The following is a 56,360-nucleotide window of genomic DNA, read 5'->3' as shown; positions in this document are numbered from 1 at the left end:
CTCCACAGGGGGGGATAGGTCACCTCCAGCCGCGACAGGCCGGGGCCGGTGACGGCTCGCAGGGGAAGCTGCTCGTTCCATTCGACCAGAAGGTCGGGCATGGCGCCGAGTTCGCCTCCCGGGTACAGATCGCGGGTTTTCAGGACACAGTTGACCAGGGGTTCTCCGCTATCCGCATTGCGCAGGGCGGCAAGCTGCTCCGCCAAGCGACCCAGGTAGGCGGGATAGTCGTCGGGCGAGACTTGGCCGCACTGCTCCCGCCCCTGGAGGTTGATGCGAACCCCGCCAATATTGTCATTGCTGCGGACCGGAAAGCAGCGACGCTGGCTGAAGTCCGCGTGCTGCAGGCGCTGGTCCAGTTGGTGGCCGGCACGCAGCAATTGCTGCCTGACGGCAACCGGCAGTCGGCGCCACAGCCAGGTCAGTCCTCGCCGCAGGGTGCCGGCACCCGGGGAGTCTGGCGGCTCCAGGTGAGCCAGCACTTGTCCCATCACCTCGGGGTGCACATGGCCAGGCCCCATGCCGGGCCCGATAAAGACCGCCAGGCTTGTGTCCCGGGGCAGCTGATCGAGAATTGCGCCCACGGCATCGTCGAGCGACCGGTAGACCCGGGCCAGCGGATCGCCGGGGTCGAAGGCGGGTATGCGGCGATCGCGCAGGTGCCACAGCTGGTGGCCGGCACAGTGGCCGGCACTCAGGCCGGCCACCAGCAGGTCCCACGGTTCTTCCGTCACGCGATTGAGAATCAGGTCGCGGCTGGCGGAGACGGCCGCTTCCAGTTGCTCGACCAGCGCAGTGCAGTCCAGTTCCTGACTGGCCTTGAAACGTTGCGTGATACAGGCACATTCCGCCGGTGAAAGCCCGGCTTCGTTCAGGCGCGCTTCCAGAGCTCGGGGTTCAATTTGCAATTCCTTCCGGTAGCCGAAGTGGCCGCGCCAATTGGCGATGTAACAGGCCTCGCGGCCGCTGGCGGGGGGTGCCTTGGGGGCGTCCAGAATCATCACTCGGCAACCCGCTTCGGCGAGCGCCTCCCAGAAGGCGGGAGCCTGGCTGCCGGTCTGGTGACTGGCCCCGAGGGTGTAGCCGCCGTCCTCGACCTGCTGGTGGTAGAAGCGTCCGTGTCGCTGTGGTGGCAGCCCGGTGTAGAGCGAGGGCCAGAGGGCGTTGGCGCCGATTCCGGGCAGCAGGCGGATATCGCCGTGCCGACCGGATGCGCAAAGCCCGGCCAGGCAGGGCAGTTGTCCGCTGGCAATACCGGCGCGCACGAGCTCAGGCTCCATGGCTTCCAGCAGTAACAGGCAGGTCCTGGGTGAACTCATTTGGCGCTTACCGCGGAACTCAGAATACGGCGGGCCAGCGTCAGCCACTCATCGCTTTGCGCGGAACTCGCCACCGCGTCCTCCATCTGTTGCTGCCGGGAGCCCTGAAAATACCTCTGGATTGCCGCGGCCATGGCCGCGGGATCTTCCGGCGGCACGATGAAGCCGGTCACGCCCTCTTCGACGGCATCCGGCAGGGCACCAGTCCGCGTTACCACCACGGGTCGACCGTGGCTGTGGGCCAGCTTCACCACCCCGGAACCCGTGGCCGACCGGTAGGGTAGCATCACCAGGTCGGCAGCGGCGAAGTAGTCACCCACCGCGCTCTCGGGGATATAGCGCTGCTCGAAGCGTACCCGGTCGCCAAGACCCAGGCGCGAGACCTCGGCCTGCCAGTGATCGGGGTTGCCCCAGATCTCGCCCGCGATCAGGAGTTGGCAGGGGGTGGAGGCGTCCAGGCGTGCCAGGGCCTCGAGCAGGGTGTCCAGGCCCTTGTAGGGCCGCACGAAGCCGAAGAAAAGCAGGGTGGGGCGCTCCGCCAGGGACAGGCGCAAACGCGCTGTCCCGCGCTCGGGTCTGTCCCTCGCGGTCACGGGATAGGCAGGGTGTGACAGGCACTGGACGGGCACCTTGCCCAGCATGTCAAACAGCGCCTCCTGCTCGCTCCGGGCGTGGACGATCCAGGCATCGCCGCGTCGCAAAACCAGGCGACTCAGGTACCATGCGAGGCGCCCGGCTTCGTGGCCCGCGGCGTTGTGCACCAGGAAGGTGATGTGTGCCTGGGGGCAGGTGCGCCGCGCGAAACCGACCAGCACCAGGACCATGGGCGCCCAGAACATGTGCCACCAGGGAATCACGATGTGCCGCGGTCGAGACTGTTTGATGGCGCGGGCGGCTCGCCACCAGGTGAGTGGCGAGAGTGGTGACAGCAGGCGCTGGGCGTCAGCTTCGTAGAGTGTCCGGTCTGCGGGTGCGCGGTCACCGTCGCCGGGGTAGAGCCAGCGGGGATACTGCTGCCGAAAGCCAATGAACAGGGTGGGAGCCAGGGCCCGCAGGGCCCGGTAAAGATAGGTCGTATGGCTGGCAATCCCGCCCTTGAAGGGCCAGCCCGGGCCTATCAGCACGACTCCTTCAGAGGTCGTCATGGTGACTGGGGGTCTCGGTGTCCTGCAGCTCCACGCGGCGAACCTTTTCCAGCGTCAGCTCCAGGATCTGCCGGTTCATGGCGATCAGGTCGGCGAGAATACCGGCCACGAAGAGCAGGAAACCCACCGTGGTGAGAACCCCGCCGAGCAGCAGGGACTGAATGTGACCCGCTCCGTCGCCGGCAAGGTAGTACAGGAGGAAGCGCAGGATCGGCAGCAGCCCCAGCAGGGCAAACAGGCCGCCGCTGAAGAAGAACAGTCGCGTAGGGCGATACATGGCATACATACGCAGCATCGTTACCAGCTGCCGACCGACAAAATGCGGCAGGTTGCGAAACAGTCGCGAGGGGCGTCGTGCGGGGTTGGTGGAGACGGGTACGCTGACCACACGCATCTGCCGGTGTGCCGCCTGAATGATCATCTCCACGGTATAGCTGAACTGGGAGAGGATGTTCAGGCGCAGGGCCGCTTCCCGCGAGATGGCACGAAAGCCCGAGACTGCATCCGGTGTGTCGATGCCCGACAGCGTGCGCACGGCATGGCTGCCGAGCCACTGAAGCCCGCGCTTGAGCAGATTGAACTCGGGGTTGCGCGCTGGCTGCCGGTCACCGATGACGATGTCCGCGCTGCCTGTCTGCAGCGGGGCAATCAGGCTGGCGATATCGGCTCCGCGGTACTGTCCGTCGCCGTCCAGGTTGACGATGATGTCGGCGCCCAGCTTGAGGGCCTGATCCAATCCAGTGCGAAAGGCCCGGCCGAGACCCTGGTTGTGGGTGTGCCGGACCACGTGCTCGACACCGTGTGCCCGTGCCACCGAGGCCGTGTCGTCACGGCTGCCGTCGTCGACCACCAGGACCCTGATGTCAGTGATGCCGGGCAGTGACCTGGGCAAGTCCGCCAGGGTCGCAGGCAGGGTGAGTGCCTCGTCGAGGCAGGGAATCTGGATCACCAGCCGGGTCATTGATGCCTCTCCTTGTTACCGCTATTCACGTCATCCCGCCTTGCCCGGTCACGGCACCGCAGCCGCCTGTCGTCGCCACTGGCACAGCGTTGCCAGTAGCAACAGACCGATCGAGCTCCAGGTGGCAGCGACGGGTGGCACGCCGGGCCAGAAGCCCAGCCCCAAGGACAGGCTGGCAGCACAGATCAGCAGGCTGCGGCCCAGGGTGCCTGGCAACAGACTGACGCCGATCCGTGACAGCGCCCACAGCATGATCCCGACACTGGTGCTGTAGGCCAGTCCGAGACTGGCAAACAGGATGTCCAGGGAAACGCGTCCCGAGAGTGTACAGATTACCAGCGCGAGGGCGAGCGCCAATGCGCCCAGGATCAGGGATAGCAGGAAAGTCCGGTACAGTCCGCGACCAATGAGTAACAGACGCAGTGTCTGGATCAGGCATAGCGGGATCAGGATCCAGGAAAAGCGTGCCAGCAACAGGCCTGCCGGCTCAAAGGGTTCCCCCAGCAGGCCCCTGACCAGCGCCGGGGCGATCACTGTACCCAACAGGTAGCCGGCGCTTCCCAGGTAGAGGGTCAGGTACCAGCTGTGGGTGGCGAACCCCCGCTGGCGATGGGTGATGTCCGAACCTGGGCGGGTGAGGAAGGGCAGAGCCGCATTGGTAATCATGCGCAGGGCCTGCCCGAGCATCAGTACGACCTGGATCACGAAGGCCGCTTCGCCAAGGGCCGGGCCTTCGCCGAGCAGGTGGCGAACCGCGACCAGCATGCCCGGGCCCATCCAGGCCAGCAGGGCCGAAGCCGATGCCAGCAGGGCACCTCCAATCAGAAATTCCCGGGCGACCTCGGGCTGAAATCGCGGGCGCAGGGCTCCCAGCTTCCCGCGGTAGGTGAGCCAGGCGATGGCGAGGCCGAGCCACCAGCAGGCAGTCTGAGCGAGGGCGATGACAGGCAGCTCCTGACCGCTCCAGGCCAGACCGAGCACCAGTGCGACCTCCAGCAGGGAAATTGGCACACTGGTGTAGAGCACCAGCTCGCTGCGCTCGTGGCTGGTGAAAAGGGCCTGGAACCAGGCTGTCAGGCTGCGCAGCAAAACCCCCTGGGCATAGATCACGATCAGCCACTGCAGACGGGCGTCTGGCTCGAGGAAGCGAGCGCACAGCAGCACCAGCAGCGTACCCGCGCCCCCGAGGAGAATGCGCAATGACAGACCGGTGTCCAGCAGGGCCTGCCGCTGCCAGCTATCAACGCGCTGCCAGCGGCTGAGCAGCCACTCGTGGGTGCCCCAGCCGGCCACGGACAGGACGATCAGGTACCAGGTCTGGGCATAGTTGTAGTGGCCGTAGGCCTCGACGCCGAGCAGGCGCGCGAACACGACGACGTAGACTACCCGCAGGAGCAGATACCAGGCCTGCGCCAGGCCCTGGAGCGAGGTGTTGTGCAGGGCCCGTCGGGCGTGTCGAGAGCGTGCTGAGGGGGTGGGCGCCACGCGTCGCGTCAGAGAATCCGGTGGCTACAGGGGCCGGATCAGGTTGGATTTGTGTGGGGAGGGTTTCTTGGCCCGCCGCAGCAACAACACAATATTGCCGATGCTCTGGATCAGCTCCGCACCGGTGCGCTCTCCCAGCTCCTGGGTGACAGCATGCCGGGTGACCCGGTCGCCGACCGACAGACGCACCTTGATCAATTCGTGGTCATCCAGGGCGCGCTCGACTTCCGCCAGGACGCTGTCCGATAGCCCCTTTCCCGCTACCGTGACCACTGGCTTGAGCTTGTGGCCGAGGCTTCTCAAATGCTTGATCTCGGACTGGCGTTGGTGGCTCATGGGCGTTCCGGGGTATAATGATGGGAGGTTGGCGGGCCGCCAGTCTACACAATGTGGGGCTGGCCGGGTAGCCTGCCTCTCTCCTCTCGTCCCCCCGCAGATTCGGTGATACATGCCCAAAAAGCGCTCCTCCAGCAAGGCCTGGCTCAAGGAACACCGCGAAGATCCCTATGTACAGCGTGCCCAGAAAGAGGGCTACCGGTCCCGGGCCTGCTACAAGCTGCTGGAAATCCAGGAAAAGGACCGCCTGTTCCGGCCCGCCATGACGGTGCTGGACCTGGGGGCCGCCCCCGGCGGCTGGTCCCAGGTGGCGGTCGACCTGGTGGGGCACAAGGGGCGGGTCGTGGCCTCGGACATTCTGCCGATGGATCAACTTGCCGGGGTGGACTTCATCCAGGGCGACTTCACCGAAGAGGCGGTTTTCGAGCAGTTGCTCGGCGCCCTGGACGGTCAGCCGGTTGACCTGGTGCTTTCGGACATGGCGCCGAACATGAGCGGAGTGAACGCTGTCGACCAGCCGCGGTCTATGTATCTGGTGGAGTTGGCGCTGGACATGGCGTTGCGTGTCCTGGCGCCGGGCGGGGCTTTTGTGACCAAGGTATTTCAGGGCGAGGGCTTTGACGACTGGTTCCGGGAGGTGCGCGACAGTTTCGAGCGCGTTGCCACCCGCAAGCCGCGGGCCTCCAGGCCCCGTTCCCGCGAGGTCTACGTGGTCGCGCGCGGCCTGCGCCCGGGGGCGCGGCGCGCGGGCTGAGATTGCCAAACCGACAGGGCGGGCGCTGCGTACCTTGAAACATGGAGTGGGGCCCCAATCTACAGTAGAGTGGCGGCATGTCTGCGCGGCCTCGCGCCACCCGGGCCCCGCAAGGGGCTATAATGCAGGAAACACAGGAGCACACGGCTGTTAAGGCCACCGCGACACGGTGAGGACGCAGCATTGAACGATATGGCAAAGAATTTACTGTTATGGCTGGTGATTGCGGCGGTCCTGCTGTCCGTTTTCAACAACTTCAACATGCAGAGTCCGACCGAGCAGGTGGGCTACTCCGAATTCATCGAGGAGATTCAGCGCGACCAGATCCGCAAGGTGGTGGTCGACGGGCTGACCATCAACGGTGAGCGGGTCGACGGCTCCCGCTTCGAGACCATCCGCCCCATGGTGGAGGACCCGAAGCTGATTGACGACCTGCTCTCCCACGATGTCGAGGTGGTGGGGCGCAAGCCGGAGCAACAGAGCGTCTGGACCCAGCTGCTGATCGCCAGTTTCCCGATCCTGATCATCATCGCGGTGTTCATGTTCTTCATGCGCCAGATGCAGGGCGGTGCCGGTGGGCGCGGTGGCCCGATGGCCTTTGGCAAGAGCAAGGCCCGACTGCTGGGTGAAGACCAGATCACCACCACCTTCGCCGATGTGGCCGGGGTGGATGAGGCCAAGGAGGACGTCCAGGAGCTGGTGGAGTTCCTGCGCGACCCGAGCCGCTTTCAGAAACTCGGCGGGCGGATTCCCCGCGGTGTGTTGATGGTGGGCCAGCCCGGCACCGGCAAGACCTTGCTGGCCAAGGCAATCGCGGGTGAGGCCAAGGTGCCCTTCTTCTCGATTTCCGGGTCCGACTTTGTCGAGATGTTCGTGGGTGTGGGCGCGTCCCGGGTGCGGGACATGTTCGACCAGGCCAAGAAGCAGGCCCCCTGCATCATTTTCATCGACGAAATTGACGCGGTCGGACGCCATCGTGGCGCCGGCCTCGGGGGCGGCCACGACGAGCGCGAACAGACCCTCAACCAGCTGCTGGTGGAAATGGACGGCTTCGAGGTCAACGATGGCGTGATCGTGATCGCGGCCACCAACCGCCCGGATGTACTCGACCCGGCGCTGCTGCGCCCGGGCCGCTTTGACCGCCAGGTGGTGGTAGGGTTGCCCGATATCCGCGGCCGCGAGCAGATCCTCAAGGTGCACATGCGCAAGGTGCCCCTGGGCGAGGACGTCAACCCGACCAATATCGCCCGCGGTACGCCGGGCTTCTCCGGTGCCGACCTGGCCAATCTGGTCAACGAGGCCGCCCTGTTCGCGGCCCGGGCCAACGTGCGCACGGTGGGCATGACCCAGTTCGAACTGGCCAAGGACAAGATCATGATGGGCGCCGAACGCCGTTCCATGGTCATGTCGGAAAAGGAAAAGCGCAACACGGCCTACCACGAGGCGGGGCACGCCATTGTCGGGCGCCTGGTTCCCGAGCACGACCCGGTGTACAAGGTCAGCATCATCCCCCGCGGGCGCGCCCTCGGCGTGACCATGTTCCTACCCGAGGAGGACCGCTACAGCCACAGCCGGCGACACATCATCAGCCAGATCTGCAGCCTGTTCGGGGGCCGCATTGCCGAAGAAATGACCCTGGGCAAGGATGGCGTGACCACTGGCGCCTCCAACGACATTCAGCGCGCCACCGATATCGCGCGCAAGATGGTGACCAAGTGGGGGCTTTCCGAGAAGCTCGGGCCCTTGATGTACGATGACGCCGAAGAGGAGGTCTTCCTCGGCCGTTCCGCCGGGCATCAGAGCAAGCCGCTCTCCGCCGAGACCGCGCGCATGATCGACGAGGAGGTGCGCAGTATCATCGACGAGTGCTATGCCACCGCCAAGCGCCTGCTGGAAGAGAACATCGACAAGCTGCACGCGATGGCCGAGGCCCTGATGCTCTACGAGACCATCGATTCCGACCAGATCGATGACATCATGTCCGGCCGCAAGCCCCGGGAGCCCGGGGACTGGGGCGGCAATGCCGGTGGCAAGCGCGCCGGTGCGGCAAGCGTCGACCAGGACGGGGTGGAAAAGGACGACGGCGGCGCCAGCCCGATTGGCGGCCCTGCCAGCGAGCATTGACCGCCCGATCATGACCCGACCTTCCCAACGCCCGGCACTGCAGTGTGCCGGGCGTCTGCTCGATTTGTCCCGGCCCCGTATCATGGGGATCATCAACACCACGCCGGATTCCTTCTCCGACGGGGGCTCGTTGTATCGTGACAGCGCCCTGGACCTGGAGCGCGCCATGGCGCGTGCGCGGGCCCAGGTGGACGCCGGGGCCGACATTCTCGATATCGGTGGTGAGTCGACCCGCCCCGGTGCCTCTCCCGTGTCCAGCCAGGAAGAGATCGACCGTGTCCTGCCATTGCTCGAGCGCATCGTCGCCGAGCTGGATGTGGTGGTCTCGGTGGATACCAGCAATCCCGAGTTGATGCGTGAAGCGGCGGCGCGCGGTGCCGGCATGATCAATGATGTGCGTGCACTGGAGCGCGACGGCGCTCTGGCGGTGGCGGCCGAATCCGGGCTCGCCGTCTGCATCATGCACCGTCAGGGCGAGCCCGCGACCATGCAGGCCGCACCCCGCTACGACGACGTGGTGGCAGACGTCTGTGATTATCTGCGGCAACGTGCCGAGGACTGTGTGGCGGGCGGCGTGGCCAGGGAGCTGCTGGTGCTGGACCCCGGCTTCGGTTTCGGCAAGACTCTGCAACACAATTTTGCCTTGCTTGCGGGGCTCGAGCGCTTGTCGAGCCTGGGTTTGCCCGTGCTGGCAGGACTGTCCCGCAAATCCATGATCGACAAGGTGCTTGGCCGACCGGTGGACCGCCGCCTGGCGGGCAGCCTGGCGCTGGCCCTGTTCGCGGCACAGGGCGGGGCGCATATACTGCGCGTTCACGATGTGGCCGAGACACACGATGCGCTGGCCATGCTTCACGCCAAGGAACACTGGGAGACCCTGTGACACGACGCTATTTCGGCACCGACGGCATTCGCGGCTCGGTGGGTACCCATCCGATCACCCCGGATTTCATGCTCAAGCTGGGTTGGGCCTGTGGCCGGGTGTTTGCCCGACAGCCCGAGGTGGGTGGGCGCCCCACGGTGATCATCGGCAAGGATACCCGGGTCTCCGGCTACATGTTCGAGTCGGCGCTGGAGGCTGGGCTGGTGGCGGCCGGTGTCAACGTCAAGCTCCTGGGACCTATGCCGACCCCCGCCGTGGCCTTGATGACGCGTACCCAGAATGCCGTGGCGGGTATCGTGATCAGTGCCTCCCACAATCCCTACCAGGACAATGGGATCAAGTTCTTCTCGGCCCAGGGCACCAAGCTTCCCGACGCCATGGAGCAGGCGATCGAGGCGGAGCTGGAGAAGCCGCTCGTGGTGGTGCCATCGGACCGTATCGGCAAGGTCACCCGCGTCGCCGACGCCGCCGGACGCTATATCGAGTTCTGCAAGGCGACCGTTCCAGAGCATTTCAGCCTGCGCGGACTGAAAATTGCCGTCGATTGCGCCCACGGGGCGACCTACCACATCGCCCCGAATGTGCTCTCCGAGCTGGGTGCCGAGGTGGTGAGTCTGGGTGTGCAGCCCGATGGCTTCAATATCAACGCCGGTGTCGGCTCCACGGATACATCGGCGTTGTCCGGGCTGGTCCGGGAGAGCGGGGCAGTGCTGGGTATTGCCTACGATGGCGACGGTGACCGGGTGCTGTTTGTCGACCGTGACGGCAGCCTGGTAGACGGCGACGAACTGCTCTATATCATCGCCAGCCACCGCCTGCACCGCGGCGAAGCGGACGCGGGCGTCGTGGGTACCCTGATGTCCAATCTCGGTCTCGAGCTGGCAATCGAGTCCCTCGGCCTCGAGTTTGTCCGCGCCCGGGTGGGCGATCGCTATGTCAAGGAAATGATGGAGCTGCAGGGTTGGACCCTGGGCGCCGAGTCCTCGGGGCATATCATCTGTGCCGATCTGACCACGACCGGCGACGGCATCGTCGCTTCCCTTCAGGTCCTGCTGGCCATCCAGGACAGTGGCCGCAGCCTGGGCGAGCTGCGCGCGGGTATGCGCAAGTGTCCGCAGACCATGATCAATGTACCCGTGGCCGGCAAGGTCGAACTGCAGGGGCATGCTGGCATTGCTTCGGCGGTGCGGGAAACCGAGGCCCAGCTGGGCGATCGCGGCCGCGTGTTGCTCCGCCCGTCGGGCACGGAGCCCCTGGTGCGGGTGATGGTCGAGGGCGAGGATGCCGGGCAGGTGTCGAGTCTGTGCGCGGCACTGGCCGAGCGGGTGGAGGCGGCACTGGCCTCCTGAGACCGGCGGTGCCCTGGCCTGGAGTGACTACCCGCGATGTCGGCGAGCTTGTCTCCGGGGGGCGGGTTGGGTAACATTGCCGGCCGCTTGAGAGACGGGGATATGCATGCGCCGACCGTTGGTCATGGGCAACTGGAAAATGCACGGCACCACGGCCAGCGTGAGCGAGTTGCTCGACGGGCTTTCGCGCCTGGATGCGCCGGGTACCGAGGTGGCGGTATGCCCCAGCTATGTGCATATCCCGCAGGCTTTGGCAGCCTGTCATGGCACGGGTATCAGTGTCGGTGCGCAGGACTGCAGTCACGCGCGGGAAGGCGCCTACACGGGTGAGATCTCGGCGAGCATGCTGGCAGACCTGGGTTGCCAGTGGGTCATACTCGGTCACTCCGAGCGCCGGCAGTACCACGACGAGTCCGATGCACTGATTGCCGCCAAGCTTGCTGCCGCCCTGGACGCGGGCCTGTCGCCGGTCCTGTGTGTTGGCGAGACTCGCGATGAGCGGGAGGCCGGTGACGCAGAATCCGTCGTCGCGGCGCAGTTGCGGGGTGCCCTGGAAGGGCAGAAATCCCTGGCCCAGGTGACGATAGCCTACGAGCCGGTTTGGGCCATTGGCACCGGCCTGACAGCGTCACCGGCGCAGGCACAAGCCATGCATGCCTTTTTGCGGCAGGCATTGGCGGGGCTGGCAGGCGAGGCGCTTGCCGCCCAGGCGCGACTGCTCTACGGTGGCAGCGTCAAACCCGACAATGCTGCCGAGCTGTTTGAACAGCCGGACATTGACGGCGCCCTGGTGGGTGGCGCTTCGCTGAAAGCGGGCGACTTCCGGCAGATTATTCAGGCGGCCGGCCCAAGGGGCTGATCGCCACCAACGCAGACGCGACCCCGGGTGGGGAAGGACTATGGAACAGATTATTCTGGTTGTACATTTGCTGATTGCCCTGGCCATTATCGGCCTGATCATGTTGCAGCAGGGCAAGGGTGCCGACATGGGCGCTTCCTTTGGTGCGGGTGCCTCGCAGACCCTGCTCGGCAGTGCCGGCACCAACAATGTTCTGACCAAGGCAACTGCCTGGCTGGTGCTGCTGTTTTTTGTCAGCAGCTTTGGGCTGGCGATGATCGCCACCGACAAGAGCGCGCCGGTGGACGACCTCGGCCTGGTGATTCCCCAGAACGAAGCGCGTGAAGTTCCGCAAGAGACTCTGGATTCTGATGTCCCGGTAGTGGATAATGCGGCTCCCGCGGCATCCGCTCCTGAAGGGGATGTTCCGGAACTGTAAAACACCCTTTTGCCGAAGTGGTGGAATTGGTAGACACGCTATCTTGAGGGGGTAGTGAGCATAGCTCGTGCGGGTTCAAGTCCCGCCTTCGGCACCATCATTCAGTAGGCTCTCTCCAGCCCCCGGAGGGAGCGATACGCCCCCGGAGGCGCAGTTCAAGTCTCGTCGCCGACCGCTTTACCTGCCTTGATCCGTTCGCGATGCTCTCGCACCAGTTGCAGGAATCGCGGCGTCAACCCGACATCCTCGAAAATCGGGTCACCCATGTCGTCCCGGGCAATCACCGTATCCCCCTCCTCGTAGGGGAGCAGTGAAATGACGTCGTCGAGTGCCGCGGCCAGCAGCTCGGTGATCAGCTGCTCACGGTTGCGCCGGGGGAAAAGCTCCACCAGTGCCTCGATCTTGGCGGCCTCCTCCAGTGGCAGACTGACCGTGTAGTGCTGTACCGGTTGCTCGCCGAGCGCATCTTTTTGCCAGGCCTCTGCCAATTCGCCGATTTTCATGCGCGACCTCCTGTTGTCCTGCTGATACGGCACGCCGGGCGGGAAATGAGGCCATCTGCCGGCCAGGATTTCCCGGTGGCTTGGATTCAGTCTAGCAGTCCTGGCGGGGCGATTGTCACGTCGCCGGATTTTTCTCCGCGGGTGCTTCCCGATACGCCGATGCCGGGCTATGGTGAGCCGATGCATGACACGGCAACCTTGAATGAACGGATCTGGCTCGCGGTGGCTGCCATTCCGCCGGGGCGGGTCAGTACCTACGGGCACGTGGCGGCGGCGGCCGGTCTGCCCCGCGGTGCGCGTCGCGTGGGGCGCGCGCTGGGGGCGCTACCGGCGGGGAGTGCGATACCCTGGCACCGTGTGATCAACGCCCGCGGTGAATTGTCCCTGAGCGGGCGGGCGGGCCAGGAGCAGCGGCGACGTCTGCTGGCGGAGGACGTGCAAGTGACGGATGACGGTCGTATAGTCCGTGCAGTGTGGCGGACCACGCTGTATACCTTTGACGACTGACACGGAATTTCGAGCCTTGGAAGAATCCATCAATGCCCTGGCGGGGATCATCCAGATTGCGGTGGCGCCGGTATTTCTGCTGGCGGGTATCGCCGGCTTTCTCAATGTGATGTCGGGCCGCCTGGGGCGCATTGTCGATCGGGCCCGGGTGGTGGAGCGTCGGGTCAGTGGTCTGACCGACGAGGCACGCCTGGCCCTGGCCAGCCGGGAATTGCGCACCCTGTGGCGTCGGGTCAAGGTCATCAATTGGTCGATTGGCCTCTGCACCGCGTCGGCGCTCATGGTCTGCGTGGTGGTGGTCAGCCTGTTCGTCGGGGATTTCTGGTCCCTGCACATCGGCACGTTTGTGGTGGTGACCTTCGTGCTGGCGATGATGCTGCTGATCGCCGCGCTCATTCTGTTCATTCGCGAGGTACAACTGGCCACCCGAGTGCTGGTGGTCGGCCTGGAATTCATGGAGTAGGACCCGCATGACCGAACTGGAAAGACTCTCCATCATCGACGCCATCCGGCAGCTCAAGGCGCGCTATTTCCGCACCCTGGACAGCAAGGACTGGGCGGCCTATGAGCAGGTGTTCACCCCGGACCTGGTGGCCGACATGCGCGACGCCAACGGCCAGCGGGACGAGAGTCAGCTGACCCGTGGCGCGGCGACCTATGTGGCCAACCTCGCTCCCCTATTACAGGATGTCATTACCGTCCATCACGGGCATTCTCCCGAGATCGAGGTCATCTCAGACAGCGAGGCGACCGGTATCTGGGCGATGGAAGACAAGTTGTGGCCGGGCGAGGCCTCGCCGCTGCCGTTCGCTCACCTGCACGGTTACGGCCACTATCACGAGCGCTATGTTCTGTGGGAAGGCGCGTGGCGAATCAGCGAGATTCGCCTGACGCGTTTGCAGGTGGAAATTAATTGATGGTCGGAGTGGAATTTATGGAGCAGGAACTGGAATGGCATTGGAGATAGAAGATCTACATCCCTTTGGCGTCGCAATACATGGCTACCATCCCGGTGGTCCCGACAGTCAACTGGAGCGGGTGGCCGAGTTGTTTGCGCTCCACAGTCTGGTGGTGCTGCAGTGCACGCCCATGGGCGGCGAGGAACACCTGCGTCTTGTGTCCCGCCTGTCGCCGGTCATTGAGGAGTTCGCGGGCACGGGTGGCGTCACCTGGGTGGAAAACAAGCCCGACGGCGAGCCGGTGGACTTCGCCCGCGGGCCGCTGCTGTACCACTTCGATCTGGCTTTCAAGGATGACTGGCCGATTCATGTGCAGTCACTGTATGGCGAAGTGATTGCCACCAGTGGCGGCGCCACCCAGTTCGTTCATGGTGCGGATGCGGCCGACCGCTTGCCTGCAGATTTGCGGGAAGCCCTGCAGACGGCGCGAGTGCTGAATGTTTTTGATCCCTATGGTCCGACGACGGATGTTTATCGCAGTAACACTGTCGGCCCCTGGGCCGAGAGGGCGATTCACGATGCCTTGCGCCCGCACCCGTTCACCGACCGGCAGGTAATCAGCATCAACTTGCAGCAGAGCGACCGGGTGATTGGCATGCCCGCTGATCAGAGTGCCGAGTTACTGGAAAGAACCTTTGCCCATCTTTACCAGGAAGCAGCGACCTATGTGCATCACTGGCAACCCGATGACCTGGTGATCTGGGACAATCGGGTCGTACAGCACTGTCGGGGTGACTTCGACCCCCGTGATCACCGGCGTCTGCGCCGTGTCATTGCTGGTGATGCCGATACGGTGGTACCCATGTTTCGCCGCTGGACCGAACAATTGCTATAGATTCCGCCTACTGCGTGGGCGCACCGGATTCCAAAGCGGTCGCAGTAGTGTCATGGCTGATGCGCGCGGCGGTTTCCGGGTCGAGCGCGCGGAATCGGTCAGAGAGAATCTCGATCCCTATGGGTCCCTGGTAGCCTGCTCCCACGAGGGCGCGAACGAAGCGGGCGACATGGAACTCACCCTCGCCACAGGGCAGACGGCCGTTCAGGGTGTCCTGAAACAGGTCGGCCCCCGGCGCGCGCTGCGCGTCGTTGACCTCCACGGCCAGTACGGATCCGGCACTGCGCGTTGCCATCGCCGGGAAATCCTCAATCCCCGAACGCACCACGTGCCAGATGTCCAGCAGCAGGCCTCCATTCCTGGCGCCCACCGCTTCGACCACTTTCAGGTTGTCTTCCAGCGTCGGCAGGGCTGACATCGGCATCATCTCCATGGCAATGCCCAGGTCGACACGGGCAGCCTCCTCACACAGTGCCCCGAAAGCATCCACCAGCGCGGCATGACCGAAGGCGTTGCCGGGCATGGGCGGAATAACCTTCAGGTGTCTTGCGCCCAGGCCTGCGGCGGCTCGCAGAAACAGCGCCCGGCGCGCATCGGACTGCTGTCTGGCGTCTCCCTCGCAGAACCAGTCGCTGAGAAATTCCAGCTCTATGATGTCCAAGCCCTGTTCGGACAGCTCCTGCTTCAGGGTGGTGAAGCCTCCGGTCTGCTTCTCCCAGGCCATCAGGTCCTCATACCAGAGTCCGATGCCCTGGTAGCCTGCCTTGGCGGCTGCGTGCAGGCGCCGCTTCATTGAGTAGGGGCTGGTGGCCGGAACGTCCGTGGGTAGGACATTGCCGGCGATGGTCCAGCAGGTGGCCAGGAGTGGCAGGGGCGGGTGTGGCATGGGCTCTCCATCGACGGGCACAATTCATGTGGTAGAGATAATAGCAGGCACTTTGTTCAGTCGTGCCGAACGTGCTGTTCACACACGACGACTTCTGGTTTGGTCCCCTATGCTCTATGTTGCGTCAGTATTGGTTAGCCAACCACACAGCAGGGCGATGGTCCATGGATATACTTCCCAGTCAGCAGGAAACCAGCGACATGGTTGGTCTGGTATATCAGGGCCTGCTCGAACCGGTGCCCTGGAGCAGTATCCTGCGCTGGCTCAATACCAACTTCAACGCCAGCTGGGCGGTGCTGGTTCTGCGTCCCGCGTCTCCGGAGCGACCGTCCCTGATCCTGCAGGCACACTACCAGGAGGTGGCGGTCTCCTCGGCGGACTATACGCTCTACGATGTCTACTCCAACGACCCCTTTGCCGGTCTGCCGCGGGACCGGATCATTACCCCCGAGGAGTTTTTGGGCAGCAAACAGTGGTACGGCAGCGATTTCTTTCTGAACTATCTGCAGGCTCACGATATCGCGCATGAAATCGGTGCGGACTTTCGCACCGACGATCATGCGGATTGTCGCTTCCGAATGTGCAAGCCGGCCGAGGCGGGCGCATTCACGGAACAGGAGAAACAGCTCTGTGAATTGCTCCTGCCGCATTTCCGGCGGGCAGTCTATTTGTATTCGCGAATGTTCAAGGCGGATGTGGAGAAGAAACTGTTTCAGTCCACCTTTGATCGCATGCGCATCGCCACGATCATTCTCGACGAGGGTGGTCGGGTGCTTACAACCAACGGTCTTGCCGACCGCATGCTTGCCGGCCGCGCGACGCTCGCGGTGGACAGACAGGGCCTGCACTGTCGTGACCGTATTTCGGAGGCGCGATTGCAGGAGGCGATCGGCCAGGCGCTTTCGGGCCCCGATGCGCCACAGATCACTGCACTGAGTATTCCCGGTGGCGCCGAGGGAGAGCTCAAGGTGCTGGTAAAGCGCATTCCCCGCGCGCCGCAGGTGGGCGGTAACCAGCGACCCGCCGCTGCCGTCTTCGTCCACGACCCCGCCCTGCGTTCCGCACCCCGGGCTGATATTCTGCGCGCGCTTTTTCATCTGACCCCCGCCGAGACGGCGCTGGCCCAACTCCTCGCCGAGGGGCTTACCCTGGACGAGGCGGGGGCGGAACTGGGCATTACCCGCAACACCGCCAAGTCGCGCTTGCGCGCCGTCTTCGAGAAAACCGGCACCCAGCGCCAGGCATCGCTGGTGCGCGTGTTGCTGGATGTGATCGTCACCCTGCACTGAAACCTGCCCGTCGGTTTGCACCCGTTCGGGTGTTGTTCACGGACTGACACCTGCCCAAGAATGGGAGTGTGATTCCTATAACCGTCGACGGAGGTAAAGCATGAAAGTCCATGTCGATCTCAACAAGTGCCAGGGCCACGCGCGCTGCGAGGAAATCTGCCCAGAAGTCTTCGCAACCGACGAGGTGGAAGGCAAGGCCGTGATCCTGCAGGAGAACGTGCCCGAGGCTCACCGGGAAAACACCATTCTGGCGGTACAGAATTGCCCGGAATACGCGCTCAGTCTTTCTGAAGAATAATGTGAGGAAGCCGTTATGACGACTGCAAGCAACTGGAATGTCCCGGCCCACGTTCCGCCGGAACTGGTGATTGATTTCGATCTGTTCGAAGTGCCCGAGGGGCTTACCGACCCGGTGGAGAAATGGCATCGACTGGCACATTCCGGGGTGCCGCGTATTTTCTGGTCCCCGCGCAACGGTGGGCACTGGACCTTCCTCGACTACGAGGATATTCGCGAGTGCTACCAGAACTACGAGCTTTTCTCCAATCGCAACACCCCGATTCCGCCGGTGGATGACTGGCCGGTGTTTCAGCCCCAGAGCGTGGATCCGCCGGAGCACGGCAAGTTTCGGCAACTTCTCGCGCCACTCTTCACCCCGGCGGCTGTCAGGAAACTTGAGGATGGCGTGCGTGAACGCACCCGGGGACTGATTGACAAGTTCGCTGATCAGGGGCGCTGCGATTTTGTCAGGGACTTTTCCGGGATTCTGCCGACCGGGCTTTTCATCGACCTCATGGGCATGAATCGCGATCGCCTGGGTGAGTTCATGGCCCTGGCCGATACCTTCATGCGAGTGGAGGACCCCGAGGGCAAGACCCAGAACATTATCGATATCTACAAGGTGCTCGACGAGTCCCTGGCCGAGCGGCGCCAGCGACCTTTGGATGATGACATCATGAGCGTGCTGCTGAACGCTCGCGAAGCGGACGGCACTCCCTTCCCCGAGGAAGAGATTCGCAACTGCATGCTATTGTTGTTCGTGGCGGGCCTGGATACGGTGACCAGTACCATGACCTATATCTGGCGCTACCTTGCCAGAACGCCGTCGGCGCGACGCTACCTGTCGGAACACCTGGATGACCGCAGCAAGTTGAACTTCGCCGTCGATGAACTGTTCCGGATCAATGCCGTTTCCAATATCTACCGCCGGGTGGCCAAGGATATCGAGTACAAGGGGATCGCAATGCATGAGGACGAAAAGGTTGTCATGCCGAATACGGTCGCCAATCGTGATCCGAAGGTTTTTGAGGATCCGGAAGTCATCGATCTCAACCGCAAGCTGAATGCCCATCTCACCTTCGGCCTCGGCCCCCACCGCTGTCTGGGGTCTCACCTGGCCAAGGCTGAGGTAATTGTCGCGCTGCAGGAGTGGCTGCCACGGATTCCCGAGTTCCGGATAGATGAAAGCCAGCCGGTGGATATTTTTGCGGGCCCGGTAATGGGCTTCCGGAAACTGCCGCTGATCTGGTAGCTAGTTTTCGTCCACAAAAAAACCGCGCCTTGAGAGGGGCGCGGTTTTTTTGCGTTCGGGGTTCAGCGCTGCTTCAGAATTGTGACTCAGGCAAGTGGATGACCAGGCCGTCCAGGACGTCGGTAACCGCAATCTGGCAGGACAGGCGGCTGTTTTCCCGCGGCTCGAGGACGCACTCCAGCATCTGCTGTTCCAGCTCGCTCGGTGGCTGCAAACGCTCCTGCCAGGCCTCCTCGACGTAGCAGTGGCAGGTGGCGCAAGTGCAGGAACCGCCACATTCGGCGATGATGCCGTCGATGCCGTTATCGATGGCCCCCTGCATGACCGAGGTGCCGCTTTCAAGGTGGGCCTCGTACTGGTTGCCGTTGTGTTGAATGTAGGTGACGGTAGGCACGGATCTCCTCCAGAGATGAATACAGTAAGAGCCTCAGCTGGCCAATAGATCTTTCAGGGGTACGCCGGGATCGGCCAGCTGCTCGGGGTCAACCTTGACCCCCGCCGTCAGTAGTCGCTTGCCCTGCAGAAAATCCTGGGGGCGATTGACGGCGTCGATGGCCAGCAGACGCTCTCCAGCGAGATAGAAGACGGTGAGTTGGCGGTCGTGTTGCGGGTCGCCCCGCAGGATCACCCGGGTATAGCCCTGGGAAAGGCCACAGATCTGCAGCTTCAGGTCATACTGGTCGGACCAGAACCAGGGAAGGCTCTGGTAACAGGCGTCTTTGCCACACAGCGTTTGGGCCGCCACGGATGCCTGGTCGAAGGCATTCTGCACCGACTCCAGGCGGATCTGGCGCTGGTACAGTTCGCTGTAATGGGCGGCGCAATCACCGGCGGCAAAGATGTCCGGGTCGCTGGTCCGGCACTGGGCGTCGACCAGGATGCCGTTGTCTACCGTCAGGCCCGCCTCACCGGCAAGCTCCGTGTTGGGGAGAATACCGACGCCGACGACCACCAGGTCCGCCGGGTATTGCTCCCCATTCTGGCAGAGCACGCCCTCCACATTGGCCGAGCCCTGGAAAGCCGCGACCTGGGTGTCGGTCATGATTCTGACGCCCGCTTCCTCGTGGATGCGCGTGTAGAAGGCGGACACCTCGGGTGCGGTGACCCGCGCAAGCACTCGGGGCAGTGCCTCTAGTACCGTGACCTCCAGACCCAGTTTATGCAGCGAGGCAGCGGTTTCCAGGCCGATATAGCCCCCGCCGATGATCACCGCTCGCTTGCCCGACGCAGCGAACTGACGGATATGATGGACGTCTTCCAGGGTGCGCAGGTAGTGAATTCCCTGCAACTCTGCGCCGGGGATATCCAGTCGCCTCGCCCGGGCGCCGGTCGCGAGAATCAACGCATCGTAGTCCAGCGTCTCACCCGCTTCCATCTCCAGTTGCTTGTCGTCGCGGTGGATGGCGCATGCGCGGCTGCCGAGGAGGAAATGCACCTCCGACTTCTGATAGAAATCGGCCTGGCGTATCAGGATGTCCTCTTCATGTTTGCGGCCGTCGAGGAAGTCCTTGGACAGCGGCGGCCGGTGGTAGGGAAGGTGCGGTTCGTCACCGATGACCGTGATGGGGCCCTCCCAGCCATGCTGACGCAGGGCGACTGCCGCCTGTGCACCCGCGTGGCTGGCGCCAACTATCAGGCATTTGCTTTCTCGTTGCATGGGGCTCAGCCGTTCTCGTTTGTTGACTGCGCGTCGGCGGGCAGAGGTGTCTTGCCGGCTATCAGGTCCGCCGCTTTCTCTGCGACCATGATCACCGGCATATTGGTATTGCCGCTGACCAGGCGCGGCATCACCGAGGCATCGACCACCCGGAGCCCTTCGATACCGCGCAATCGCAGCTCCGGGTCCACCACGGCCAACTCGTCGGTGCCCATCTTGCAGGTGCCGCAGGCGTGGTAGTCGGCGTCTGCCTGTTCGCGGATATAGCGGTCGATCTCGTCGTCGCTCTGTACGTCAGCACCCGGATCCAGTTCCTCGCCGCGCCAGGGGTCAAAGGCGGGCTGGCTGAACATCTCGCGAGCCAGCTTGATACCCTTTCGCAATACCTCGCGATCCCGCTGGCTGGCCAGGTAGTTCTGGTCGATCAGCGGGGGAGTGGCGGGATCGCTGCTGGCCAGGCGCAGGGAGCCGCGACTGTCGGGCTTGACCACGTTGATGTGCACGCCAAAACCGTGTTGGGGAATCAGCTCGCGACCGTGGTTGCGATACAGGGCGAGCAGCAGCAGGAACTTGATGTCGGGTTGCGCCAGCGCTGGATCCGATTTCAGGTAAGCGACGGCCTCAATGCCCGGGTCCGCGAGTGGGCCGGTGCGAGACAGGAGGTAGCGACCCAGGGCCAGCCCGCCACTAAGTGGGCTGAGGTACTTGATCAGGGAGATCTTTGCCGGCGAAGTGAACTTCACCGTTGCTGCCAGGTGGTCCTGCAGGTTCTGCCCTACACCCGGCAGGTCCAGCACGGGTTCGATACCGTGCTCCCGCAGGTGATCCGCGGGCCCGATGCCGGATAGCATCAGCAACTGCGGCGAGGCAATGGCGCCGGCACTGACTATAACCTCTGTTTTTGCCTTGTACTGCTGTTTTTTACCTTTCAGCAGCAGCTGTACCCCGGTTGCGCGGCCCTTGTTGACGAGAATGCGCTGGACCTGGGCGTTTGTCAGTATCTGCAGGTTGGGGCGGCGTCGTGCCGGGGCGAGATAGGCCGTGCTGGCGCTGCTGCGCCTGCCCGCACCCACGGTGATATCCGTGGGTCCGAAGCCCTCCCGGGTGGCGCCATTGGTATCGTCGTTATAGGGATAGCCGGCTTCCTGCCCCGCGGCGACAAATGCGCGTGAAAAGGGGTGACGTACGCCGGGCCGTGTCACTTGGGTAGGGCCTCTGTCTCCGTGGAAGCCATTGCTTGCAGGATGGTAGGTCTCTGCGCGGCGGAAATAAGGGAGTACCTCACGCCACGACCAGCCTGGATTTCCACTTGCCGCCCAGTCGTCGTAGTCGGCCGGCACACCTCGGTCATAGGTCATGCCGTTGATGCTGCTAGAGCCACCCAGCACTTTGCCCCGGGGTGTATACAAGCTGCGATCCTGCAGGTGCTTCTGAGGCACGGACATGTAGGGCCAGGACCAGGCGCCCGACAGCATGACGGGCAGCAGGGCACCGGGTGCCTTGAGCAGCGGATTCCAGTCTTTGCCACCTGCCTCCAGCAACAGCACACTGACCGCGGGGTCTTCGCTCAGTCGCGCCGCCAGTACACAGCCGGCGGAGCCGCCGCCCACAATGATGTAGTCGTATTCCCGAGTCGGCATGGCGGAGGCTACGCGCCCTGGTGCAGGGCGTCGAGTTCAGCCTGGCTCAGGGTGACCTGGCAAGCACCGTCGGAGTCCGCCAGCTGCTCCGGCCGGCTTGCGCCGATAATCGGCACCGTGACATGCGGCTGGGAGAGCAGGTAGGCCAGGGCGATCTGGTTGATGCTCACCTCGTGTGCCTGGGCCAGTCGCTCCAGTACCGGCAAGCGGCGGCGGTTGGCATCGTTCAGGTAAAGCGCCTTGAGATCGTCGGGCAGGCTGTCCTCGCCGGTGGTGGCCAGCTTGTGGAAGAAGCCGCGACTCTGGCTGGAGTAGGGGATCATGCTCAGGCCATCGCGGTGCAGGGCCTGGTAGCCGTCGTCGTAGTAGCCGCCGGGACAGTACATCTGCATGGCCTCGCGGTCGGGCTCTGCCAGTCCCCACATGGGTTGGCAGGCCACGAAACCCTCGTGACCAATGCTCCGGGCGTAGTCCTGGGCTTCCTGAATCCGCTCGGGGCTCCAGTTAGAGCAGCCAAAGACGCGGATACGACCGGCCTTCTGTTCGGCGATCAGGGCGTCGATCAGGGTGGCGACTGGTTGGGATGGGTCGTCACGGTGCAGCCAGTACAGGTCGATGTAGTCGGTCTGCAGCGCCTCCAGGCTCTTGGCCAGGTCTTCTTGCAGGTGTTCGGGGCTGACCCGGAGGGCGAAATCCCCGGCGCGGTAGTCGAACTCGCAGCCCTTGGTGGCGATTACCCACTGCTGGCGGTCGCGCTGTTGCAGCAGGCGGCCCAGGCACTGTTCGCTGGCACCCTGGGGGCCGTCCGGCATCCAGTCGCCGTAGGAGCGGGCGGTGTCGATAAAGTTGCCGCCACAGGCGGCAAAGGCATCGAGGATGGCGCCGGCCTGTGCGTCGCTGAGGGCGGTGCCGAACTGGTTGGTGCCCAGGCAAAGCTGGCTGACCTGCAACGCGGTTCCGGGGAGTGCCAGGGTCTGCATGCCGTATTTCTCCTGCGTAGTCTACGTATATGCCAGACAGTGTAGGCAACAGCACTGCGTCTGATAATCCTGCATAATACGAATGCCATGTTCGTTGAGGTAAAACAATGAGAGGTGCGGAGTACACGCAACTGGAGGCTTTCGTCGCGGTGGCGGAACGCTGCAATTTCCGGCGAGCCGCGGCGCACCTGGGTCTGGCGCCATCCACCCTGAGCCAGACCGTCAGCAACCTGGAGGATCGCCTGGGGGTTCAGCTGTTCAACCGCACCACGCGCAGCGTGAGTCTGACCCGCGCAGGGGAGCAGCTGCTGGCGCAATTGCAGCCCTTGCTGGCGGAGCTGGAGCGTACCGTAGAGGCGGCGGAGGACTTGGGGGCAGGTGACCGGGGGCATCTGCGTCTGGTGTGCTCGCGGGCGGCAGCCCGGCTGGTCCTGGCCCGCCTGACCGCGGACTTCCACCGCGAGTATCCACGCATTGAAGTGGACATCACCGTGGATGACGGCATCACCAATATCGTCGAGAGTCACTTTGACGCCGGTATTCGCGTCGGCCACCTGCTGGAGAAGGATATGGTGGCGCTGCCCCTGACTGGGGAATGGCCTCTGCACGTGGTGGCCGCCCCGGACTACCTGGAACGCCACGGCTGTCCGGAAAACCCCGAAGCACTCCGGGGCCACAACTGCCTGCGTATGCGGCATACGCAGAGCAGTACCGTTTTCCCCTGGCGATTCCAACGCGGTTCTCGCCGCTTTGAATTCCAGCCCGCCGGCAACCTGGTGGTGGATGACGAGGCCCTGGCTCTTGAGGCACTGCTGGCAGGAGAAGGCATCGGCTATCTGCTGGAGCCGGATGTGGCCCCTTACCTGCAGAGTGGACAGCTGGTGTCACTGCTCCCGGAGTGGAGCGTTAGCATGCCGCCCTTTTATATCTATTACTTGCGCACCCGGCACATGCCCCAGGCCCTGCGCCAATTGCTGGACTTCATCAAGGGCTGGCGGCACGGGTGAAGGCGAAGCTGTTTTCGGTATTGTCGAACACGGCCTGCTCTACTCGTCGCGCGATGCGCCAGCCCCCTGGTGTGCGTCGATAATCCACTTCGTAATAACCGGCGGTGACGCCCTGTCGGGTGTGCCCGTTGCCGTCGTGCATGACATGTCGGAACTCGAAAAAAATGGTGGCGGAAGCGGTGTCACCGGCCATCCTTAACCGCGGTGGGTGCATGAAGTGCAACCCCTGCCAGCGCTGGTTGATATTCTCGCAAAAGGCCTGCAATTCCTCGTGACCCGTGGCAGTAAAGGCCGCCATCGGGCCTGCGGGCAGCATCTCGAAACTGCCTTGCTCGGTAAACAGCCCGGCCCAGTCCCGGGCGCGCCCGAAGTCCCAGTGGGCGGCGTAGTCGGCCTCCAGATCGAGCAGGGCGAAGCGGTCTTCCATGGCCTGCAGGCGTGCATTGATATCAGTCACCGTGTGTCTCCTGTGTTTATGTTGCGATGGGAGTATTGTTCGTTCAGGTCGAACAGCGTGTTCTGTCAGGGTGGCTTGGTTGAACGGTGCCTGTGAGCGTATGCTGTGCATGCAAATTAATGCAACTTTTTTAATTCAAATAAAACACCAAAGGATGCCCTTATGACAGCAATGGTTGCTCCCCGCGGATTCCTGCCTTCAAGACTGGCCCGCATGCTTGCGGTGGCGCTGCCCGTTGCCTGGGCTGCTCCAGCCCTGGCGCAGCTTGAGGAAGTGGTCGTGACCGCGCAGAAGCGCGCGGAGAGCCAGCAGGACATTCCCATCGCCATTACCACGATGTCCAGCGACGAGATGGAAAAGCGCGGTATCTACAACTTCATCGATATCGCCAAGGCAGTGCCCAGCCTGACCGAGACGGTCTACCCCTCCTCGAATATGCTGATTCTCTATATGCGCGGCCAAGGGGTTTCGGACTCCATGCAGATTACCAGCGATGGTTCGGTGGGGTTTTACGTCGATGGACACTACATTGCACGCCCCCAGGGGGTGCTGTTCGACCTGGCTGATACCGAGCGCGTGGAAGTATTGCGCGGCCCCCAGGGCACGCTCTACGGCCGTAACACTACCGGCGGTGCAATCAACCTGATCAGCCGCAAGCCCACCGGTGAGTTCGGGCTGCGGCAGAACCTTTCCATGGGCAGTCGCGATTTCATGCGCAGCCTGACTCTGATCGACCTGCCCGAGGTGGGCAATGTCTCCAGCAAGATCTCCCTGCTGTCCCGCAAGCAGGACGGTTACGTGGAAAACCGGGGCGACTCCAACGACTATGGCGAAGTCGAGGAGCTCGCTGGGCGCGTGGCCCTGCGCTGGGTGCCGAGTGACACCTTCGAAGCGGAGTATTTTCTGGAAACCGGCAGCCAGGACCATACGCCGATCTACTATCAGTCGGGGTTCCCGCTCTATCCGGGTTACGTCGATGCGAGTCGACCGACCAGCATTACCCACCGCCCGGTGGATCTGCCGGTCAGCACGACCGATTTCGAAGGTCATGGTCTCACGCTGACCTGGCAGGCAGGGGACAATCTCACCATCAAATCCCTCACCGGTTACCGGGAGCTGGATTTCGATGGTTACCAGGACTATGCGGACTCCTTCGGGGTGCCCACGAGGTCCCGGGATCTTGTTGGTAATTATCAGTTTTCCCAGGAGCTCCAGTTCATTGGTGATGCTGGCGATTCCGTGGAGTATGTGGCAGGCCTGTATTACTTCAAGGAGAGTTCCTCCCACTATCAGAATTACATTCTGGATCTGACATCCATTGCCCAGGGGGTTGTGGACAAGGATCGGGATGTCAGTGCGCAATCATGGTCGCGAGCAGCCTACACGCAGGTAACCTGGACCCCTCCTGTGCTGGAGCAACGTCTTGATATAACACTTGGTGCTCGTTATACCGAGGACCGCCGCAAAGCCACCCGGGATTTTTTGATCAACGACTTCCCCCTGGAGCTTGGCGCCTCCAATCGCCAGGCTTTCGAGGAGTTCAACCCCTCGCTGACCCTGAACTATGCCTGGAGCGATACCCTGACGACCTACGCCAAGTGGGTGACAGCATACAAGGCGGGCGGCTCCTCCGAGAGCTCGGCGCCGGGTCAATTCGACCAGACCTTTGAGCCGGAAGACGTGATGACCTATGAGCTGGGCATCAAATCCGACTGGTGGGATCGCCGTCTGCGGTTGAACGCAGCCTTGTTCTACAGCGAATTCGACGACATGCAGCTGCAGTTTGTTGCGGATTCCTTCGATACCTCAGTGATTCAGGCCTACAACGCGGGGGAGGCCAATGTTGCCGGCCTTGAGCTGGAACTCACCGTGATGCCGACGCCCGACTTGCTGCTGAAGTTTGACTACACTCATCTGCGGCCGCGCTTCGATAGGGTGGAGGCATTATCCGGGACCATTTTTGATCCGGCTCTGAACCCGATGTCACCGCATCAGGTGGGTGACAACATCAAGGACCTGTTCGTGATGCCCTATGCCCCGCGCAACAGCCTGAACCTTTCCGCGGACTACACGTTTTACCGGTTCAGTAATGGTGATCTGTCGGTCAACCTGAATTACCGTCGTCAGACGGACACATATCTAAGCTCTCCGGCGGGTGAGGATGTTCCGGGTCGTGAGTTCTATCGCCAGGACGGCTATGGCCTGCTGGATGCGCGCCTGACCATGGCCCTGGATTTTGCCGACAGTCGCAGCCTTCAGCTGGCGCTGTGGGGGCGCAATGTGACGGACCGTGACTACCGGAATCATGTGATTGGCCTGGGCGGCGGCGGTCCGGTGGCAACGCCGATATCCTCCAAGGGCTATACCTATGCGGCGGAATCCTGGGCGGAACCGGCGACCTACGGTGTCGAAGTCATCTTCGAGTACTGAGTATGCCGATGACCACACGCGCGGCGGTCTGCCGCGCAGCGGGTGAGCCGCTGACGCTGGAAACCCTGGAGCTGCGCGACCCCTTGCCGGACGAAGTGCTGGTGGAGATTCGCGCAACCGGTCTCTGCCACTCCGACCTCCTGCAGATGGAGGGCAGCAATGCGCCTTTCCCCTTCCCGGTGGTGCCGGGCCACGAGGGGGCCGGCGTGGTGGTGGCCTGTGGCAGCGCGGTAAGCAGCGTCAGGCCGGGGGACCATGTTGTGCCCCTGTCCATCCCGGAGTGTGGCACTTGCGCTGCGTGCTGTGGTGGCAGGACCAATCTCTGCGAGCATTTCTACGCCAGCATGGGGCGGGCGGAGTCACCCTTCTCACTAAACGGGAAACCCATTGCCGCCTACGCCAGCCTGGGCACCTTTGCCCAGCATGTCCTGGTAAAGGAAATGAATGTCGCCCGGATTCCTGCCGAGGTACCCTTCGACCTCGCCTGTACCGTCGGCTGTTGCGTTGCCACCGGCGTAGGTGCCGTGCTGTATACCGCGCGGGTGGAGGCCGGCAGCAGCGTGGTGGTGATCGGCCTGGGCGGGGTGGGCCTGAACGTCGTGCAGGGGGCCCGGATGGTCGGTGCCAGCCGGATTATCGGCGTCGACACCAATCCGGAGCGGGAGGAAGCCGCGCGCCGCTTTGGCGCGACCGACTTTATCAACCCGCTGGCGCTCGACGGCGACCTGGTCGCGGCGGTGCAGGCCATGACCGGGAGTGGGGCGGACTACAGCTTCGAGTGTGTGGGTAATGCCAGGCTCTCCTGCCAGGCGCTGGAGATGGTTCATCCCGGTGGCGGTGTTGCGGTGATCGTGGGGATGCCCCCGGAGGGCGAACACCTGCCGATACCGCCCGAAAGCCTGTTCCTGGGACGCACCCTGTTGGGCTCCTTCCTCGGCAACGTCAAGACCCGCAGCCAATTGCCGCTTCTACTGGAGGACTATCTGGCCGGGCGACTCGACCTGGCCAGTCTGGTCAGCCACCGCCTGCAACTGGAGCGCATCAACGAGGGCTTCGACCTGATGCGCAGTGGCGAGAGCCTGCGGGCGGTGGTGACCTTTCCGGCAAGTCAGTAGCAATGGCTCGGGCGCCGGGAATTGTCCCGGCGCGCCGTCGATTCAGGAGCCCAGTGCCTCAAGCCGGGAAGCGGTGCGCTGGCGATCGTCCTTCAGCAGGCCTATCTCGCTGTAATTGCGCAGTGCCTGGGCCTGTTCCAACAGTGTGTCGAGCACGCGAATCCTCAGTGCCAACGAATCCACCGTCGGTGAACCCTGCGTCATATCCAGTAGGCGCAGTGCCTGGACCGGCTGATCGGCGGCGAGACGCTGCGACGCCTGCTCCACCAGCGGCGCGGTGCCGCCTGCGGCTGCCACGACGTCATCGTATATGCTTTCCACCGACACCGGGTAGAGATTGGCGACCGTATCGTAATGGTACCAGCCGGCGACGGTCTCCCAGATGGCGCGCACGCTCCAGGAGACCTTGCCGTGCCCCTGGCTGACGGCGTATTCCTCCGGCAGCGAGATTTCGTCCATCAGCTGCCACACGGTTTTCCCCGCGTTCATGCCGGCGACCACTTCGTCCCAGACATACTGCACGGCATCGCGCATGCGGGTGACACTGCTGCGGATCTGTTCGGCCCCGCGCTCCACGGTGAAGTGAGTCGACACCAGCATTTCCGGCTCCAGGGCGAGAATCTGGTCCAGGGCGTCAATGTAGTCCAGGGCATCCCGGTATTTCTCGCCGCGCACGGTGTAGAGGTTGGGAAACATCGGGTAGAGGGGACCGAACATGTCGCCGACAAACAGGATCTTCTGTTTCGGCAGCCACACCATCAGCCCGTCCTCGCCCTCGCCGGTGTTGTCCATGGCGATGACCTCAAAGTCCACCTCGCCCAGGGCGAAGGTATAGGGCTGGCCGACATACACGGGGCGGTCCGGCTCGATGGCCCAGTAACTGAGATCCGGGTCGGGGTCGCTGTTGACCAGGTCGCCGTACAGCACTTCATAGCGGCGATTGAAGAAGGGATTGAGTTCGCGCTGGATGCGCGCCATATAGGGGTAGCGCTGGTGGGCAACAATGGGCAGCCCGCCAGCGACTTCTTCATTCCAGACGGGCAGAGCGCCGACGTGGTCCGTGTGGAAGTGGGTGAGTATGATTTTTCGGATGGGGCCGGTGGCATGTTTTTCCGCCAGGGCCTTCTGTTTCAGGCCCTGGGTTTTGTTGAAGCCGACGTCAATGAGCACGGATCCCTCACTGGTGTTGACCAGGAAGATCGCACCCTGTCCGTCGATCTTGTAGATAAAGTCATTCAGCTGGGTAGCCTCGACAGGAAGGCGTGTCAGGTCGTCGACCCGCTGTTCCACGTCGCCGTCCGGTGCTGCGAAGGAGCATGGCGATGTTGCGATAAGCAAAGAGAGCGTAAGCGCCATGGCACGGCTTATCGACGCTGTAATCTTTATTTTCATTGTCGTACCTCCCGGTACTGGTTGATTTTCGGTAGTCAGAAATCGTATTTCACATCGAGCCCATAGGTGCGCGGAGTGCCGAAAGCAACAACGTCATAGCCCAGTCCGACAGACCCAAAAGTGGAAAATTCGATCCGGTCGATATGGTACTCATTATCGGTCAGGTTCTGGCTCCACAAGCCAAGTGACAGCATACCGGTGCCTACTGATATTTCTCGCAGTCCGATACGAGCATTCAGGATGTCGCGCGCGTCCAGGCGTGCATTATTGGTGGTTACGAAAAAAGAATCCGTGTGGTTGAAACCCAGGTGCGCATAAGCCTCTCCCAGATCACTGAGGCTACGCGCGTAGTCAAGATTGATCGACAGTGAGTTGCGAGGGTTGCCCGCCGATCCGCTGGGAAAGTCGACGACCAGGCGTTGCGGTACGTCGAAAACTACCCGTATATCGTCCGCCTCTGTATCCAGGTAGGCATAGGCCAGTGAGGCGGAGAAGTGCTCTGTCAGCTGAGCAGTAAGGTCGAGCTCAAAACCGGAGGTTTCTGCGGTGGAGTTGCCGACGGTGAGAATATTAGGGATTTGTGGGTGGGATATGACTTGCTGAAGGCCATCTATCTCATAGAGAAATGTGGCAGCATTGGCGCGTAGTCTGCCATTAAATAGCGTTGACTTGATGCCCAGCTCCCAGGCCTCAATCTCCTCCTTGTCGAAGGTGAAAGTGTCGAGAGCGGTCGCACTTTCATTGAAGCCTCCGGAACGAAATGCGGTGCTGTATTTGGCATAGAGCATCGTGTCGTCGGCCAGTTGGTACTCCGCGATCACTTCCGGATCCACGCTGTCCCAGCTATCGTCGCTGCTCAGGGAGGCTATCGGAACACCACCGATGATCCTCAGCGGGGGGGTGCTGGCATCAACGACCTGTGCAAAGGTCTTTGCTGTAGCCTCGCGCTCGTCGTGGGATACGCGGAGACCTGCTGTCAGCGTGAGTTTCTGGCCCAGCGCGTCTGGGCTCCAGGACATCCGCCCGAAGGCCGCGAGAGCCTCGGTTTTGAAGCGAGCCTGATTGTGGGTTCCACTGAGGAAGGGGACATCACTGGTCGTGTAGTGGGGCTGCCCGCTACCAGTATCCTCATCGAAATAGTATAGCCCTGCGACATATTCAAGCGTCTCGCCGAGGGTGCCGGTGGCGTTGAATTCGAGGCTGTACTGCTCGTGGTCATCCACGTCGGTTTCCGGCGCATTGCTGGCAAAGATGCGGTCAAACCCCGCGAGTGGGTTGATCGGCGATTCCGTGAAGAAGCCGCTCCAGCGTGTCGAGTCGAGTTGTCGATGGGACGCTACGAGCTTTGTGCTGTGATGGGTGGCCCAGTCCCAGTTGGCTGTTACGGTATGCGAGCGTGCCTCGACTTCAACCTCAGGAATATCAATGGCGCTGTCTACGCTATCGCGCCGTCCGTGGCCAAAGGGTGGCAGCAGAAGTGCGGCAAAGGCACCGCCGGTACCTTCCGGGATGGATTGGTAGTAGGTCGGAGTGCTGTTTGCGGTCAGGTTGTCATACGCGTAGTCAATGCGCACCGAGTCAGAAGGTTGCCAAGCCATATCCAGTCGAAGACCGTGGCGGTCGTAGCCCATGAAATCCTCGCCCAGACCCCGGTTCTCAACCCACCCGTCGCGTCGATGACGCATCCCTGAGAGTTTGACTGCCAAGGTGTCGGTTAAGGGGAGGTTGATACTGCCCTTGAGTTCCTGTCTGTCGAAATTACCCATTCCGGCAGAGACACTACCCGATACACCCTCGAAATGTGCCTTAGCTGGGATAAGGTTAATGGCACCGGCGACAGCATTTCGCCCGTAGAGCGTGCCTTGCGGTCCCTTGAGTACTTCCACCCTCTCCAGGTCGACCATGTCAAATACCGCACCAGAGCCTTTGCCAACATATGCGCTATCGACGTAGATGGCCACTCGGGAGTCCAGACCCAGAGAGGCACCGGAAGGTATGACACCCCGAATCGCAATGCGCAGGCCGCCGCCGGACTCGGCCTGCGGGACGGAAATCATCCCGGGGGTGAATGTGGCGATATCCTGCACGCCGCTAATTTGAAAGGTCTCTAGTTCCCTGGCGCCGAAGGCGGCTATGGAAACCGGTACGTCCTGGAGGTTTTCCGTTCGTTTCTGGGCTGTAACGACAACCTCTTCAAGGGCGGGCGCCGGTTGTGCCGTGGCAGCCAGGCTGGCGAGGGCCAGGGTGGGTAGCACTGCGAGGCGGTTGATCATAGTCGGCATCGTAATCTCTCCATATTAATGAAGTTATATTAAAGTATATGTTATGCTGGGGTTCGATTGAACTGCAAGTTATTTAGTAATCCGTCAATCTACGCTTTTTTACTGTTGTTAAGCATTTCTACTAATCTGTATTGAACGTAAAACATATAAGACGTATATATTAAAAATATTGACCGAAGTTAGAGTCGGGGAGGTTAATAACATGAAAGAGAGACTGTTGTGTCTGGCGGGAACCCTGCTTCTGCTGGATGCTGCCTGGGCTGCTGACAAGGAGCTGCTGTGGGGCGATACCCATGTACATTCGTCCTATTCCATGGACGCCAGCTACAATGGCAATACTCTTTCACCGGAAGATGCCTACCGCTTTGCGATGGGTGAGCCGGTGGAGGTCGCCCCTGGAAGCATGGCGCAGTTGGATCGGCCACTGGACTTCCTGGTGGTGGCAGACCATGCAGAGCAGTTGGGTGTGATTCGCGAGCTCCGTACTGGCAACCCGGTGTTGCTGGAGCAGGCATCCGGAAAGCGCTGGTATGCGCTGCTACAGGAGGGTGGCGAGGCGCTTAAGCAGGCCTTCATGACCGAGGGAGGACCGCAGCTTGATATGTCGGGCGTGGAATTCGATCCCTGGGCGGATCTGGTGGGCTACGCAGAGGCCTATAACAAGCCGGGTCGGTTCACGACTTTCGCAGGGTTTGAGTGGACATCCACGCCCGGTGGAAACAATCTTCACCGCAACGTCATTTTCCGGGATGGTCCGGAGAAGACGCTGCAGGTTCAGCCGTTCTCCTTTCTGGACAGTGCAGAGCCTGAACGCTTGTGGGCCTATCTTGAGGAATATGAGGCGCGCCAGGGCGGACGTGTCCTGGCGATCCCCCACAACAGCAATGTGAGTGGGGGGCAGATGTTTCCGCTGTCGGCGGAAGCGGGCGCCCCCTTGTCCCGGCAATACCTGCAAAGCCGGAAGCGCTGGGAGCCGATTGTTGAGGTCACCCAGATGAAGGGTGACAGCGAAACCCACCCTTTCCTTTCCCCGAATGACGAATTCGCCGACTTTGGGCGCTGGGATAAGGCCAATATTACCGGCCAGGTGCCTCATGCCGACTGGATGTTCCCCTATGAATACGTGCGTTCTGCTCTGAAAAATGGCCTGTATCTGGAGGCAAGCACGGGTATCAATCCCTACCAGTTCGGCATGATCGGCAGCACCGATTCGCATACGGCTTTGGCGACCGCGGACGAGGACAATTTCTGGGGCAAGTTTGCATATGACGCGCCTTCCGCGACGCGTATCGAAAACGAGTTCCTGGCCAGCAATCCCGATGCCCGAGTATATGCCTGGGAGATGCTCGCTTCGGGCTATGCGGCGGTCTGGGCTGAAGCCAATACCCGAGAGGCGATCTTCGATGCGATGATGCGCCGCGAAGTCTATGCCACCACCGGGCCGCGGATTAGCGTCAGTTTCTACGGTGGCTGGAACGACGAGATCGACGTTTCGGTCATACCGCACCGGGGAGCACCAGAAGGGTTCGTGCCGATGGGCGGGGAGTTGCACCATGGCGAGAGCATGGCTGCTGGGCCGGTGTTTGTCGCCCGAGCGGTGAAGGATGCCTCTGGCGCCAACCTGGACCGTCTGCAGATTGTCAAAGGGTGGCTGGAGCCCTCGGGAAAAACCCGGGAGAAGGTCTTTGACGTGGCTTGGGCTGGGGATAGAGAGCTCGACAAGAACGGTCAGTTGCCGGCCCTACCTTCAACAGTGGATCCGCATACAGCCCAGTCATCTGACGAAGTGGGCGCTCGCACACTGGAAGCAGTCTGGACGGACCCCGAGTTCGACCCGGAGATGGCAGCGTTTTACTATCTGCGTGTCCTGCAGGTTCACACGCCCACCTGGCCGCTCTATGACAAGGTGCAATTCGGCGCGGTTTTGCCGGATGCCGCGCCAGCGGTACAGCAGGAGCGGGCCTATACTTCCCCGATCTGGTACCAGACTCGATAAGCTATCACGGGCACCGGCTCCGAGTGTGCCCGATTCCATGCAGGAGAAGATCAGTATGAAGACCATGCCACAAGTTCGTATCCACGCACCCGGTAATTTCGCGCTCGATGCCGTATCGACACCGCGGCCCGGGCCCGAGGATGTGCTCGTGAGCGTCCATCAGTGTGGCATCTGCGGCTCCGACCTCAGCTACGTCGCCATGGGCGGCTTGCCCGGCAACCCCGCCCCCATGCCTCTGGGGCACGAGCTGTCCGGTGTGGTGCAAGAGGTCGGTGACAATGTCCGCGGCTTTCAAGCCGGTGATCGTGTGGTGGTTAATCCTACCGCGGGAGGTAACGGCATTGGCAACGGCGGCCCTGAAGGTGGCTTCTCGCCGCAGTTGCTGGTTCGAGGTGTGGCCACGGATCCGGGTATCCTGTTCCGGCTGCCCGATCACCTGAGCGATGAGGACGGCGCCCTGGTCGAGCCCCTCGGCGTGGCCATGCATGCGATCAATCGCAGTGAGCTGACGGCCGAGGACAAGCTGGTGATTTTCGGCGCGGGGCCGATCGGGCTGGGCGCGCTGCTGGTGGCACAGTACCGGGGGGCAAAGAACTGTGTCGTCGTGGACATGAGCGAAACGCGCCTGCAGCTGGCCCGGAAACTGGGGGCCGTAACCTGCAATCCGTCAACGGCGGATGTGGAAGCAACCCTGAAGGATGCCTTTGGTTCGACCGAGAACCTGGGGCAATCGCTGCCGGACGTGGACGTGATGATCGAGGCGACAGGTGTGGGTGCCGTATTTGAACAATGCGTGAAGTTGGCGCGTTTTGGCAGCCGTATTACCCTGGTCGGTGTGCACAAGGCGCCGGCCTCGCTGGATCTGCTTTCCGTGCTATCGAAAGAGCTGTGCATCCGCGGCTCGATGGCCTACCCGGACGAGTTCCCCGCGGTTATCGATATGCTGTCCTCGGGCCGCGTCGACGCTCACGCCTTGATCAGTCACCGCTTCCCCCTGTCCCGTTTTGATGAAGCCTTTGCGACGGCACAGCGCCCGGAGGAAGCGGTGAAGGTCATGGTGGACTGCCAGGCATAGCCCGGGTCTTACTCCTCAATGACCAGTACTTGCATGCCGTCCTTGTCGCGGTCCAGTGTAATCTGGCAGGCAAGGCGGCTGTTTGTCTGACGCCCGCTGACCATCTCCAGTCGTTTCTCCTCGACCGAGTCTATTTTCCCGCAGGATTCCAGCCACGGCTCCGCCACGGCGACATGGCAGGTGCCACAGGCGGCCACGCCGCCGCAGATGCCTTCTATGCCTGGAATGCCCTCCAGGTAGGCGGCCATCATCAGTGAGTTGCCTTCTTCCGACTCCACCGTATGGTGGCTGCCATCGCGATAGTTGAAAGTTACATGCACCATATTACCTGACTCCTCTCAGACGCACTGTCAGACGACACTTTGTCGTGACGCTCCGGTAATCCTAGCGTCACGCGCACGGCGGAGCAGTCACCATATGGGGGTATTACCCCCAGCCCATCGCTGCTAGCTTTTGCAGCCAACCTGGAAAATTTCCGGCTGACAAGCGAGGGCATATCCGATGAGCATCGAGTTCAATTTCTACGACCCGCACTTCTACGACAATCCACGTCCACTGTACCGGCGCCTGCGCGACGAGTCCCCCTGCCACTGGAGTGATTCAACGCAATGCTGGGTGTTGTCGCGCTATGAGGACGTTCGCAACGCCGCACATAACTGGAAAGTTTTCAGCTGTGCCGCAGGTGGCGGGACCTCGGGCGATAGCGGCGAGTACTTCGCCGAGTACCCCAATTTGTTAATGATGGACCCCCCCAAGCATACCGCGATGCGCAACTTCATCCGACCGCTGTTGTCTCCGGCACGCCTGGTGGCAATGGAAGACATCGTCCGCAGCACCACCCGCGATCTCCTCGCCCCCTTCGAGGGAGCGGACAGTATGGACCTGACCGCGGATTTCGCGGAATACCTGCCGGCGTTGATGGTGTCGGAAATCCTCGGCATACCCCGGGAAGATGCCGCAGCTCTCAATCACCTGGTCGACTTGCTGGCCGATGGGGAGCAGCCCAACGGCGAGGAACGTGCCAAAACCTCCATACAGAAGCTCAGCGAGTACTATGATGAGGCTCTGACACAACGCGAATCGTCGCCCCCCGGGGACGATCTGCTCTATCACCTTCTCCAAGCCGTCAAGCAGGGGACCATGCCAAGGAATGAGGCCATCGGCTTCGGGATCATGCTGAGCATCGCTGGCGCCGAGACCACAACCAAGATGATCGGCAATATGGCGATTCTCCTGCAGCAGAACCCCGATCAGCGCCGCCTGCTGCTGGAAAGCCCCGAGTTGATGGATGGGGCGATTGAAGAGGCCATGCGTTACAACTCGACCACGCATATCATGACGCGGACCCTGACCGCGGACTACGAGCTTCACGGCCAGGCCCTGCGCGAAGGGCAGATGGTCGCGTTGCTGTACAATTCGGCCAACAACGATGAGCGGCAGTTTGAGGACCCCGACCGTTTTGATATTACACGCGACAACCAGGGCAGACACCTGGGTTTTGGCAGTGGCTTGCACGCCTGTCTGGGTGCGCCTCTGGCACGCCTGGAGATCAAGGTCGCTTTGCAGGAAATCCTCCAGCGCTGGCCGAACTTCTCGGTTCACCCCGAGCAAGGCAAGCGTTATGTGGGGCCGTTCACCCAGGGCTATCGCTTTCTGCCCATGCAGCTGAAGGGCTGAGGTCAACGGCGTGGTATAGTCTGTGCTCCGCAATGATGGCCGGGGACACAGCCATGTTCGAGGAGCTTCTCGGTGCGTGCTACGAAGCGGTGATGAGTCGCGAGGGCTGGCACGAATTGCTGCACCAGATGCGCCTCGCGCTCAATTCGCGAAACGCGCTGTTGATGTTCAGTGCCGATCAGCAGCGGCAGATTCACCGCGACGTGCTGGACACGGACTTCTGGCAGACCTATACGCTGCAGAACCTGTATTACGACCAGTACCAGAGCCTCAATCCGATCGATTATCCAGGCATCCAGCCCGGTCGGATCTTTGCCTATGAGGATTTTATTTCACGCGAAGATTTCGAGCGCAGCCGGTACTACCGGGAATTCTGTGTGCCGATGGGCAATCAGCACGCCCTGGTTGCCTGTGTCGATGATGGGCAGGGTATCCGCGCCTGGTTCAACTTCAGTCGGGATGACGTGGGCGGTGCTTATGGTGAGCCAGAGCGTACCTTGTTTGCGGCATTGTTGCCGCACCTCGAGCGAGCGGTCCGCCTCTATGCGTTCGTGGAAAGCCTGCGTACGCAACAGAGTGCCTTTCGCAGGACCGCGGATCACTTGGGACTGTGTACCCTGTTACTGGATGAGCAGGGGCGAGTTCTGACCACGAATCACTCGGCTCAACAGCTGCTAGGGCAGAACCCGCTCCTTCGGCTGTCGCAGCGAGGAGGCTTGCAGTTTACCGGGCTCGGTGACGAGCAGGCATTTCACCAGGCCCTGCGAGATGTTCTGCAGGGAGTCGATGACTCGGTGTCCTACATGATAGGAGCACACACGCATGATGCGGTGGGTCTGTTATTGCGCCGCCTGACAGCACTGCCCGGTCAGCGTCTGCCGGGCGCTGCCGTGGTGGCCTATTTGCGACCTCGGCAAAGTCTTGTGCCAGTCGCCCGTATTGAGCACGTCGGTAAGCTGTTTGGCTTGACCCCCACCGAGGCGCGTTTTGCGGTGTTGCTGGCCGAGGGTGAATCACTGCAAACGGTGGCAGAGCGTCTGGGAATTACCGAGCAGACAGCCCGCACATACTGCAAGCGCATCTTCAGCAAGACCGGCACGTCACGGCAGGCAGACCTCGTGCGCCTGGTTATCACCAGCGTTGCCAGCCTGGTTGAGTCGGAGGATGTGAGAGATGAGGGGGCGGATCAATCCTGATCGCCCCCGGCCCTGGTCAAGCCTCCGGCTTCGCCGGGAAGCGTTCGAAATAGAACGCGAAGCGCTCTCGCAGTTCGGCGGGGTCCACACCGAAGTCCCCTTTCAGGTCGTAGACCACCTTGCCTTCCTTGCCCCGCGGGTGGGCATCGATAAAGGCCTGCATTTCCCCCCGGGCCTTGCCCGTCAGTTCCACGCCGGCCTTGGCGTAGATCTTTTCCACCATGGCCATGTCGTCGGCCATGAATTCATGGAAGGGCACGTCCACCGTCTGCGATTCGGGCATTGACGGCCGGTCGCGTACGCAGGCTTGCAGCAGGTGCTCGACCCGGTCACACCAGTAGTCGATCAGGGCCTTGGTATCGATACGCTTGCGACCCATGCGCTGGCCGTAGGCAATCATGGTGACGGCGGACTGAATCACCGCCACCGGGTCACGGTGCGTAATGACATAGGTGGCATCGGGGAAGACCTCGCGCAGTACCGGGAGTTGCTCCAGGTGCTGCGGGCATTTCAGTACCCAGCGGTCGGGCCCCCGGAAATGCTGTAGCAGCTTCAGCACGTCGCGCATGTAGGCGTAGTGCGGGGTCTGGTCCGTGGCGTAGTAGTGGTCGCGCCAGCGGGGGCTGGGTGCCAGCCATTCGAAGTTGTAGGACGCGAAGTCGGGCCCCATCAGTTCCAGTTCCTCGTGGATGTGGTCCGGGTTCATCGGGTGCATCGCTGCAAGCAGGGGGGTGACCTGCTGCATGCCCTGCCAGGCCTCCTCGCAGCGCTGGTAGCGCGGGTCGGTGCCATCGGGCAGGGGCTGCTCCCCGGGCATCGGTACCGGCTCATAGGATTCCCACAGTGGCAGCGAGCGGAAGCGGGTATCGGCGGCCAGCAGGTTGAGCAGGTGCGTGGTGCCAGAGCGGGGCAGGCCTGCCACAATGATTGGCTGTCGAATCTCCTGCTTGAGGATGTCGGGGTGCCGGGTCCACTCGCTCTGGATCAGCAGGCGATTGCTGGCGTAGCGCACCAGGTAGCCAAACAGGTTGGCGCGCTGGCTCCGGGTCATGTCCGGGTCGTTGCCCCACTCGTCGATCAGCAGTTGCAGGCGTTCGCGGAAATCCCCGGGGCCGAAATCATCCAGGCCGGTGCGCTGGCGGGCGGCGTCGAGGACGGCGCTCTCGCTGAAGTCGACCGGCTGTTGCTCGCCATAGTCCAGCGCCGCGCGCTGTATCTCGGTCAGCTGCGGATTGGCGAGGTCGGTGATGCGGATCGTATTGCTCATGGTGGACGTCAGTCTCCGGTCGCTTGGGCTTGTTCGGCACTTTGCAGGCAGTCGGCCGAAGCGGGCTGCTGCAGCAGTGCGATGATCGCGTCGCGCAGGGTGGCGACAAACAGTTGGGTATCGTGGGCGGGGTCATCGTCCCCGAGGTGCTCCTGGAGGCGCGAGTGATCGGCGAGCCCCTGGAAGACCAGGATCGAGGCCAGGTGCAGGCGCTGCTGGCGCACCGCCGCGGGCAGCGCGGCGAGTAACTGGTTCCAACCACTGGTCAGGCGCCCGGCGCCCGGTGCGTGCAGGGCGCCCTGGCCTGGCTTGAGCAGGGACAGCATGTGCCGGGCAGTGAGCTGGGCGTTGACGCGAATGAATTCACGTCCGCCATCCGGGTCGTGCAGTTTCTCGACCACCGGTTCTATCCAGGCATCCACCAGCCCCTCCAGGCTGAGCTCCCCGGCCTGCTCGAGATCGTCCAGCAACTCCGCGCGGCGGGCGGCTATACCGGGAACGTGCTTGTCGATAATGGCCTGCAGCAAGCCTTCGCGGTTGCCGAAGTGGTACTGGCAGGCATTGGCGTTGCGCTGCCCCGAGGTCTTGTTGATCTCGCTCAGGGGCACGCCTTCCACGCCGCGTTCGGCAAAGAGCCGTTCGGCGACGCTGACCAGCCGCGCCCGGGTGGCGGCGCTGCGGGGGGTGATGCGCTGGCGTTCGTTGCTTTTTGCCATGCTGTCGCGGTAACTCCTAATTTAATGAAAGTATATTAAAATTCTCTTGCCGGAAATGGCAAGGGAAATATAAGATCGGTTCAAAAGCCCGAACATGCGGGTTGGTACTGCTTAAGTGCAGTGTATTACGCTGGCCCAGTCACGACGATACGATAATGAGGTTATCTGCATGAGCCCGGATCCACAATTGCAACACCTTGGATTGCCACCCATCGACCAGATCGGCTTTGTGGTGCGCAAGCTGGACGACTGGGTGCAGCGCTTTGAACCGGTATTCGGCCCCTTCACCTTCATTGATGGCTCGGTCCAGGGCGCCACCTTCCGCGGCAAAACCGAAGACGTGAAGCTGCATATTGGCTTTGGCCGTAGCGGCGATATGGAGATCGAACTGATCGAGTGGCAGGGCGGCGTCAGCCCCCACAGCGAGTTCATCCAGGCGGGGCACGAAGGCATGCATCATCTGCGCTACCGGGTCGACGATACCGATGCCTGGATTCCGAAACTCGCCGAAGTGGGCTACACCCCCTACTGGTACAAGCGCTGGAACAGCGACACCGTCTTCGCTTACCTGGAAAATCCGGATTTTCCACTGTATCTGGAACTGCTGCAGATGCCGGAAGCCGGTGCCGGGACGCCCGAGTAAGCCCGGGCGTCACAGTCCTGCCGCCATTCGACGGACGGCGCGGGAACACAATAACAAGACATTTGCAGGAGGACGCAGCATGCGTAGTCCCCTCGGTTTGATTCCGCTTTTGCTGGCGTCGCTGGCCGTGCCTTTGGCCGCCCAGGATGAGGCCTCCGACCCGCGGCGCGACTACTCGCCCTGGGCCAATCAGGACTACCCCCGGGAGGTTTACTGGGGGGATACCCACCTGCACACCTCGGTGTCCATGGACGCGAACCTGTTCGGGGTCACCGGCCTCGGCCCCGAGGCCGCCTACCGCTTTGCCCGGGGTGAGACCGTGACGGCGGCCAATGGCATGCCGGCCCGCCTGAGCCGACCGCTGGATTTCCTGGTCGTGGCGGATCACGCCGAGTACCTGGGAGTAATGCCGCTGATCCGCGATGCCGACCCCCGCATGATGCAGAATGAAACGGCGCGCGCCTGGCAGCGCATCGTCGAGCAGCGAGAGCCCACCGCCTTCGGCCGGCTGATGCTGGAAATCGGCAACTCCTACGAGGATGGCGAGCCGCTACTGACCTTGCCGGAGGGCGTGCCGTCTCCCTGGGAAGCCAATAACCGCGCGGCCGATGCGGCAAACCAGCCGGGTGTGTTTACCGCCTTCATCGGCTACGAGTGGTCGGCGATGCCGGGGGGCAACAACCTACACCGCATCATGGTGTTCCGCGATGGTGCCGAGCGTGCCGACCAGATCACCCCCTTCTCCGCCTTCGACAGCGACGATCCCGAGGACCTGTGGCAATGGCTGGCGGATTACGAGGAAAAAACCGGCGGCCAGATACTGGCGATTCCCCACAACAGCAATCTGAGTGGCGGGCAGATGTTTTCCGACCTGACCCTCGACGGCCAGCCCCTGGACACGGACTATGCCAGGCGTCGGGCCCGCTGGGAGCCGCTGCTGGAGGTCACCCAGATCAAGGGTGACAGCGAGGCCCATCCGCTGCTTTCCCCCAATGACGAGTTTGCCGACTACGGCACCTGGGACCAGTTCAATATCGCCATGAACGAGGCCCAGCGTCCGGAGATGCAGCCCTATCAGTACGCGCGCCCCGCGTTGCAACTGGGGTTGCGACTGGGGCAGCAGCTCGGCGTGAATCCCTTCCAGTTTGGCATGATCGGCAGCACGGATTCCCATACCGCCCTGGCCGCCGTCGAGGAGGACAATTTCTGGGGCAAGAAGGCGGGGGATGAACCCGGGCCCCGGCGCACCCAGACCATCTGGGGCATACCCGAGGCGGAGATGTCCAATACCCTGCAGGTCTCCTCCGGCTATGCCGCGGTCTGGGCCACCGACAATACCCGCGAGGCCCTGTTTGACGCCATGCAGCGTCGCGAGGTCTACGCCACCACCGGGCCGCGCATGCGCGTGCGCTTCTTTGGGGGCTGGAACCTGGAGGAGCAGGATCTGCAGGGGCCCAACCCCGCGCTGAACGGTTATCGCAAGGGGGTCCCCATGGGCGGTGAGCTGAGCTCCTCCGGCACCGCGGGTGCACCGCGTTTCATGGTGCAGGCCCTGAAGGATCCCGAGGGGGCCAACCTGGATCGGGTGCAGATCGTCAAGGGCTGGGTGGACAGCTGGGGGGAAATGCACGAAGCCGTCTACGATGTTGCCTGGTCGGGTGAGCGGCAGCCGGACGCCCGGGGCAAGCTGCCCCCGGTTGGCGACAGCGTGGATCGCGACAAGGCCCGTTACAGCAACAGCATTGGCAGTGCCGAGCTGTCTGCGCTGTGGACCGACCCGGATTTCGACCCCGAGCAGGCGGCGGTCTATTACCTGCGGGTACTGGAAATTCCCACGCCGCGCTGGACGCTCTATGACAAGGTGCGTCTCGGCGTGGACCTTCCCGAGGGAACGGAGCTGGTGCACCAGGAGCGCGCCTATACGTCGCCGATCTGGTATCGGCCGGAGTGAGCCAAGAGCTACGCGCGGCAGCGTCGAACGCTGTCTCTACCTTCAGTCGTCGGTGCTGGCTTCTCCCCACAGCTGGCTGATGGTGTGCAGGATCAGGCTGACCAGCTGCGGTTGCCGGTGGGTGTCCGTCTTGGCGAAGATCGCTGCAAGCTGGGCGCGCGCGGTATAGCGCGAGCGGCCCAGGGACTCGGCGGCGTCACTGAGACTCTCCCCCTGTACCAGCCGCGCCGCCAGCGCCGCTTCGGCGCGGGTCAGGCCGAACAATTCCATCAGCAGTTCCTCGCTGACCTCCCGGGGGCCGCCGGCATCGCGAAACAGCAACAGGGCGGTTCTCGAGACGCTTTCATCCAGGCCCGGGCGCGTGGCTGTGCGTCGCATCAGCAGGTTCCAGTAGCGGCCATCCGAGCGCGGCAGCTGCAGGGTTTCGCTGGCGGAAGTATCTTCGCGGTCGAAAAGCCGTCGCAGGGCGTCGCGCAGCGCGGTTTTGTTGGTACCGCTGGCGATCAGATTCCCCCGTACCAGGGCGAGTCCATCACTGGCTGCCAGTGTGCGTTCGGCGACCGGGTTAGTGATCAGTACCTGTCCCTGCTCGTCGATCACCAGGGAGCCGATGGTGAGCTGGCCGATGGCGGCCTCGGAAATGCTCAGCTGATAGTCTTTGCGCGCCTGGCGTGCATACAGGCTGATGGCCGTGCGCAGCCAGGGCAGCAGGGACAGAATCCGCTCCCGGTCTACGCCGGTGAAGTTCGGCTGCCCGGTCAGGCGGGCGCAGCGAAGTCGAAAAACCATCCCGGTTTCCGCTTCCTCGAGATTGATGCCGATGATGTCCTCGACCGCGCCGTACTCCTGGATATAGGCATAGAAGCGACTGTGTCGCGAGGTCAGCTCCTGCCGGCTGAGCATTTCACTCAGAATGCACACCTCGTCCAGGGGCAGGTCGAGGATGGGCGATTCGTTGAACAGGTGATCCTGCAGGACGGTCAGGGCCGCGGTGTTGCTCTGGGTAGAGATCAGCGTGCCCGGGTCGCCCGGACGCGGGCGGCGCAGCACCATGGCGCCGTGGTGGCCCTGCAGCCAGCTTTCCAGCGCCCGCAGGAAATCCAGCCAGGGCGGCTCTGCCAGCAGACTGTCGAAGAGTGTCTGGATCAGCCCAATGGGAGGTGTTGTCTTGGTCATGCGGTTCAATCCCGTCTCTGGCGATCCCATGGTACTGCATGGCGAGTTCGCTGTGGCAGGATCGCGGCGCTCTCCGTGGTCTAGTCCATATGCCTGATGTTGACTGGCGGCGCCTGAGGCAAAGTGCCCCGGCACGCACGCGATTGGAGATAGACCCATGACATTCGATAAGAAACCTCTGCCAGGTGGTGTCGGCGTTGAAGTGACCGGTCTCGAGGTCAGCGACGCCATGCCATCGACCACGGTGGCGGCATTGCGGGAGCTCTGGCTGGAGGCAGGCATTGTCCTGTTTCGCGGCCTGGGTACCTCCCCCGAGGTACTGCTGCAGCTATCGCGCTGTTTCGGTGAGCTGGAGCCTCATCCGATTGAACATTTCCGTTTGCCGGGATACCCCGAGTTGATTCTGCTCAGTAACGAAAAGGGCCTGACCGGGCCGGTCTACGCCTTCGATGGCGTGCCGACCTATGGGCGTATTCCCTGGCATACCGACCTGGCCTTCGCTACCACGCCCAACGCCGGCGCCCTGCTGCGCATGGTAAAAACGAGCGCGCACGGGGGGCAGACCGGCTGGCTCGACACCGCCATGGCCTGGGAGGCCCTGGACGAGCAGACCAAGGCGCGTATCGAGGGTCTGGAGGCCAAGTACATTTTCTGTGCTGATCTGAGTGGCATGCGCTTCAACCGGCAGGACGGCGAGCTGCTGCAGGCCAGCAGCAAGAATCTGCCCAGCTTTCCGCCGGTCGCGCACCCGCTGGTGTGGGTTCACCCCCAGACCGGACAGCGTATCCTCAATGTCAGCACCCTGAATATTCAGTGCATTCTCGGCATGCCGGAGCGGGAGAGCGATGCGCTGATTCAGCAGCTGATCGAACATACGCTGCAGCCACAATTCCAGTACATTCACGACTGGGAGGAGAATGACATCGTGCTCTGGGACAACCGGCGCACCATGCACATGGCGTTTGGCCACCCGGTGGATGAGGTGCGGATTGTGCAGCGGAGCACGATCCGTGGCACCGTCAAAATGGGCCGGATTATCGAAGAAGAACAGCAGGAGGAAACGGCATGAGCGACTACGATCTGGTGATTCGCGGCGGCACACTGCTCGATGGCAGTGGTAGTGAAGGCCGGGTGTGCGATCTGGCGATAAGCGATGGCATCGTCGCTGCGGTCGGCGGGAACCTCGGGCCGGGACGCGAAGAAATTGACGCCCGCGGGCTACTGGTCACACCGGGCTTTGTCGACGTGCATACCCATTACGATGGCCACGTTACCTGGGAGAACCGCTTGCGGCCGTCCTCCTGCCACGGGGTGACAACCGCGATCATGGGCAACTGTGGCGTCGGCTTTGCTCCCTGCCGGGAAGCCGATCACGATACCCTGATCCGGCTGATGGACGGGGTCGAGGATATACCCTACCCGGTGCTGGCGCAGGGGCTGCCCTGGACCTGGGAAAGCTTTCCCGAATACCTGGATCTGATTGCCTCCCGCGAGTACGACATGGACGTGGGGGGCTACCTGCCCCACGCGGCGCTGCGGGTTTATGTGATGGGTGAGCGCGGTGCCAATCGCGAGCCGGCGACAGCAGAGGACATCGCGCGCATGTGCGCGCTGCTTGAGGAAGCCCTGGATGCTGGCGCCATGGGGATTGCCACCTCGCGCACCCTGTTCCACCGCTCCAGCGACGGCAAGCCGATTCCCACGCTGGAGGCCAGCAACGAGGAACTGCTGGCGCTGGCAAAGACCTTGCGCCGCAAGGGCAAGGGCGTGTTCCAGATCGTCGAGGACGTGCACCTGCCGGGCAAGGACGTCGGTGTGTTGCGGCAGCTGGCGGAGGCTGCGGGTCGCCCCCTGACCTTCTCCATCGGCACCGGCAATACCGGCCCGCATATCTGGCCCCAGTTGCTGAAAGACCTGGAAGCCGCGAACGCGGCGGGAGCAACAGTCAAGGGCCAGGTCATGCCGCGGGCCATCGGCATGATGCTCGGGGTGGAGCTGACCCTGAACCCCTTCTATACCACCGCGGGCTACCGGGAGGTGGCGGACTTGCCCTTGGCCGAGCGGCTGCAGGCCCTGCGCGACCCGGCGCGGCGCGAACGTATCCTGGCCGAGCCGATGGACCCGGATCCGGCATTGGTGCTGGGCCGCATGGTGCGCGACTTCGACCACATGTTCCTGCTGGGGGATCCGCCCAATTACGAGCAGCCCTGGGAGCAGAGTATTGCGGGCCGGGCTCAGGCCCGAGGCGTATCACCGGAGGAAGTGGCCTACGACCTGATGGTCGAGGGGGAGCGCGGCACCGTACTCTACCTGGCCATGGCCAACTACGCCGATGGCAGCCTGGACGCGGTGGGCGAGATCCTGCGACACCCGGATGTGCTGCCCGGTCTGGGGGATGGCGGGGCCCACGCGGCCACCATTTGTGACGGCAGTTATTCCACCTTCGCCCTGACTCACTGGGGCCGCGACCGCGCCGAGGGGAAACTGCCCCTGCCCGAGCTGGTTTACCGGCTCAGTCGCGCAACGGCTCTGACCATGGGGCTGGAAGATCGCGGCCTGCTGGCCCCTGGCTACCGGGCGGATATCAACCTGATCGACTTCGACCGTTTGGCCCTGCACGCGCCGGAAATTACCTACGACTTGCCTGGGAAAGGGCGGCGTCTGGTGCAGCGGGCAGAGGGCTATGTGGCCACCCTCGTTAACGGCGTAGCGGTCTATCGCGAGGGTGAGGCCACCGGCGCTCTGCCGGGGCGTCTGGTGCGCGGGCAGCAGGCGGCGCCTGTGGCTTGACGTATAAATACTGTTGGCCCCGTGTTCGCGGGGCCACCGGTTTGGGGCTGCTCAGCCCCGCCATTCTCCTAGCTTTCTTTCGGCCGGTACCAGATGGGTGAACTCCAGGCCCGTTCCTGCAGTGTCGGCGGTACGTCCTCCGGCAGCGGCAGGCCGGTGCGGAGGCTGTCCCAGGTGCTCCAGCGGCAGGTGGGGTTTTCCAGCACGCGCACATAATAGAAGGCGCGCTGATCCGGGTTGAATGCCGGGTCGCGCCAGCGCGTCGCCAGCTGGCCGTCGCCGCGGTGGCGATCGAAGTCACAGTTCTTCAGGTCTACCGTGGCGCCGTTGTCGGGGCAGCGGTGGGTCTGCGGGTCCGGGCTCAGGCCATCGGCACAGGCGACATCATACACCTGCTCCCGGGTTTCGCCGTCCTCGACCCAGCCCTTGACCACCTGCAGGCGCTGCAGCCAGGCACTTGAGGCGTCCTTGACCGCCCAGAGCAGGAATTCCGGGCCGCCCTCGGCGACATCGGCCGCGCTCAGGTCACCGCCCATGGGCACGCCGCCGGCGTAACCCTGTTCGACCCAGTCGTGCTGCTCGAGGATATTTTCCGGCCAGCCCTGCCCGGCGAAGAAGCGCACCTGGATCCTCGGGCCGCTGGTGCCGAAGACCTCCCGCCGGGCCAGCGCGTCATAGACCTGCTCCCGGGTGTTTTCCGGGGCCCAGACGCCGGCCAGGCCGGAGGAGCTATAGCGGATATGGTGCGTGTTGATAAAGCTGCCACCGCGGCGGGCTTCCGGGGTGCCGTCGGCGCTGCCGATCTTGCCGTGGTAATTGTCCTCCTCGACCTGGGAGCCGGAGTTGTGACTGTCGCTGGCGGCAATCACGCCGAAACGGTAGGGGTTGAAGCCCCGGGTTTCTTCCATTTGCAGGCCCGTGAGCCAGGCGTCGCGGGCGTAGCTGCCCTTGGGTTCGCCGATGGTACCCCTGCCGCCGAGCAGGTCTTCCAGCAGTTCAAAGCCCGCCCATTCGTCGTTGGGTGACAGCAGAGGGTGGCTCTCCGAGGTGCCCTTGATCTGTGCGATTTCCACTAGCGGTTCGTTGCGCTGGCGCAACTCGGCGTACTCGGCATCAATGGGCTTGCCGTCGAAAGCTTTTTCCGCCGGGAACATCAAGCCGTTGCTGAGGTTGGAGTTGTGGGAAATGGCCAGCGCCTCGATGCCCGCGTCGCGCTGCGCATCCAGCCATTCCCACAGCTTGCGGGGGTCCGGGCTATCGAAACTGGAGAAGGGTTGCGCCGGGACCTTTTCGCTGCGGAAGATCACATTCCGGTGCAGGTTGATCTCCTCCATGCCACCGGATGAGGTCCATTCATAGCCCACCAGGGTGGTGAACTCCCCGGGCCGGTAGTACTGCTCTGCCAGGCGGACATAATTCTGCCAGATGCTGTGGCGCAGGTCGGGATCGACCAGCGCCTCCAGGGGGCGGTTGTCGCCCATGGACATCAGAACTTCCAGCAGGGCGTGCTGGCGTTCCTCGGGGTCATCGGCGGCCAGGCGGCCGGCCAGTTCCAGCTCGGACAACTCGCTGTTTTCGTCGAACAGGCGCGGCAGGATACCCATGTATTCGGAGTGATCGGTAATGGCGACAAAGTCCAGTGGCTCCCGCAGCTGGATTTCAACGCCGCTGACGTGCTCGATGGCTTCCCCCAGCGCGAAGCGGTAGGCGTCGTCGGGGGAGGTGCGCACGTTCAGCATGAAGGCATCGGGGGAGTTCATGGTGTGCACGTGAAGTTCGCCAAACCAGGCACGCGAATCGGCAGCGGTGGCGTGACTGGTGCTGACGAGCAGGGCGCAAAGGGGGGCGAGCAGGGCGCGGTAACCGTTGGGCATGACAGGTATTCCCGAGTCGTTGTTATCAACCAGCCGCGAGTATGACCCAGGGCCTGCTTGGCGGCCAGTGAGTGGGGCAGGAGCATCTCTGGTGGTGCGGATAGTCCAACCGGACTGGGGTCGGGGTACGGGTTCGGCTAAACTGGTTACATTTGCAACCATATTGGCCGGCAACTATACTTCGGACCTTCACACCAGGCGGTGCCCGGGAGGCAGGCCGATGACAGATCTGTTTGACAATCCCATGGGGCTGGACGGCTTCGAGTTCGTCGAATTCACCGCGCCGGAGCCGGGCATGCTGGAGCCGGTTTTCGAATCCATGGGCTTTACCCGTGTGGCACGGCACCGGACCAAGGCCGTCGAACTGTGGCGACAAGGTGACATCAATTTCGTCACCAACTACGAGCCGCGCAGTCACGCCTGGTACTACGCCCGGGAGCACGGCCCTTCTGCCTGTGGCATGGCGTTCCGCGTCCGGGATGCTACCCGGGCCTACCAGCGCGCCCTGGAGCGGGGTGCCCAGCCGGTCCATGTCGAGACCGGCCCGATGGAGCTGCGCCTGCCGGCGATCAAGGGAATCGGAGGGGCGACACTCTACTTGATCGACCGCTACGCCGAGGGCTGGAGCATCTACGACATCGATTTTCACTGGCTGGATGGCGTCGAGCGCCGCCCGCAGGGCTTTGGTTTCCACACCCTTGATCATCTCACCCACAATGTCTACCGGGGGCGGATGGACTACTGGGCCAACTATTACGAAGAGCTGTTCAATTTTCGGGAAATCCGCTACTTCGATATCAAGGGCGAATACACCGGGCTGCTGTCCAAGGCGATGACTGCCCCGGACGGCAAGATCCGTATCCCGCTCAACGAAGAGGCCCGCGGCGGTGGTCAGATCGAGGAGTTCCTCATGGCCTATAACGGCGAGGGTATTCAACATATCGCCTTCGCCTGTGACGATATCCTGGCCTGCTATGACCGGCTGCAGGCCGCGGGCCTGCGTTTCATGCCGCCGCCGCCGGATACCTATTACGAGATGCTCGAGGAGCGCCTGCCGGGGCACGGCGAGCCGGTGGACGAACTGCGTCTCCGCGGCATCCTGCTCGATGGCACCACGGAGGATGGGGCGCCGCGGCTTCTGCTGCAGATTTTCTCCGCCAACCTGCTGGGTCCCGTGTTCTTCGAGTTCATCCAGCGCAAGGATGACGAGGGCTTCGGCGAGGGGAACTTCAAGGCCCTGTTCGAGTCCATCGAGCGGGACCAGATGGCGCGGGGCGTGCTTGGGGAGGCGGATAAAAACGCCCCCTGAGGAAATTTTTCCGGGAGCGGTTGACCACTGGGGGTCGCCTCCCTATAATGCACAGCCTCTCGACCGGGGGTCTTCAAGAACCCGGGTGTGAAGTGCCAAGGGGCCTTCACCGGAGACTGTTTTGATGCGGGGTGGAGCAGCCTGGTAGCTCGTCGGGCTCATAACCCGAAGGTCGTCGGTTCAAATCCGGCCCCCGCTACCAATTACGTGTCGCCCGCTCCTAGATTGCGGCACGTTTCGTCAAAGCCCCTTTCAGGGGCTTTTTCGTTTGTGCGGAAAAAGTTCGGCAGGGCGACGGGGGTGTCGGTAGTGGCCAGACAAGAGGAACTGCAGACGCTGCTGGAGCCATCGGTGACCGCGCTGGGTTACCAGCTCTGGGGGGTGGAGTTTTTGTCCCAGGGCAAGCACAGCGTACTGCGTCTTTATATAGACGCTGAAAAAGGCGTCACCGTGGACGACTGCGCCCGTGTCAGCGAGCAGGTAAGCGGGGTTCTGGATGTCGAGGACCCGATTGCCGGCGAGTACACCCTGGAGGTGTCTTCGCCGGGTGTTGACCGCCTGCTGTTCCGGCTGGAGCAATACCCGGCGTATGTCGGTGAGCTGCTGGAAGTGCGGCTGCGCAGGCCCTTCGAGGGGCGGCGCAATTTCAAGGGCGAATTGAAGGGTATCGAGGGCGAGGACGTCGTGGTGCAGGTGGATGACCACGAGTACTTGCTGCCCGGCGGCGCGATAGAGAAGGCGCGCGTGTATCCCCGCATTGATTGATGCGGTCAGTGAACTGGCGAGGCGAGACATGACAAAGGAAATCCTGATGGTGGCGGAAGCCGTCTCGAACGAGAAGGGGGTGTCCGAGGACATCATCTTCGAGGCGATCGAGCTGGCACTGGCCACGGCGACCAAGAAGCGCTACGACGAGGACGCCGACATTCACGTGACCATCGACCGCAAGACCGGCGACTACGTGACCGTGCGCCGCTGGCTGGTGGTACCCGACGACCAGCTGGCTCTGCTGGGCACGGAGCTGACCACCGAGGAAGCCGCGGAGAAGGATCCGTCCCTGAAGCCGGGCGACGTCCACGAGGAAGTGGTCGAGAACGTCGGCTTCGGCCGTATCGCCGCCCAGACCGCCAAGCAGGTGATCGTGCAGCGTGTGCGCGATGCCGAGCGTGCCCAGGTGGTGGAACAGTACCGCCATCGTGTCGGCGAACTGGTGTCCGGCTCGGTCAAAAAAGTTACCCGGGACAACATTATTGTCGACCTCGGCAACAATGCTGAAGGTCTGCTGCCCCGCGATCAGCTGGTCGGTCGCGAGACCTTCCGCATCAACGACCGCGTGCGGGCGATCCTCAAGGATATCAGCAGCGAGACCCGCGGGCCCCAGCTGCTCCTCAGCCGCTCCTGCCCGGAAATGCTGATCGAGTTGTTCCGTATCGAAGTGCCGGAGATCGCCGAGGGTGTGATCCAGATTCGCGCCGCGGCTCGCGACCCGGGCTCCAGGGCCAAAATTGCGGTCAAGACCAATGACCAGCGCATCGACCCGGTTGGCGCCTGCGTCGGCATGCGCGGGTCGCGTGTCCAGGCAGTGTCCAACGAACTGGACAACGAGCGCGTCGACATCATTCTGTGGGACGACAATCCGGCGCAGCTGGTGATCAACGCCATGTCGCCCGCCGAGGTCGAGTCCATTGTCATGGACGAGGACAGCAACACCATGGAAGTTGCGGTGGCGGCAGACAACCTGGCCCAGGCCATCGGTCGCGCCGGGCAGAATGTGCGCCTGGCCAGCGAGCTGACCGGCTGGACCATCAACGTGATGAGCACGGAAGAGGCCGCGGAACGCCACGAGGCGGAAGCCGGCCAGGTGATCCAGCTGTTCATGCAGAGCCTGGATATTGACGAGGAAGTGGCCGAGATTCTGGTGGAAGAGGGCTTCACCACCCTGGAGGAAGTGGCCTACGTGCCCCTCGACGAGATGATGAGCATCGAAGGCTTCGATGCCGACATCGCCGAGGAGCTGCGAGCGCGTGCCAAGGACGCCCTGCTGACGCAGGCGATTGCCTCCGAGGAACAGCTGGATGCCAACGAGCCGGCGCAGGATCTGCTGGAGATGGACGGGATGGATCGCCACCTGGCCTTTTTGCTGGCCAGCCGCGGCATCATCACCATGGAAGATCTGGCGGAGCAGAGTGTGGAAGAGCTGCTGGATATTCCCGACATGACTGAAGAGCGCGCAGCCGAGCTGATCATGACCGCGCGCGCCCCCTGGTTTGCCGAGGAAGCGGAATAAGCCGCTACCATCGATCGCAACGCAGGGCAGAAAGGGATCAAGGAGAAGAGTGCATGGCGCAGGTGACAGTACAGCAACTGGCAGAGACAGTGGGAGCATCCGTGGACCGTCTGCTGGCGCAGATGAAGGACGCGGGTCTGCCCCATGCCGCTGCCGGTGAAGTGGTATCCGAAGAGGACAAGCAGACGCTGCTGGCCTACCTCAAGCGCAGCCACGGCGAGGCGTCCGACGCTGCGCCCAAGCGCATTACGCTGAAGCGCAAGACTATCAGCACCCTGCGCACCTCCGGTGCCCAGGGCCGCAAGACGGTCAACGTCGAGGTACGCAAGAAGCGCACCTACGTCAAGCGCGATGCGGAAGCCGGGGAGGCAGAGGAGGCCGTGGCCACGGCAGAAGCTCCGCAGGCAAGCGAGGCTGATGAAGCCGCGGCCCGCCAGCTGGCTGAACAGCAGGCAGCTGAGGAGCTCGCTCGTCAGGAGGCGGAAGTGAAGGCCCAGGCGGAGGCCGAAGAGGCCCGCAAGGCCGCCGAGGAAGCCGCGGCCGCGGCCGCTGCAGCCGCCGAGGAGCGCGAGCGCCAGCGCCAGAAAGAGGAAGAAGAGGAAAAGCTCAAGAACCTCGATCCCGAAGTGCTTCGCCAGCGCGCCGCCCTGCGTCGCATGCAGCGCGAAGCCGAAGAGGCCGAGGCGCGCAAGGCTGCCCTGGAGGCCAAGAAAGCGGAAGAAGAGCGGGTCCGCGCGGAAGCCGCCGCCAAGGTGGAGCGCGAGAAAGCGGCTGAAGCGCGCAAGCCCAAGCGGCTGCACGAAGCGCCGGCCCCGGTGCAGAATGACGAGCAGCGCAAAAAAGCGGGTCGCGGTCGCCTGGATCGCAGCATGCCCGGCGGGCGCGGCAAGCAGCGCGGCCACAACCTGTCCCTTTCCGACCTGGAAGCGGCAGAGTCCGGGATGGCGCGCCGCCGCGGTGGTCGCCGCAAGGGCAAGGCCGCCCACGCCGAGCACAGCAAACATGGATTCGAGATGCCTACCGAGAAGAAGGTCTACGAGGTCGAGCTGGCGGACATGACCTCCGTCGGTGGCCTGGCCCAGCAGATGTCGGTCAAGGCCGGTGTGGTCATCAAGGAACTGATGAAACTGGGCGTGATGGCCAACATCAACCAGATGATCGATCAGGATACCGCCGTGCTGGTGGTGGAAGAACTGGGCCACAAGCCCAAGCTGATCAGTGCCGACGCCCTGGAGGAGAAGCTCGAGGAAACCCTGGCGCAGCACGAGGGCACGCCGGAGCCGCGCGCGCCCGTGGTCACCGTGATGGGTCACGTCGACCACGGCAAGACCTCCCTGCTGGACTATATCCGTAAGGCCAAGGTCGCTTCTGGCGAAGCGGGCGGGATTACCCAGCACATCGGGGCCTACCACGTTGAGACGGGCCACGGCATGATTTCCTTCCTGGATACCCCCGGCCACGCGGCGTTTACCGCGATGCGCGCCCGGGGTGCCAAGAGCACCGACATCGTGATCCTGGTAGTCGCTGCCGACGACGGTGTGATGCCGCAGACGGAAGAGGCGGTGCAGCACGCCCGCGCCGCCGGTGTGCCGCTGATCGTGGCGATCAACAAGATGGACAAGGAAGGCGCCGATCCCGACCGGGTCAAGAGCGAGCTGGCGGCCAAGGAAGTGATTCCCGAGGAATGGGGTGGCGATACGCAGTTCGTGCCGGTGTCCGCGCACACCGGTGACGGCATTGATGCGCTGCTGGACGCGGTCCTGGTACAGGCGGAAATCCTCGAGCTGGAAGCGCCCCGCGATGTTCCCGCCCAGGGTATTGTCATCGAGTCGCGCCTGGACAAGGGGCGGGGCCCTGTGGCTTCGCTGCTGGTCCAGAGCGGTACTCTGCGCCAGGGCGACATTATCCTGGCGGGCCTGCAGTCCGGCCGCGTGCGCGCCATGCTGGACGAGAACGGCAAGCCGATCGATGAGGCCGGCCCGAGTATCCCGGTGGAAATTCTCGGCCTCGACGGTACCCCGGATGCGGGCGACCAGTTCGCCGTGGTGGAAAACGAGAAGCGTGCCCGGGAGATTGCCGACTACCGCCAGGAAAAGCTGCGCACTACCCGGCTTCAGCGCCAACAGGCAGCCAAGCTGGACAACATGTTCGAGAGCATGACCGCGGGCGAGAAGAAGACGCTCAACGTGGTGGTCAAGGCCGACGTGCGCGGCTCCCTGGAGGCGATCCAGACCTCGCTGCTGGAGCTGGGCAACGACGAAGTCCAGGTCAACGTGGTGTCCGGTGGTGTCGGTGGGATTACCGAAACCGACATTACCCTGGCGATGACCGCCGAGGCCGTGGTCTTCGGTTTCAACGTGCGCGCCGATGCCGCGGCGCGGCGCCTGGTCGAGAGCGAGGGCGTGGACCTGCGTTACTACAACGTGATCTACGACCTGATCGACGACGTCAAGCAGGCCCTGTCCGGGATGCTGCCCCCCGAGATGCGCGAGGAGATCCTGGGGATTGCCGAAGTGCGCGATGTCTTCCGTTCGCCCAAGTTCGGTCAGGTGGCCGGCTGCATGGTGATCGAAGGGACGGTCTATCGCAGCAGGCCGATCCGTGTCCTGCGCGACAACGTGGTGATTTTCCAGGGCGAACTGGAGTCCCTGCGCCGCTTCAAGGACGATGCCAGCGAAGTGCGCAACGGCATGGAGTGCGGTATCGGCGTCAAGAACTACAACGACATCAAGGCCGGTGACCTGATCGAAGTCTACGAAGTGAAGGAGGTGGCCCGCACCCTGTAGGGGCGGGTCCGTCATGGCCAGGGAATTCAGCCGTACCCAACGGGTCGCAGACCATCTGCAGCGGGAGCTGGCGCAGCTGATCCAGCAGGAGCTGCGCGATCCGCGCATCGGCATGGTCAGCATCACCGGCGTCGATGTCAGTCGCGATCTCGCTCATGCCCGGGTCTGGTTTACCCGTTTGGGCAGCGATACCCCGGAAGAGGCCGGGGAGGCCGCGAAGGCGCTCAATGGCGCTGCTGGCTTCCTGCGCAGCCTGCTCTCCCGGGACAGCAACCTGCGCAGCGTGCCGCAGCTGGGCTTTCGCTTCGATACCAGCGTGGGTCGCGGTCGCGATATGGAAGATTTGATCCAGCGTGCCGCGGAGGCGGACCGCGAGCTCGGCCTGCGCCAGGACGAGCCGGGCGAGGAGCACTGAGTGGCCCGACGTCGCAAGGGTCGGCCCGTTGACGGTATCCTGGTCCTGGACAAGCCGGCGGGCATGAGCTCCAACCACGCACTGCAGACGGCAAAACGACTATACTTTGCCGCCAAGGCGGGGCATACCGGCAGCCTGGACCCCATGGCGACCGGTGTTCTGCCCTTGTGTTTTGGCGAGGCGACCAAGTTTTCCCAGTATCTGCTGGATGCGGACAAGGCTTACGAGAGTACCTTTGTCCTCGGCGCCACCACCACCACCGCGGATGCGGAGGGTGAGGTGCTGGAGGAGCGCGATGCCAGTGGCCTGACGGAAGCCGGGGTTGCCGCGGCTCTGGACACCTTCCGGGGCGAGATCGAACAGGTGCCGCCGATGTATTCGGCGGTGAAGCAGGGCGGCCAGCCCTTGTACAAGCTGGCGCGCCAGGGGCAGGAAGTGGAGCGCAAGGCACGGCGGGTTACACTGTACCAGCTGGAACTTTTGGCCTTCCGCCCGGGTCCCAGAGCGGAGGCGGATATCCGTATGCGCTGCAGCAAGGGCACCTATGTGCGCGCGCTGGCGGACGACCTGGGCAAACTGCTTGGCTGTGGTGCCCATGTGGGCGCCCTGCGCCGCACCCAGGCCGGTCCCTTCGACCTGTCGCAGGCAGTGACGCTGCCTGCCTTGCAGGCGCTGCGTGACGCTGAGGAGCTGGCGCACATGGACAGCCTGCTGTTGCCGATGGACGCGGCGATTGAGGGGCTGCCCCGGGTGTGCCTGGGCGAGTCCGCGGGTTTTTACATGCGTCAGGGCCAGCCGGTGCGGGTGGCCCGGGCACCGGCCGATGGCCTGGTACGCATGACCTTGGAAAACGGCGAGTTTCTGGGTATTGGCGAAATATTGGACGATGGGCGCGTGGCGCCGCGTCGCCTGATAGTCACCGGGAGGTGACGCGAACCTGTCTGTCAATCTGCACGGACAGGCTCTTTTCATTCACGCCCCGCGAAAGCAACCGGGGCACGCAGATTACAAAAGAGGACTATCGACATGGCATTACTGGCTGAACAGAAAGCAGAGATCGTCAAGCAGTACCAGCGTGGTGAAGGCGATACCGGCTCTCCGGAAGTGCAGGTGGCACTGCTGACCGCAAACATCGAACAGCTGCAGGACCACTTCAAGAGCCACAAGCAGGATCACCACTCGCGCCGCGGCCTGATCCGCATGGTCAACCAGCGCCGCAAGCTGCTGGACTACCTGAAGCGCAAGGATGTGTCCCGCTATACGGACCTCATCAAGCGACTCGGCCTGCGTCGATAAGCAGTATTTCATACCGGGGCCCAGTGCCCCGGTAGTCATTTTCGGAATTGGAGAAAAAGAGTGAATCCAGTAACCAAAACTTTCCAGTACGGTGGTCAGACGGTCACCCTGGAGACCGGCCGCATCGCCCGCCAGGCGACCGGCGCGGTGCTGGTGACCGTTGAGAATACCTCGGTGCTGTGTACGGTGGTGGCGGACAGAACCGCCAAGCCGGGCCAGCCCTTCTTCCCCCTGTCAGTGCACTACCAGGAAAAGACCTACGCCTCCGGCAAGATCCCCGGCGGCTTTTTCAAGCGTGAGGGACGCCCCAGCGAGAAGGAAACCCTCACCTCGCGTCTGATCGATCGCCCCATTCGCCCGCTGTTTCCCGAAGGCTTCATGAACGAAGTGCAGGTGATCTGCACCGTGATGTCCGCGGATAAGCACATCGACCCGGATATTCCCGCCATGCTCGGGACCTCCGCGGCCCTGGCGATTTCCGGTATCCCCTTCAATGGCCCGATTGCTGGTGCCCGCGTCGGCTTCAGCGAAGCCCAGGGTTACCTGCTCAACCCGACCTACGTCGAGCTGACCGAGAGCAAGCTGGACATGGTGGTTGCCGGCACCGAGCACGCGGTGCTGATGGTCGAATCCGAGGCCAAGGAGCTGACCGAAGACCAGATGCTGGGTGCGGTACTCTTCGCCCAGCAGGAAATGCAGGTAGCGATCCAGGCAATCAAGGAACTGGCCGCCGAAACCGGCAAGTCGCGCTGGGACTGGGAGGCCGCTGCCGTCGACGCCGAGCTGCTGGCTGCGGTGGAAGC

The 56,360-nt window shown here is 63.0% G+C and carries 51 protein-coding genes and 2 tRNA genes (2 of these 53 running past the window's edge); 34 read left to right on the top strand and 19 right to left on the bottom strand.

Going from position 1 to position 56,360, the window contains the following annotated elements; all coding sequences use genetic code 11:
* The 5 genes in view from ACYVGS_RS08725 to ACYVGS_RS08705 are tightly spaced (at most 48 nt apart) and all read right to left on the bottom strand, a layout consistent with a single transcriptional unit that may run on beyond the window.
* A protein-coding gene (locus ACYVGS_RS08725) for an alkaline phosphatase family protein (protein WP_460588289.1) crosses the window boundary here: on the bottom strand, nucleotides 1-1,319 show its 5' portion. 178 nt of this gene lie to the left of the window's left edge; 1,319 of the gene's 1,497 nt are visible here — the first part of the coding sequence; it begins with the start codon at nucleotides 1,317-1,319; its stop codon lies beyond the left edge, outside the window.
* The gene (locus ACYVGS_RS08720) at nucleotides 1,316-2,464 is read right to left on the bottom strand and encodes a glycosyltransferase (protein WP_460588288.1); all 1,149 of its coding nucleotides are present in this window, start codon (nucleotides 2,462-2,464) and stop codon (nucleotides 1,316-1,318) included. The genes ACYVGS_RS08725 and ACYVGS_RS08720 overlap by 4 nt, the downstream gene beginning before the upstream one ends.
* Nucleotides 2,451-3,425 carry a glycosyltransferase family 2 protein gene (locus ACYVGS_RS08715; RefSeq protein ID WP_460588287.1) on the bottom strand — a complete coding sequence of 325 codons (975 nt, stop codon included), beginning with the start codon at nucleotides 3,423-3,425 and terminating at the stop codon, nucleotides 2,451-2,453. Before ACYVGS_RS08715 ends, ACYVGS_RS08720 begins: the two co-directional genes overlap by 14 nt.
* 48 nt (nucleotides 3,426-3,473) lie before the next feature.
* Entirely contained in the window at nucleotides 3,474-4,910 is a 1,437-nt protein-coding gene (locus ACYVGS_RS08710) for an oligosaccharide flippase family protein (RefSeq protein WP_460588286.1), read from the bottom strand.
* 24 nt (nucleotides 4,911-4,934) lie between these two features.
* Complete coding sequence (locus ACYVGS_RS08705) at nucleotides 4,935-5,246, bottom strand: YhbY family RNA-binding protein (RefSeq protein WP_460588285.1); 312 nt, start codon at nucleotides 5,244-5,246, stop codon at nucleotides 4,935-4,937.
* 112 nt (nucleotides 5,247-5,358) lie between these two features.
* On the opposite strand from ACYVGS_RS08705, the gene rlmE reads away from it, so the two are divergent.
* The 7 genes from rlmE to ACYVGS_RS08670 all read left to right on the top strand — a co-directional run bounded on the left by rlmE (nucleotide 5,359) and on the right by ACYVGS_RS08670 (nucleotide 11,730).
* The gene (rlmE, locus tag ACYVGS_RS08700; RefSeq protein ID WP_460588284.1) at nucleotides 5,359-6,000 is read left to right on the top strand and encodes an RlmE family RNA methyltransferase; all 642 of its coding nucleotides are present in this window, start codon (nucleotides 5,359-5,361) and stop codon (nucleotides 5,998-6,000) included.
* Nucleotides 6,001-6,192: 192 nt separating this feature from the next.
* Complete coding sequence (gene ftsH, locus ACYVGS_RS08695) at nucleotides 6,193-8,124, top strand: ATP-dependent zinc metalloprotease FtsH (protein ID WP_460588283.1); 1,932 nt, start codon at nucleotides 6,193-6,195, stop codon at nucleotides 8,122-8,124.
* 10 nt (nucleotides 8,125-8,134) lie between these two features.
* On the top strand, nucleotides 8,135-9,007 hold the full coding sequence (gene folP, locus ACYVGS_RS08690) for a dihydropteroate synthase (protein WP_460588282.1): 873 nt from the start codon (nucleotides 8,135-8,137) through the stop codon (nucleotides 9,005-9,007).
* On the top strand, nucleotides 9,004-10,356 hold the full coding sequence (gene glmM / locus ACYVGS_RS08685; protein ID WP_460588281.1) for a phosphoglucosamine mutase: 1,353 nt from the start codon (nucleotides 9,004-9,006) through the stop codon (nucleotides 10,354-10,356). The genes folP and glmM overlap by 4 nt, the downstream gene beginning before the upstream one ends.
* Before the next feature lie 106 nt (nucleotides 10,357-10,462).
* Nucleotides 10,463-11,215, top strand: coding sequence for a triose-phosphate isomerase family protein (gene tpiA / locus ACYVGS_RS08680; RefSeq protein WP_460588280.1), 753 nt, complete (start codon nucleotides 10,463-10,465; stop codon nucleotides 11,213-11,215).
* Between the two features lie 40 nt (nucleotides 11,216-11,255).
* Nucleotides 11,256-11,633: a preprotein translocase subunit SecG gene (gene secG / locus ACYVGS_RS08675; protein WP_460588279.1), complete on the top strand. Its 378-nt coding sequence runs from the start codon at nucleotides 11,256-11,258 to the stop codon at nucleotides 11,631-11,633.
* Between the two features lie 11 nt (nucleotides 11,634-11,644).
* Nucleotides 11,645-11,730 (top strand) — tRNA-Leu (locus ACYVGS_RS08670).
* Between the two features lie 58 nt (nucleotides 11,731-11,788).
* Here ACYVGS_RS08670 and ACYVGS_RS08665 read toward each other — a convergent pair.
* Entirely contained in the window at nucleotides 11,789-12,136 is a 348-nt protein-coding gene (locus tag ACYVGS_RS08665) for a type 1 pili tip component (RefSeq protein ID WP_460588278.1), read from the bottom strand.
* A 180-nt stretch (nucleotides 12,137-12,316) separates the two neighbouring features.
* Between ACYVGS_RS08665 and ACYVGS_RS08660 the strand changes: the two genes are divergently transcribed.
* From ACYVGS_RS08660 to ACYVGS_RS08645, 4 genes are read left to right on the top strand one after another with little or no spacing between them, the layout of a single operon-like run.
* Entirely contained in the window at nucleotides 12,317-12,643 is a 327-nt protein-coding gene (locus ACYVGS_RS08660; protein WP_460588277.1) for an MGMT family protein, read from the top strand.
* 16 nt (nucleotides 12,644-12,659) lie between these two features.
* Nucleotides 12,660-13,106, top strand: coding sequence for a DUF2721 domain-containing protein (locus ACYVGS_RS08655; protein ID WP_460588276.1), 447 nt, complete (start codon nucleotides 12,660-12,662; stop codon nucleotides 13,104-13,106).
* A gap of 7 nt (nucleotides 13,107-13,113) precedes the next feature.
* A complete protein-coding gene (locus tag ACYVGS_RS08650) occupies nucleotides 13,114-13,560 on the top strand; it encodes a nuclear transport factor 2 family protein (RefSeq protein WP_460588275.1) in 447 nt (148 codons plus the stop codon).
* 34 nt (nucleotides 13,561-13,594) lie between these two features.
* Nucleotides 13,595-14,437: a TauD/TfdA dioxygenase family protein gene (locus ACYVGS_RS08645; RefSeq protein ID WP_460588274.1), complete on the top strand. Its 843-nt coding sequence runs from the start codon at nucleotides 13,595-13,597 to the stop codon at nucleotides 14,435-14,437.
* 7 nt (nucleotides 14,438-14,444) lie between these two features.
* Here the strand turns inward: ACYVGS_RS08645 and ACYVGS_RS08640 are convergent, their stop codons facing one another.
* Nucleotides 14,445-15,323 (bottom strand): sugar phosphate isomerase/epimerase family protein, encoded by an 879-nt coding sequence (locus ACYVGS_RS08640; protein WP_460588273.1) that lies wholly within the window; start codon nucleotides 15,321-15,323, stop codon nucleotides 14,445-14,447.
* 164 nt (nucleotides 15,324-15,487) lie between these two features.
* On the opposite strand from ACYVGS_RS08640, the gene ACYVGS_RS08635 reads away from it, so the two are divergent.
* The 3 genes from ACYVGS_RS08635 (at nucleotide 15,488) to ACYVGS_RS08625 (ending at nucleotide 18,143) form a co-directional block, all read left to right on the top strand.
* Nucleotides 15,488-16,612: a helix-turn-helix transcriptional regulator gene (locus tag ACYVGS_RS08635; protein WP_460588272.1), complete on the top strand. Its 1,125-nt coding sequence runs from the start codon at nucleotides 15,488-15,490 to the stop codon at nucleotides 16,610-16,612.
* 100 nt (nucleotides 16,613-16,712) lie between these two features.
* Complete coding sequence (locus tag ACYVGS_RS08630; RefSeq protein ID WP_460588271.1) at nucleotides 16,713-16,910, top strand: ferredoxin; 198 nt, start codon at nucleotides 16,713-16,715, stop codon at nucleotides 16,908-16,910.
* A gap of 15 nt (nucleotides 16,911-16,925) precedes the next feature.
* Nucleotides 16,926-18,143 carry a cytochrome P450 gene (locus ACYVGS_RS08625; RefSeq protein ID WP_460588270.1) on the top strand — a complete coding sequence of 406 codons (1,218 nt, stop codon included), beginning with the start codon at nucleotides 16,926-16,928 and terminating at the stop codon, nucleotides 18,141-18,143.
* A 73-nt stretch (nucleotides 18,144-18,216) separates the two neighbouring features.
* On the opposite strand, the gene ACYVGS_RS08620 is transcribed toward ACYVGS_RS08625, so the two are convergent.
* Genes ACYVGS_RS08620 through ACYVGS_RS08605 form a run of 4 tightly spaced genes read right to left on the bottom strand, consistent with a single transcriptional unit; the run spans nucleotide 18,217 to nucleotide 22,420 of the window.
* Nucleotides 18,217-18,537, bottom strand: a complete 321-nt coding sequence (locus ACYVGS_RS08620; protein ID WP_460588269.1) for a 2Fe-2S iron-sulfur cluster-binding family protein — start codon at nucleotides 18,535-18,537, stop codon at nucleotides 18,217-18,219.
* Nucleotides 18,538-18,570: 33 nt separating this feature from the next.
* On the bottom strand, nucleotides 18,571-19,800 hold the full coding sequence (locus ACYVGS_RS08615; RefSeq protein ID WP_460588268.1) for an NAD(P)/FAD-dependent oxidoreductase: 1,230 nt from the start codon (nucleotides 19,798-19,800) through the stop codon (nucleotides 18,571-18,573).
* 5 nt (nucleotides 19,801-19,805) lie between these two features.
* Nucleotides 19,806-21,440, bottom strand: a complete 1,635-nt coding sequence (locus ACYVGS_RS08610; protein ID WP_460588267.1) for a GMC family oxidoreductase — start codon at nucleotides 21,438-21,440, stop codon at nucleotides 19,806-19,808.
* Between the two features lie 8 nt (nucleotides 21,441-21,448).
* The gene (locus ACYVGS_RS08605; protein ID WP_460588266.1) at nucleotides 21,449-22,420 is read right to left on the bottom strand and encodes an aldo/keto reductase; all 972 of its coding nucleotides are present in this window, start codon (nucleotides 22,418-22,420) and stop codon (nucleotides 21,449-21,451) included.
* A 107-nt stretch (nucleotides 22,421-22,527) separates the two neighbouring features.
* Between ACYVGS_RS08605 and ACYVGS_RS08600 the strand changes: the two genes are divergently transcribed.
* Nucleotides 22,528-23,427: a LysR family transcriptional regulator gene (locus tag ACYVGS_RS08600; RefSeq protein WP_460588265.1), complete on the top strand. Its 900-nt coding sequence runs from the start codon at nucleotides 22,528-22,530 to the stop codon at nucleotides 23,425-23,427.
* Here the strand turns inward: ACYVGS_RS08600 and ACYVGS_RS08595 are convergent.
* Nucleotides 23,405-23,884, bottom strand: coding sequence for a nuclear transport factor 2 family protein (locus tag ACYVGS_RS08595; protein ID WP_460588264.1), 480 nt, complete (start codon nucleotides 23,882-23,884; stop codon nucleotides 23,405-23,407). The two genes, ACYVGS_RS08600 and ACYVGS_RS08595, sit on opposite strands and share 23 nt — an antisense overlap.
* A 162-nt stretch (nucleotides 23,885-24,046) precedes the next feature.
* On the opposite strand from ACYVGS_RS08595, the gene ACYVGS_RS08590 reads away from it, so the two are divergent.
* A complete protein-coding gene (locus tag ACYVGS_RS08590; RefSeq protein ID WP_460588263.1) occupies nucleotides 24,047-26,314 on the top strand; it encodes a TonB-dependent receptor in 2,268 nt (755 codons plus the stop codon).
* Between the two features lie 2 nt (nucleotides 26,315-26,316).
* Nucleotides 26,317-27,429 (top strand): zinc-binding dehydrogenase, encoded by a 1,113-nt coding sequence (locus tag ACYVGS_RS08585; protein WP_460588262.1) that lies wholly within the window; start codon nucleotides 26,317-26,319, stop codon nucleotides 27,427-27,429.
* A gap of 42 nt (nucleotides 27,430-27,471) precedes the next feature.
* On the opposite strand, the gene ACYVGS_RS08580 is transcribed toward ACYVGS_RS08585, so the two are convergent.
* Nucleotides 27,472-28,821, bottom strand: coding sequence for an MBL fold metallo-hydrolase (locus ACYVGS_RS08580; protein WP_460588261.1), 1,350 nt, complete (start codon nucleotides 28,819-28,821; stop codon nucleotides 27,472-27,474).
* A 35-nt stretch (nucleotides 28,822-28,856) separates the two neighbouring features.
* Nucleotides 28,857-31,103 (bottom strand): TonB-dependent receptor, encoded by a 2,247-nt coding sequence (locus ACYVGS_RS08575; RefSeq protein ID WP_460588260.1) that lies wholly within the window; start codon nucleotides 31,101-31,103, stop codon nucleotides 28,857-28,859.
* A gap of 202 nt (nucleotides 31,104-31,305) precedes the next feature.
* On the opposite strand from ACYVGS_RS08575, the gene ACYVGS_RS08570 reads away from it, so the two are divergent.
* Both ACYVGS_RS08570 and ACYVGS_RS08565 read left to right on the top strand, forming a co-directional pair.
* Nucleotides 31,306-33,099 carry a DUF3604 domain-containing protein gene (locus ACYVGS_RS08570; RefSeq protein WP_460588259.1) on the top strand — a complete coding sequence of 598 codons (1,794 nt, stop codon included), beginning with the start codon at nucleotides 31,306-31,308 and terminating at the stop codon, nucleotides 33,097-33,099.
* Between the two features lie 55 nt (nucleotides 33,100-33,154).
* Entirely contained in the window at nucleotides 33,155-34,174 is a 1,020-nt protein-coding gene (locus ACYVGS_RS08565) for a zinc-dependent alcohol dehydrogenase (RefSeq protein WP_460588258.1), read from the top strand.
* Between the two features lie 8 nt (nucleotides 34,175-34,182).
* On the opposite strand, the gene ACYVGS_RS08560 is transcribed toward ACYVGS_RS08565, so the two are convergent.
* Nucleotides 34,183-34,497, bottom strand: a complete 315-nt coding sequence (locus ACYVGS_RS08560) for a 2Fe-2S iron-sulfur cluster-binding family protein (protein ID WP_460588257.1) — start codon at nucleotides 34,495-34,497, stop codon at nucleotides 34,183-34,185.
* 178 nt (nucleotides 34,498-34,675) lie between these two features.
* On the opposite strand from ACYVGS_RS08560, the gene ACYVGS_RS08555 reads away from it, so the two are divergent.
* Together ACYVGS_RS08555 and ACYVGS_RS08550 are read left to right on the top strand one after the other, a co-directional pair.
* A complete protein-coding gene (locus ACYVGS_RS08555; protein WP_460588256.1) occupies nucleotides 34,676-35,851 on the top strand; it encodes a cytochrome P450 in 1,176 nt (391 codons plus the stop codon).
* A gap of 53 nt (nucleotides 35,852-35,904) precedes the next feature.
* Nucleotides 35,905-37,047, top strand: a complete 1,143-nt coding sequence (locus ACYVGS_RS08550; protein ID WP_460588255.1) for a helix-turn-helix transcriptional regulator — start codon at nucleotides 35,905-35,907, stop codon at nucleotides 37,045-37,047.
* Nucleotides 37,048-37,063: 16 nt separating this feature from the next.
* Here the strand turns inward: ACYVGS_RS08550 and ACYVGS_RS08545 are convergent, their stop codons facing one another.
* Nucleotides 37,064-38,314 (bottom strand): sulfotransferase family protein, encoded by a 1,251-nt coding sequence (locus ACYVGS_RS08545; RefSeq protein WP_460588254.1) that lies wholly within the window; start codon nucleotides 38,312-38,314, stop codon nucleotides 37,064-37,066.
* 8 nt (nucleotides 38,315-38,322) lie between these two features.
* Nucleotides 38,323-39,030 (bottom strand): TetR/AcrR family transcriptional regulator, encoded by a 708-nt coding sequence (locus tag ACYVGS_RS08540; RefSeq protein WP_460588253.1) that lies wholly within the window; start codon nucleotides 39,028-39,030, stop codon nucleotides 38,323-38,325.
* 169 nt (nucleotides 39,031-39,199) lie between these two features.
* Here ACYVGS_RS08540 and ACYVGS_RS08535 point away from each other — a divergent pair, with 169 nt between their 5' ends.
* Entirely contained in the window at nucleotides 39,200-39,673 is a 474-nt protein-coding gene (locus tag ACYVGS_RS08535; protein WP_460588252.1) for a VOC family protein, read from the top strand.
* Between the two features lie 79 nt (nucleotides 39,674-39,752).
* Nucleotides 39,753-41,624 (top strand): DUF3604 domain-containing protein, encoded by a 1,872-nt coding sequence (locus ACYVGS_RS08530; protein ID WP_460588251.1) that lies wholly within the window; start codon nucleotides 39,753-39,755, stop codon nucleotides 41,622-41,624.
* A gap of 42 nt (nucleotides 41,625-41,666) precedes the next feature.
* Here the strand turns inward: ACYVGS_RS08530 and ACYVGS_RS08525 are convergent, their stop codons facing one another.
* A complete protein-coding gene (locus tag ACYVGS_RS08525) occupies nucleotides 41,667-42,800 on the bottom strand; it encodes a helix-turn-helix transcriptional regulator (protein ID WP_460588250.1) in 1,134 nt (377 codons plus the stop codon).
* Nucleotides 42,801-42,957: 157 nt separating this feature from the next.
* Here ACYVGS_RS08525 and ACYVGS_RS08520 point away from each other — a divergent pair, with 157 nt between their 5' ends.
* Nucleotides 42,958-43,869: a TauD/TfdA dioxygenase family protein gene (locus tag ACYVGS_RS08520; RefSeq protein ID WP_460588249.1), complete on the top strand. Its 912-nt coding sequence runs from the start codon at nucleotides 42,958-42,960 to the stop codon at nucleotides 43,867-43,869.
* Nucleotides 43,866-45,590: an N-acyl-D-amino-acid deacylase family protein gene (locus tag ACYVGS_RS08515; protein WP_460588248.1), complete on the top strand. Its 1,725-nt coding sequence runs from the start codon at nucleotides 43,866-43,868 to the stop codon at nucleotides 45,588-45,590. Before ACYVGS_RS08520 ends, ACYVGS_RS08515 begins: the two co-directional genes overlap by 4 nt.
* A gap of 68 nt (nucleotides 45,591-45,658) precedes the next feature.
* Here ACYVGS_RS08515 and ACYVGS_RS08510 read toward each other — a convergent pair whose 3' ends face one another.
* On the bottom strand, nucleotides 45,659-47,464 hold the full coding sequence (locus tag ACYVGS_RS08510; RefSeq protein ID WP_460588247.1) for a DUF3604 domain-containing protein: 1,806 nt from the start codon (nucleotides 47,462-47,464) through the stop codon (nucleotides 45,659-45,661).
* Nucleotides 47,465-47,684: 220 nt separating this feature from the next.
* Between ACYVGS_RS08510 and hppD the strand changes: the two genes are divergently transcribed.
* The 9 genes from hppD to pnp form a co-directional block, all read left to right on the top strand.
* Nucleotides 47,685-48,773: a 4-hydroxyphenylpyruvate dioxygenase family protein gene (gene hppD / locus ACYVGS_RS08505; RefSeq protein ID WP_460588246.1), complete on the top strand. Its 1,089-nt coding sequence runs from the start codon at nucleotides 47,685-47,687 to the stop codon at nucleotides 48,771-48,773.
* A 125-nt stretch (nucleotides 48,774-48,898) separates the two neighbouring features.
* A tRNA-Met gene (locus tag ACYVGS_RS08500) sits at nucleotides 48,899-48,975 on the top strand.
* A gap of 107 nt (nucleotides 48,976-49,082) precedes the next feature.
* Nucleotides 49,083-49,538 carry a ribosome maturation factor RimP gene (gene rimP, locus ACYVGS_RS08495; protein ID WP_460588245.1) on the top strand — a complete coding sequence of 152 codons (456 nt, stop codon included), beginning with the start codon at nucleotides 49,083-49,085 and terminating at the stop codon, nucleotides 49,536-49,538.
* Nucleotides 49,539-49,566: 28 nt separating this feature from the next.
* Nucleotides 49,567-51,060, top strand: coding sequence for a transcription termination/antitermination protein NusA (gene nusA / locus ACYVGS_RS08490; protein ID WP_460588244.1), 1,494 nt, complete (start codon nucleotides 49,567-49,569; stop codon nucleotides 51,058-51,060).
* 53 nt (nucleotides 51,061-51,113) lie between these two features.
* On the top strand, nucleotides 51,114-53,846 hold the full coding sequence (gene infB / locus ACYVGS_RS08485; RefSeq protein WP_460588243.1) for a translation initiation factor IF-2: 2,733 nt from the start codon (nucleotides 51,114-51,116) through the stop codon (nucleotides 53,844-53,846).
* Nucleotides 53,847-53,859: 13 nt separating this feature from the next.
* Nucleotides 53,860-54,261: a ribosome-binding factor A gene (gene rbfA / locus ACYVGS_RS08480; protein ID WP_460588242.1), complete on the top strand. Its 402-nt coding sequence runs from the start codon at nucleotides 53,860-53,862 to the stop codon at nucleotides 54,259-54,261.
* On the top strand, nucleotides 54,262-55,191 hold the full coding sequence (gene truB, locus ACYVGS_RS08475) for a tRNA pseudouridine synthase B (RefSeq protein WP_460588241.1): 930 nt from the start codon (nucleotides 54,262-54,264) through the stop codon (nucleotides 55,189-55,191).
* 96 nt (nucleotides 55,192-55,287) lie between these two features.
* Nucleotides 55,288-55,557: a 30S ribosomal protein S15 gene (gene rpsO, locus ACYVGS_RS08470; protein ID WP_460588240.1), complete on the top strand. Its 270-nt coding sequence runs from the start codon at nucleotides 55,288-55,290 to the stop codon at nucleotides 55,555-55,557.
* A gap of 60 nt (nucleotides 55,558-55,617) precedes the next feature.
* A protein-coding gene (gene pnp, locus ACYVGS_RS08465) for a polyribonucleotide nucleotidyltransferase (RefSeq protein WP_460588239.1) crosses the window boundary here: on the top strand, nucleotides 55,618-56,360 show its 5' portion. The gene runs 1,381 nt beyond the window's last position; only the first 743 of its 2,124 coding nucleotides appear in the window; the start codon lies at nucleotides 55,618-55,620; its stop codon lies off the right edge, out of view.

The organism is Haliea atlantica, from assembly GCF_054779855.1.
This window is presented reverse-complemented; position numbering and strand designations above follow the sequence as displayed.

Bases quoted from the DNA above. Each gene is read 5' to 3' on its own strand.
- ACYVGS_RS08575 (WP_460588260.1), bottom strand. From the start codon at position 31,103: ATGCCGACTATGATCAACCGCCTCGCAGTGCTACCCACCCTGGCCCTC.
- ACYVGS_RS08610 (WP_460588267.1), bottom strand. From the start codon at position 21,440: ATGCCGACTCGGGAATACGACTACATCATTGTGGGCGGCGGCTCCGCC.
- rpsO (WP_460588240.1), top strand. From the start codon at position 55,288: ATGGCATTACTGGCTGAACAGAAAGCAGAGATCGTCAAGCAGTACCAG.
- tpiA (WP_460588280.1), top strand. From the start codon at position 10,463: ATGCGCCGACCGTTGGTCATGGGCAACTGGAAAATGCACGGCACCACG.
- hppD (WP_460588246.1), top strand. From the start codon at position 47,685: ATGACAGATCTGTTTGACAATCCCATGGGGCTGGACGGCTTCGAGTTC.
- rlmE (WP_460588284.1), top strand. From the start codon at position 5,359: ATGCCCAAAAAGCGCTCCTCCAGCAAGGCCTGGCTCAAGGAACACCGC.
- ACYVGS_RS08615 (WP_460588268.1), bottom strand. From the start codon at position 19,800: ATGCAACGAGAAAGCAAATGCCTGATAGTTGGCGCCAGCCACGCGGGT.
- ACYVGS_RS08525 (WP_460588250.1), bottom strand. From the start codon at position 42,800: ATGACCAAGACAACACCTCCCATTGGGCTGATCCAGACACTCTTCGAC.
- ACYVGS_RS08530 (WP_460588251.1), top strand. From the start codon at position 39,753: ATGCGTAGTCCCCTCGGTTTGATTCCGCTTTTGCTGGCGTCGCTGGCC.
- ACYVGS_RS08635 (WP_460588272.1), top strand. From the start codon at position 15,488: ATGGATATACTTCCCAGTCAGCAGGAAACCAGCGACATGGTTGGTCTG.
- ACYVGS_RS08705 (WP_460588285.1), bottom strand. From the start codon at position 5,246: ATGAGCCACCAACGCCAGTCCGAGATCAAGCATTTGAGAAGCCTCGGC.
- ACYVGS_RS08600 (WP_460588265.1), top strand. From the start codon at position 22,528: ATGAGAGGTGCGGAGTACACGCAACTGGAGGCTTTCGTCGCGGTGGCG.
- ACYVGS_RS08520 (WP_460588249.1), top strand. From the start codon at position 42,958: ATGACATTCGATAAGAAACCTCTGCCAGGTGGTGTCGGCGTTGAAGTG.
- infB (WP_460588243.1), top strand. From the start codon at position 51,114: ATGGCGCAGGTGACAGTACAGCAACTGGCAGAGACAGTGGGAGCATCC.
- nusA (WP_460588244.1), top strand. From the start codon at position 49,567: ATGACAAAGGAAATCCTGATGGTGGCGGAAGCCGTCTCGAACGAGAAG.
- ACYVGS_RS08645 (WP_460588274.1), top strand. From the start codon at position 13,595: ATGGCATTGGAGATAGAAGATCTACATCCCTTTGGCGTCGCAATACAT.
- ACYVGS_RS08640 (WP_460588273.1), bottom strand. From the start codon at position 15,323: ATGCCACACCCGCCCCTGCCACTCCTGGCCACCTGCTGGACCATCGCC.
- ACYVGS_RS08590 (WP_460588263.1), top strand. From the start codon at position 24,047: ATGACAGCAATGGTTGCTCCCCGCGGATTCCTGCCTTCAAGACTGGCC.
- ACYVGS_RS08720 (WP_460588288.1), bottom strand. From the start codon at position 2,464: ATGACGACCTCTGAAGGAGTCGTGCTGATAGGCCCGGGCTGGCCCTTC.
- ACYVGS_RS08560 (WP_460588257.1), bottom strand. From the start codon at position 34,497: ATGGTGCATGTAACTTTCAACTATCGCGATGGCAGCCACCATACGGTG.
- ACYVGS_RS08715 (WP_460588287.1), bottom strand. From the start codon at position 3,425: ATGACCCGGCTGGTGATCCAGATTCCCTGCCTCGACGAGGCACTCACC.
- rbfA (WP_460588242.1), top strand. From the start codon at position 53,860: ATGGCCAGGGAATTCAGCCGTACCCAACGGGTCGCAGACCATCTGCAG.
- ACYVGS_RS08570 (WP_460588259.1), top strand. From the start codon at position 31,306: ATGAAAGAGAGACTGTTGTGTCTGGCGGGAACCCTGCTTCTGCTGGAT.
- ACYVGS_RS08555 (WP_460588256.1), top strand. From the start codon at position 34,676: ATGAGCATCGAGTTCAATTTCTACGACCCGCACTTCTACGACAATCCA.
- ACYVGS_RS08650 (WP_460588275.1), top strand. From the start codon at position 13,114: ATGACCGAACTGGAAAGACTCTCCATCATCGACGCCATCCGGCAGCTC.
- ACYVGS_RS08515 (WP_460588248.1), top strand. From the start codon at position 43,866: ATGAGCGACTACGATCTGGTGATTCGCGGCGGCACACTGCTCGATGGC.
- ACYVGS_RS08660 (WP_460588277.1), top strand. From the start codon at position 12,317: ATGCATGACACGGCAACCTTGAATGAACGGATCTGGCTCGCGGTGGCT.
- ACYVGS_RS08580 (WP_460588261.1), bottom strand. From the start codon at position 28,821: ATGAAAATAAAGATTACAGCGTCGATAAGCCGTGCCATGGCGCTTACG.
- ACYVGS_RS08625 (WP_460588270.1), top strand. From the start codon at position 16,926: ATGACGACTGCAAGCAACTGGAATGTCCCGGCCCACGTTCCGCCGGAA.
- ACYVGS_RS08585 (WP_460588262.1), top strand. From the start codon at position 26,317: ATGCCGATGACCACACGCGCGGCGGTCTGCCGCGCAGCGGGTGAGCCG.
- ACYVGS_RS08510 (WP_460588247.1), bottom strand. From the start codon at position 47,464: ATGCCCAACGGTTACCGCGCCCTGCTCGCCCCCCTTTGCGCCCTGCTC.
- ACYVGS_RS08545 (WP_460588254.1), bottom strand. From the start codon at position 38,314: ATGAGCAATACGATCCGCATCACCGACCTCGCCAATCCGCAGCTGACC.
- ACYVGS_RS08540 (WP_460588253.1), bottom strand. From the start codon at position 39,030: ATGGCAAAAAGCAACGAACGCCAGCGCATCACCCCCCGCAGCGCCGCC.
- ACYVGS_RS08535 (WP_460588252.1), top strand. From the start codon at position 39,200: ATGAGCCCGGATCCACAATTGCAACACCTTGGATTGCCACCCATCGAC.
- folP (WP_460588282.1), top strand. From the start codon at position 8,135: ATGACCCGACCTTCCCAACGCCCGGCACTGCAGTGTGCCGGGCGTCTG.
- ACYVGS_RS08565 (WP_460588258.1), top strand. From the start codon at position 33,155: ATGAAGACCATGCCACAAGTTCGTATCCACGCACCCGGTAATTTCGCG.
- ftsH (WP_460588283.1), top strand. From the start codon at position 6,193: ATGGCAAAGAATTTACTGTTATGGCTGGTGATTGCGGCGGTCCTGCTG.
- secG (WP_460588279.1), top strand. From the start codon at position 11,256: ATGGAACAGATTATTCTGGTTGTACATTTGCTGATTGCCCTGGCCATT.
- ACYVGS_RS08630 (WP_460588271.1), top strand. From the start codon at position 16,713: ATGAAAGTCCATGTCGATCTCAACAAGTGCCAGGGCCACGCGCGCTGC.
- ACYVGS_RS08605 (WP_460588266.1), bottom strand. From the start codon at position 22,420: ATGCAGACCCTGGCACTCCCCGGAACCGCGTTGCAGGTCAGCCAGCTT.
- ACYVGS_RS08550 (WP_460588255.1), top strand. From the start codon at position 35,905: ATGTTCGAGGAGCTTCTCGGTGCGTGCTACGAAGCGGTGATGAGTCGC.
- ACYVGS_RS08665 (WP_460588278.1), bottom strand. From the start codon at position 12,136: ATGAAAATCGGCGAATTGGCAGAGGCCTGGCAAAAAGATGCGCTCGGC.